This window comes from Variovorax sp. GW821-FHT09D04 (assembly GCF_059416405.1).
Map to the genome: position 1 here is coordinate 1 of NZ_JBWKPA010000005.1, position 57484 is coordinate 57484.

General features: G+C 66.7%; 50 protein-coding genes (1 of these 50 cut by a window edge). 32 read left to right on the plus strand and 18 right to left on the minus strand.

Going from position 1 to position 57484, the window contains the following annotated elements; all coding sequences use genetic code 11:
* The coding region (locus tag AC07O4_RS16620; protein ID WP_495305143.1) for an extracellular solute-binding protein at positions 1–612 on the plus strand (612 nt) is incomplete at its 5' end.
* An 8-nt stretch (positions 613–620) separates the two neighbouring features.
* Positions 621–1556, plus strand: a complete 936-nt coding sequence (locus AC07O4_RS16625; RefSeq protein WP_495305144.1) for a helix-turn-helix domain-containing protein — start codon at positions 621–623, stop codon at positions 1554–1556.
* A 12-nt stretch (positions 1557–1568) separates the two neighbouring features.
* Here the strand turns inward: AC07O4_RS16625 and AC07O4_RS16630 are convergent, their stop codons facing one another.
* Positions 1569–2216, minus strand: coding sequence for a nucleoside/nucleotide kinase family protein (locus tag AC07O4_RS16630; RefSeq protein WP_495305145.1), 648 nt, complete (start codon positions 2214–2216; stop codon positions 1569–1571).
* Positions 2217–2451: 235 nt separating this feature from the next.
* Between AC07O4_RS16630 and AC07O4_RS16635 the strand changes: the two genes are divergently transcribed.
* The 5 genes from AC07O4_RS16635 (at position 2452) to AC07O4_RS16655 (ending at position 7852) form a co-directional block, all read left to right on the plus strand.
* Positions 2452–3783, plus strand: coding sequence for a C4-dicarboxylate transporter DctA (locus AC07O4_RS16635; protein WP_062472092.1), 1332 nt, complete (start codon positions 2452–2454; stop codon positions 3781–3783).
* 5 nt (positions 3784–3788) lie between these two features.
* A complete protein-coding gene (locus tag AC07O4_RS16640) occupies positions 3789–4496 on the plus strand; it encodes a GntR family transcriptional regulator (RefSeq protein ID WP_062472095.1) in 708 nt (235 codons plus the stop codon).
* A gap of 161 nt (positions 4497–4657) precedes the next feature.
* Complete coding sequence (locus AC07O4_RS16645) at positions 4658–5767, plus strand: AI-2E family transporter (RefSeq protein WP_495305146.1); 1110 nt, start codon at positions 4658–4660, stop codon at positions 5765–5767.
* Between the two features lie 135 nt (positions 5768–5902).
* Complete coding sequence (locus tag AC07O4_RS16650; RefSeq protein WP_159278020.1) at positions 5903–6340, plus strand: DUF2141 domain-containing protein; 438 nt, start codon at positions 5903–5905, stop codon at positions 6338–6340.
* Positions 6341–6352: 12 nt separating this feature from the next.
* Positions 6353–7852, plus strand: coding sequence for a carotenoid oxygenase family protein (locus AC07O4_RS16655; protein WP_495305147.1), 1500 nt, complete (start codon positions 6353–6355; stop codon positions 7850–7852).
* Positions 7853–7903: 51 nt separating this feature from the next.
* Here AC07O4_RS16655 and AC07O4_RS16660 read toward each other — a convergent pair whose 3' ends face one another.
* Positions 7904–8977 (minus strand): aromatic ring-hydroxylating dioxygenase subunit alpha, encoded by a 1074-nt coding sequence (locus tag AC07O4_RS16660; protein WP_495305148.1) that lies wholly within the window; start codon positions 8975–8977, stop codon positions 7904–7906.
* A 350-nt stretch (positions 8978–9327) separates the two neighbouring features.
* On the opposite strand from AC07O4_RS16660, the gene AC07O4_RS16665 reads away from it, so the two are divergent.
* Genes AC07O4_RS16665 through AC07O4_RS16675 form a run of 3 tightly spaced genes read left to right on the plus strand, consistent with a single transcriptional unit; the run spans position 9328 to position 11733 of the window.
* Positions 9328–10356, plus strand: coding sequence for an ABC transporter substrate-binding protein (locus AC07O4_RS16665; RefSeq protein WP_495305149.1), 1029 nt, complete (start codon positions 9328–9330; stop codon positions 10354–10356).
* On the plus strand, positions 10353–10880 hold the full coding sequence (locus tag AC07O4_RS16670; protein ID WP_495305150.1) for a nucleoside deaminase: 528 nt from the start codon (positions 10353–10355) through the stop codon (positions 10878–10880). Before AC07O4_RS16665 ends, AC07O4_RS16670 begins: the two co-directional genes overlap by 4 nt.
* Positions 10881–10902: 22 nt before the next feature.
* Positions 10903–11733: an urease accessory protein UreD gene (locus AC07O4_RS16675; RefSeq protein ID WP_495305151.1), complete on the plus strand. Its 831-nt coding sequence runs from the start codon at positions 10903–10905 to the stop codon at positions 11731–11733.
* Between the two features lie 20 nt (positions 11734–11753).
* On the opposite strand, the gene AC07O4_RS16680 is transcribed toward AC07O4_RS16675, so the two are convergent.
* The 3 genes from AC07O4_RS16680 to AC07O4_RS16690 all read right to left on the minus strand — a co-directional run bounded on the left by AC07O4_RS16680 (position 11754) and on the right by AC07O4_RS16690 (position 13900).
* Positions 11754–12230: a hypothetical protein gene (locus AC07O4_RS16680; RefSeq protein ID WP_495305152.1), complete on the minus strand. Its 477-nt coding sequence runs from the start codon at positions 12228–12230 to the stop codon at positions 11754–11756.
* Positions 12231–12312: 82 nt separating this feature from the next.
* Positions 12313–12732, minus strand: coding sequence for a sel1 repeat family protein (locus tag AC07O4_RS16685; protein ID WP_495305153.1), 420 nt, complete (start codon positions 12730–12732; stop codon positions 12313–12315).
* Between the two features lie 115 nt (positions 12733–12847).
* Positions 12848–13900 carry a YeiH family protein gene (locus AC07O4_RS16690; protein ID WP_495305154.1) on the minus strand — a complete coding sequence of 351 codons (1053 nt, stop codon included), beginning with the start codon at positions 13898–13900 and terminating at the stop codon, positions 12848–12850.
* Between the two features lie 70 nt (positions 13901–13970).
* Between AC07O4_RS16690 and AC07O4_RS16695 the strand changes: the two genes are divergently transcribed.
* Positions 13971–14855 carry a LysR substrate-binding domain-containing protein gene (locus AC07O4_RS16695; RefSeq protein WP_495305155.1) on the plus strand — a complete coding sequence of 295 codons (885 nt, stop codon included), beginning with the start codon at positions 13971–13973 and terminating at the stop codon, positions 14853–14855.
* Positions 14856–14912: 57 nt separating this feature from the next.
* On the opposite strand, the gene AC07O4_RS16700 is transcribed toward AC07O4_RS16695, so the two are convergent.
* Both AC07O4_RS16700 and AC07O4_RS16705 read right to left on the minus strand, forming a co-directional pair.
* On the minus strand, positions 14913–15119 hold the full coding sequence (locus AC07O4_RS16700; RefSeq protein ID WP_062472123.1) for a YbdD/YjiX family protein: 207 nt from the start codon (positions 15117–15119) through the stop codon (positions 14913–14915).
* Between the two features lie 17 nt (positions 15120–15136).
* Complete coding sequence (locus AC07O4_RS16705; protein WP_095744137.1) at positions 15137–17209, minus strand: carbon starvation CstA family protein; 2073 nt, start codon at positions 17207–17209, stop codon at positions 15137–15139.
* A 230-nt stretch (positions 17210–17439) separates the two neighbouring features.
* Between AC07O4_RS16705 and AC07O4_RS16710 the strand changes: the two genes are divergently transcribed.
* The 9 genes from AC07O4_RS16710 (at position 17440) to AC07O4_RS16750 (ending at position 27544) form a co-directional block, all read left to right on the plus strand.
* Positions 17440–17844 carry a type IV pilin protein gene (locus AC07O4_RS16710; RefSeq protein ID WP_495305156.1) on the plus strand — a complete coding sequence of 135 codons (405 nt, stop codon included), beginning with the start codon at positions 17440–17442 and terminating at the stop codon, positions 17842–17844.
* 8 nt (positions 17845–17852) lie between these two features.
* Entirely contained in the window at positions 17853–18398 is a 546-nt protein-coding gene (locus tag AC07O4_RS16715) for a prepilin-type N-terminal cleavage/methylation domain-containing protein (protein WP_495305157.1), read from the plus strand.
* Entirely contained in the window at positions 18395–19525 is a 1131-nt protein-coding gene (locus AC07O4_RS16720) for a PilW family protein (RefSeq protein ID WP_447741932.1), read from the plus strand. The genes AC07O4_RS16715 and AC07O4_RS16720 overlap by 4 nt, the downstream gene beginning before the upstream one ends.
* On the plus strand, positions 19522–20139 hold the full coding sequence (locus AC07O4_RS16725) for a pilus assembly PilX family protein (protein ID WP_495305158.1): 618 nt from the start codon (positions 19522–19524) through the stop codon (positions 20137–20139). The genes AC07O4_RS16720 and AC07O4_RS16725 overlap by 4 nt, the downstream gene beginning before the upstream one ends.
* A gap of 26 nt (positions 20140–20165) precedes the next feature.
* Positions 20166–23267 carry a pilus assembly protein gene (locus tag AC07O4_RS16730; RefSeq protein WP_495305159.1) on the plus strand — a complete coding sequence of 1034 codons (3102 nt, stop codon included), beginning with the start codon at positions 20166–20168 and terminating at the stop codon, positions 23265–23267.
* Between the two features lie 4 nt (positions 23268–23271).
* Positions 23272–23808, plus strand: a complete 537-nt coding sequence (locus tag AC07O4_RS16735; protein WP_495305160.1) for a GspH/FimT family pseudopilin — start codon at positions 23272–23274, stop codon at positions 23806–23808.
* A 118-nt stretch (positions 23809–23926) separates the two neighbouring features.
* Positions 23927–24775 (plus strand): DUF6502 family protein, encoded by an 849-nt coding sequence (locus AC07O4_RS16740; RefSeq protein ID WP_495305161.1) that lies wholly within the window; start codon positions 23927–23929, stop codon positions 24773–24775.
* Positions 24772–26145 (plus strand): DUF5666 domain-containing protein, encoded by a 1374-nt coding sequence (locus AC07O4_RS16745; RefSeq protein ID WP_495305162.1) that lies wholly within the window; start codon positions 24772–24774, stop codon positions 26143–26145. The genes AC07O4_RS16740 and AC07O4_RS16745 overlap by 4 nt, the downstream gene beginning before the upstream one ends.
* A gap of 106 nt (positions 26146–26251) precedes the next feature.
* Positions 26252–27544: an FAD-dependent oxidoreductase gene (locus AC07O4_RS16750; protein ID WP_495305163.1), complete on the plus strand. Its 1293-nt coding sequence runs from the start codon at positions 26252–26254 to the stop codon at positions 27542–27544.
* 22 nt (positions 27545–27566) lie between these two features.
* On the opposite strand, the gene AC07O4_RS16755 is transcribed toward AC07O4_RS16750, so the two are convergent.
* The 7 genes from AC07O4_RS16755 to AC07O4_RS16785 form a co-directional block, all read right to left on the minus strand.
* A complete protein-coding gene (locus tag AC07O4_RS16755) occupies positions 27567–28124 on the minus strand; it encodes a C40 family peptidase (RefSeq protein ID WP_062472146.1) in 558 nt (185 codons plus the stop codon).
* 105 nt (positions 28125–28229) lie between these two features.
* Complete coding sequence (locus AC07O4_RS16760) at positions 28230–28877, minus strand: DUF938 domain-containing protein (protein ID WP_495305164.1); 648 nt, start codon at positions 28875–28877, stop codon at positions 28230–28232.
* A gap of 228 nt (positions 28878–29105) precedes the next feature.
* Positions 29106–31028, minus strand: coding sequence for a putative Ig domain-containing protein (locus AC07O4_RS16765; protein ID WP_369632475.1), 1923 nt, complete (start codon positions 31026–31028; stop codon positions 29106–29108).
* Between the two features lie 368 nt (positions 31029–31396).
* A complete protein-coding gene (locus AC07O4_RS16770; RefSeq protein WP_369632474.1) occupies positions 31397–32566 on the minus strand; it encodes a DSD1 family PLP-dependent enzyme in 1170 nt (389 codons plus the stop codon).
* A 37-nt stretch (positions 32567–32603) separates the two neighbouring features.
* Positions 32604–34043, minus strand: a complete 1440-nt coding sequence (locus AC07O4_RS16775; protein WP_369632473.1) for an N-acyl-D-amino-acid deacylase family protein — start codon at positions 34041–34043, stop codon at positions 32604–32606.
* A 1-nt stretch (position 34044) separates the two neighbouring features.
* Complete coding sequence (locus AC07O4_RS16780; protein ID WP_495267538.1) at positions 34045–35040, minus strand: Bug family tripartite tricarboxylate transporter substrate binding protein; 996 nt, start codon at positions 35038–35040, stop codon at positions 34045–34047.
* Positions 35041–35095: 55 nt separating this feature from the next.
* On the minus strand, positions 35096–35407 hold the full coding sequence (locus tag AC07O4_RS16785; RefSeq protein ID WP_369632471.1) for a hypothetical protein: 312 nt from the start codon (positions 35405–35407) through the stop codon (positions 35096–35098).
* A 62-nt stretch (positions 35408–35469) separates the two neighbouring features.
* Between AC07O4_RS16785 and AC07O4_RS16790 the strand changes: the two genes are divergently transcribed.
* Entirely contained in the window at positions 35470–36561 is a 1092-nt protein-coding gene (locus AC07O4_RS16790; RefSeq protein ID WP_369632470.1) for a helix-turn-helix domain-containing protein, read from the plus strand.
* 719 nt (positions 36562–37280) lie between these two features.
* On the opposite strand, the gene AC07O4_RS16795 is transcribed toward AC07O4_RS16790, so the two are convergent.
* Together AC07O4_RS16795 and AC07O4_RS16800 are read right to left on the minus strand one after the other, a co-directional pair.
* Positions 37281–39560 carry an acyl-CoA dehydrogenase family protein gene (locus AC07O4_RS16795; protein WP_495305165.1) on the minus strand — a complete coding sequence of 760 codons (2280 nt, stop codon included), beginning with the start codon at positions 39558–39560 and terminating at the stop codon, positions 37281–37283.
* A gap of 109 nt (positions 39561–39669) precedes the next feature.
* Complete coding sequence (locus tag AC07O4_RS16800) at positions 39670–42354, minus strand: winged helix-turn-helix domain-containing protein (RefSeq protein ID WP_369632468.1); 2685 nt, start codon at positions 42352–42354, stop codon at positions 39670–39672.
* A 144-nt stretch (positions 42355–42498) separates the two neighbouring features.
* Here AC07O4_RS16800 and AC07O4_RS16805 point away from each other — a divergent pair, with 144 nt between their 5' ends.
* The 11 genes from AC07O4_RS16805 (at position 42499) to AC07O4_RS16855 (ending at position 54291) form a co-directional block, all read left to right on the plus strand.
* Positions 42499–43284 (plus strand): enoyl-CoA hydratase/isomerase family protein, encoded by a 786-nt coding sequence (locus tag AC07O4_RS16805; protein ID WP_062469617.1) that lies wholly within the window; start codon positions 42499–42501, stop codon positions 43282–43284.
* Between the two features lie 55 nt (positions 43285–43339).
* A complete protein-coding gene (locus tag AC07O4_RS16810; protein WP_492736738.1) occupies positions 43340–44581 on the plus strand; it encodes a lipase family protein in 1242 nt (413 codons plus the stop codon).
* A gap of 46 nt (positions 44582–44627) precedes the next feature.
* Positions 44628–45797 carry a thiolase family protein gene (locus AC07O4_RS16815; RefSeq protein WP_223301496.1) on the plus strand — a complete coding sequence of 390 codons (1170 nt, stop codon included), beginning with the start codon at positions 44628–44630 and terminating at the stop codon, positions 45795–45797.
* Positions 45794–46996, plus strand: a complete 1203-nt coding sequence (locus AC07O4_RS16820; protein WP_062469625.1) for a thiolase C-terminal domain-containing protein — start codon at positions 45794–45796, stop codon at positions 46994–46996. Before AC07O4_RS16815 ends, AC07O4_RS16820 begins: the two co-directional genes overlap by 4 nt.
* The gene (locus AC07O4_RS16825; protein WP_062469628.1) at positions 46993–47490 is read left to right on the plus strand and encodes a Zn-ribbon domain-containing OB-fold protein; all 498 of its coding nucleotides are present in this window, start codon (positions 46993–46995) and stop codon (positions 47488–47490) included. The genes AC07O4_RS16820 and AC07O4_RS16825 overlap by 4 nt, the downstream gene beginning before the upstream one ends.
* A gap of 2 nt (positions 47491–47492) precedes the next feature.
* Positions 47493–47960 carry a Zn-ribbon domain-containing OB-fold protein gene (locus tag AC07O4_RS16830; RefSeq protein ID WP_125948597.1) on the plus strand — a complete coding sequence of 156 codons (468 nt, stop codon included), beginning with the start codon at positions 47493–47495 and terminating at the stop codon, positions 47958–47960.
* A gap of 51 nt (positions 47961–48011) precedes the next feature.
* Positions 48012–49685 (plus strand): AMP-binding protein, encoded by a 1674-nt coding sequence (locus tag AC07O4_RS16835; protein WP_492736741.1) that lies wholly within the window; start codon positions 48012–48014, stop codon positions 49683–49685.
* 160 nt (positions 49686–49845) lie between these two features.
* Positions 49846–51402 (plus strand): class I adenylate-forming enzyme family protein, encoded by a 1557-nt coding sequence (locus AC07O4_RS16840; RefSeq protein WP_369632464.1) that lies wholly within the window; start codon positions 49846–49848, stop codon positions 51400–51402.
* Between the two features lie 27 nt (positions 51403–51429).
* Entirely contained in the window at positions 51430–52626 is a 1197-nt protein-coding gene (locus AC07O4_RS16845) for a thiolase C-terminal domain-containing protein (protein WP_070064105.1), read from the plus strand.
* Between the two features lie 39 nt (positions 52627–52665).
* Positions 52666–53445, plus strand: a complete 780-nt coding sequence (locus AC07O4_RS16850) for an enoyl-CoA hydratase/isomerase family protein (RefSeq protein ID WP_125948593.1) — start codon at positions 52666–52668, stop codon at positions 53443–53445.
* A gap of 39 nt (positions 53446–53484) precedes the next feature.
* Entirely contained in the window at positions 53485–54291 is an 807-nt protein-coding gene (locus AC07O4_RS16855; protein WP_492736744.1) for an SDR family oxidoreductase, read from the plus strand.
* A 331-nt stretch (positions 54292–54622) separates the two neighbouring features.
* On the opposite strand, the gene AC07O4_RS16860 is transcribed toward AC07O4_RS16855, so the two are convergent.
* Complete coding sequence (locus AC07O4_RS16860; protein WP_125948591.1) at positions 54623–56242, minus strand: AMP-binding protein; 1620 nt, start codon at positions 56240–56242, stop codon at positions 54623–54625.
* A 13-nt stretch (positions 56243–56255) separates the two neighbouring features.
* Positions 56256–57484, minus strand: partial view of a molybdopterin-dependent oxidoreductase gene (locus tag AC07O4_RS16865; protein ID WP_492736746.1) — the 3' portion only. The gene runs 1084 nt beyond the window's last position; the window shows 1229 of its 2313 coding nt (coding positions 1085–2313); its start codon lies off the right edge, out of view — the gene reads right to left on this strand; it ends in the stop codon at positions 56256–56258.

The following is a 57484-nucleotide window of genomic DNA, read 5'->3' on the forward strand; positions in this document are numbered from 1 at the left end:
GGCCCGCCGGGCGCCTCGGCCAACAGCTTCAACGAGAACCTCGCGCTCTTCAACGAAGGCAAGTGCGGCATGTGGGTCGACGCGACCATCGCGGCCTCGTTCATCAGCGATCCGAAGCAGTCGAAGGTGGCCGACAAGGTGGCCTTCGCGCAAGCACCCGTCGCCGTGACGCCGAAGGGCGCCAACTGGCTGTGGACCTGGAACCTCGCCATTCCCGCCAGCTCGACCAAGGGCGCCGCCGCACAGACCTTCGTGAAGTGGGCGACCTCCAAGGAGTACGTCAACCTCGTGGCCAAGGAGAACGGCTGGGCCTCCGTGCCCACCGGCACGCGCAAGTCGACCTACGCGAACCCCGAGTTCCAGAAGGTCGCCAGGTTCGCCGCCGCCGAGAAGAAGGCCATCGACAGCGCCAACCTCAGTGACAGCACCCTGCCCAAGTCGCCGTACGTCGGTGTGCAGTACGCGGCCATTCCCGAGTTCCAGGCCATCGGCACCGGCGTGGGCCAGCAGATGAGCGCGGCGCTGTCGGGCAAGGTCACGGTCGACCAGGCGCTGAAGACCTCGCAGAGCATCGCCGAGCGAGAGATGAAGAAGGCCGGCTACTACAAGTAGCCGGCGCTTTGAAGCCAACGCAACGGACGACCAGACAGCACATGGAAAAGTCTCACCCGTCCAGGGAAGATCCGCTGTGCCGCAACGCAGAGCTCGGCTACAGCCCCTCGTCCGATCTCGACAGGCTCGTGCGCTGCGTGAGCCACGGCACGCCCTCGCCGCTCATCCGGTGGCACTACCACGACGACTACGAGATCCACCTGGTCGTGTCCACCTGCGGAAAGATGTTCGTGGGGGACTACATCGGCACCTTCGAGCCGGGCAACCTCGTGATCACAGGCCCGAGGCTTCCTCACAACTGGATCTCGACGAACGCACCCGCCGGCGGCGTGGCACTGCGCGATCACTGCATCGTCTTCGACCGGGGGCCGCTGGACCGGGCGTCCGAATCGATCTCGGAACTCAAGGACGTGCTGCCCCTTCTGGACCGGTCTGCACGCGGCATCGAATTCTTCGACATGTCGGCGCTCGCCGGCGACTACTTCGGCCGCATCCGCGCCAGCCAGGGCATATCGAGGTTCTCGGTCTTCCTCGAGTTCCTCTGCGTGCTCGGTGAGTGGAAGGATTACCGGCTGCTCTCCAACCCCTGGACCGATGCGGCGGAGGACGCAAGCTCGATGGCGCAGATCGACGCGATCATCGGCTTCATGAACGACCGCTATGCCGAAGACCTCTCGATGCCGCGGGTGGCTCGGCACTTCGGCATGAGCAAGAGCCACTTCTCGCGCCTCTTTCATCGGCGCACGGGCAACACATTCACGGACTTCCTGATCCAGCTGCGCGTGTCCAGGGCGTGCCAGCTGCTGGCGCATGCGCGCGATCCGATCGCCGCGATCTGCCAGGACGTCGGGTTCAACAACGTCGCCAACTTCAACCGTCGCTTCCTTGCGGTGAAGGGAATGACGCCTTCCGCGTTTCGCAAGGCGTTTGCGGACCCTCGCTGAGGGCGGCGGGGCTCACGGCCATGTGAACACGTGGTGAGCGCGAGCCTTCGTTGCAGCGATCAGGCGCGCGTTCGGTGCATCGGTGCTGGCCACCCAGTCGCGCGCGGCCTCGGCATTGCGGCCGAACTGCCGATGGCGCGCGATCAGGCGTTCCTCGCGCACCGCGTCGTCGATGTCCACGTACCAGACTTCGTCGAGCATCGCCGCCACACCCGCCCAGGGGCCGACGTCGTGCAGGAGGTAGTTGCCTTCGGTGATGACGAGGGGCGTCGAGGGCAGCACCGCAATGGCACCGGCGATCGGCTCCTCGATCTCGCGGCGGAACTCGGGGGCGTAGACGATGTCACCGTCGGGGCGCTGATTGCGCAGCCGCTGCAGCAGGGCGACGTAGCCGGCGCTGTCGAAGGTATCGGGCGCGCCCTTTCGGTCGGCACGGCCGAGCCGTTGCAATTCGACGTTGGCGAGGTGAAAGCCGTCCATCGGCACGACCTGCGCGCAGCCGGCGCCAGCCGCCTGGCGCAACGCCATCGCGAGCGTGGACTTGCCTGCGCCGGGCGCACCGACCAGCCCCAGCAGCTTGCGCTGGCCGCCGGCCATCAGGGCATGCAGGCGTGCGACTGAATCTGAAGGAAGAAAGAAGGGCTGCGGCATGGCATTCATGGCTGCAGCGTATCGCCCGCGCCTCCCCGGAGTTTGCCGATGGCGCCTTCGTTCTTTGCACATGGCGCACGGCGCTTCAAAGCTGGAAGGTTCACGCCCGAGCCCCCGCAGGCAGCCGGAACGCCCCGGGAATACCCTCTGAACCCCCTGCAATCTTCTTGCCTACAGTTCTTGTATGCAAGAAAAAGCGATCCTTGCATGCAAAACCTCGACACGACAACGACAGGAGATTTCCATGCCTCGCTTTGCCAAATCGCTCTTCGGACAGGTGGTCATCGCACTGGTGATCGGCGTGCTCGTCGGCCTCTTTGCGCCCGAGTTCGCCGCCAAGCTCAAGCCGCTGGGTGACGGCTTCATCAAGCTGATCAAGATGATCATTCCCGTGCTGGTGTTCTGCGTGGTGGTGCATGGCATCGCCGGCGCGGGCGACCTCAAGCGCGTGGGCCGGGTCGGCGTGAAGGCGCTGATCTACTTCGAGGTGCTGACCACCATCGCGCTGGCGATGGGCCTGGTGCTGGCCTTCGTGTTCGAGCCGGGCGTGGGCATGAACGTCGACCCCAAGGCGCTCGACGCCAGCGCCATGAGCGCCTACGCCTCCAACGCCGACAAGCTCACGAGCGGCGGCACGGTCGAGTTCCTGATGAAGCTCATTCCCACCACGGTGGTGGCCGCCTTCGCCACGGGCGACGTGCTGCAGGTGCTGCTGTTCGCGGTGCTGTTCGGCTGCGCGCTGTCGCTGCTGGGCGATCGCGGCGCGCCGGTGGCGGCGGTGGTGGACGCGCTCTCGCTGGTGCTGTTCAAGATCATGGGGATCATCATCAAGCTGGCGCCGCTGGGCGTGCTGGGTGCCATTGCCTTCACGGTCGGCAAGTACGGCATCGGCTCGCTCAAGCAGCTGGGCATGCTGGTCGCCCTCTTCTACGGCGCGGTGCTGGTCTTCGTGTTCGTGGTGCTGGGGCTGGTGATGCGCATGTCGGGCTTCAGCCTCTGGAAGCTGCTGCGCTACCTGCGCGAAGAACTCGCCATCGTGTTCGCCACCACCTCGTCGGACAGCGTGCTGCCGCAGATCATGGCCAAGCTGCGCCGCATGGGCATCCGCGATTCGACGGTGGGCCTGGTGATTCCCACGGGCTACTCGTTCAACCTCGACGCGTTCTCGATCTACATCACGCTGGCGGCCGTGTTCATTGCACAGGCCACCAACACGCCGATCTCGATGGCCGACCTGCTGACCATCCTGGCGATCGCGCTGGTCACCTCCAAGGGCGCGCACGGCGTGCCGGGCTCGGCGATCGTGGTGCTGGCCGCCACGCTGCATGCGATTCCGGCGATTCCCGCCATCGGCCTGGTGCTGGTGCTGTCGGTCGACTGGTTCATGGGCATCGCCCGCGCGCTGGGCAACCTCATCGGCAACTGCGTGGCCACCGTGGCGATCGCCGCGTGGGAAGGCGACATCGACCGCGAGCGTGCCCATGCCGTGCTCGACGGCACCTATTCGCCCGACGACGAGCCGCTGGCCGAGGCGCCCGTGGTAAACACCGGCACCGCCGCTTCCACCGCCCACTGAAAAAAATGCCCGCCGACGTCAGCCCCACCGCCATCGCCGAACGCGTCGTCGAGGCCATCCTCGCGCAGAAGCTCGCGCCCGGCGACCGGCTCGGCGAGCAGGCGCTGGCCGAGAACTTCTCGGTCAGCCGCACCATGGTGCGCGAGGCGCTGATGCAGCTGCAGGCGCGCGGTTTCGTCGAGGTGCAGTCGCGCCGCGGCTGGTACGTGGTGGAGCCCTCGGCCGAGGAGGCGCGCGACGCCTTCTCGGCGCGCCGCATCGTCGAGGCCGGCATCCTCGCGGCCAGCGAGGGCCGCCCGCTGGGCCAGGTGATCCGCAAGCTGCGCGACCACATCGCCGACGAGCAGCGCGCCATCGAAGGCGCCGACGCCGCCACGCGCGCCTTCCTGCTGGCGGACTTCCATGTCTGCCTGGCCGAGCAGATGGGCCACCAGCTGCTGGTCGACGTGCTGCGCGACCTCACGGCCCGCACCACGCTGGCGGCCACGCTCTACCAGTCGAAGCACGAGGCCGGACAGTCGTGCGCGGAGCACGGCGCCATCGTCGCGGCGCTCGAGGCCGGCAACATCGAGCAGGCGCGCCAGCTCATGCTCGACCACATCGGCAATGTCGAACGGGCGCTGGAGGTCGACGCCACCGCCGAGCCCGACGCGCCGAGCCGGCTGCGCGCCACGCTGGCGCCGGTGGCGCTGCCGCGCGCCGCCAGACGTTGAAGCTGTGCATTTGTGCCACGATCAGCTATCGATTGCATAGCTGACACCCGCCGCCGGCCCTGCGCCTGCGGCGTTTTTCCTTGGCAACCCTGTTGCGCCGCACAAGGGCGCGCCGGCTGACACGGTGGCGGGTTCCGGCTCGGCTACAGTCCGAGACACTTATGAACTCTCCCCAACTCCAGCGCGGCGTCTTCCTCGCCCTGCTTGCCGCCGTCACCGTCGCCTTTCTGTGGGTGCTGATGCCGTTCTTCGGCGCGGTGCTCTGGGGGGTGGCACTGGCGATTCTGTTCACGCCGCTGTTCAAGTGGCTGCTCAAGAAGATGCCCGGCCGGCGCAACGTGGCCGCGATGTCCACGCTGGCGATCTGCCTCTTCATCGTGATCCTGCCGCTGGCGATGGTGGGCGTGTCGCTGGTGCAGGAGATCGCGCTGATCACCCAGAGCATCCGCTCGGGCCAGATCAACTTCGCGGCCTACTTCCAGCAGATCCTGAACGCCACGCCGCAGTGGCTGCTGAACATCGTGGAGCGCTTCAACCTGGGCGACATGGCGGCCTGGCAGGCGCGCGTCTCGGCCATCGCGGGCCAGGCCAGCCAGCTCATCGCCAGCCAGGCGCTGGCCATCGGGCAGAACACCTTCGACTTCGTGGTGAGCTTCTTCGTGATGCTGTACCTGCTGTACTTCCTGGTGCGCGACGGCACGTCGCTCTCGAAGACCATGCGCGACGCGCTGCCGCTGGCCAAGCCGCACACGCACTACCTGCTGAACAAGTTCACCACCGTGATCCGCGCCACCGTGAAGGGCAACGTGGCCGTGGCCATTGCGCAGGGCACCATCGGCGGGCTGGCCTTCTGGTTCCTGGGCGTGCAGGGCGCGCTGCTGTGGGCGGTGCTGATGGCCTTCCTGTCGCTGCTGCCGGCCGTGGGCGCGGCGCTGATCTGGGGGCCCGTGGCCATCTACTACCTGGCCACCGGCCACTTCTGGCAGGGCGGCGTGCTGATCTTCATCGGCGTGTTCGTGATCGGCCTGGTCGACAACATCCTGCGCCCCGTGCTGGTGGGCAAGGACACGCAGATGCCCGACTACATCGTGCTGATGTCCACCATCGGCGGCATGGCGATCTTCGGCATCAACGGCTTCGTGATCGGGCCGGTGATCGCGGCGCTGTTCATGGCGGCCTGGAGCCTCTTTGCGGACTCGAGCCATGTGGGCACGGGGCACGCGGTCGAAGAGGCCGCGCAGGCGCCGAAGGACGGGCAGGACAAGGCCTGACACGACGCCGGCCCCCCGGCGTTCACTCCCTCTGCGCGCATTTCGCGCGCGCAATCACGCATTCCGTCGCATGACGCTGGGCACCGCCCGGCGACTGCGGGATCGTCGGGCCCTCCACCCACCACGAGGCCTGCCATGCACCTTCCCGCTTTCCTCTCTCGCCCCGCCGCGCGCGGCCTGATCGCCGCTGCCGCGCTCGCCCCGCTCGGCGCCCTGGCCGCCGACCTGAACCTGCGCATCGCCGACGGCCCGGCCGCCGGCGCCACGCTCTACGTCGCGCTGTACAACGACGCCGCCAGCTACGCCGAGAGCAAGGCCCTCGCCTCGCAGACCGCGCCCCTGCGCGAAGGCAAGGCCCGCTTCGTCTTCACAGACCTGGCGCCGGGCCGCTACGCGCTGCGCGTGTTCGCCGACGAGAACGGCAACGGCAAGCTCGACACCAACCTGGTGGGCATGCCGATCGAACGCTACGGCTTCTCGAACGACGCCAAGGGCAACCGCGGCGCGCCCGACTTCGAGGCCGCGGCATTGCGCATCGACGCCGACGCGCAGGCCGTCATCCACCTGCGCTGAGGAGACACGGCCATGGAACGACGCGAACTCCTGCGCCTGCTGGCCACGGCCGGCGCCCTGCCGCTGCTCGCCCCGCTCGCACGCGCGGCCGGCACCACCGACGACTGGCAAGCCCAGTTCGAAGCCGCCGACGCGCCCTGGAAGATCGGCTTCGCCACGCCCCCGGGCGACCTGCCGCTGACCCGCGCCACCGTGCGCGGGCGCTTTCCCGACGCCGTCGCCGGCACGCTGTTTCGCATCGGCCCGGCCGGCCACGACCTGGGCGGCGAGCGCTACCACCACTGGTTCGACGGCGACGGCATGGTCCATCGCTTCGTCATCGAGGGCGCCGACGTGCGCCACCAGGGCCGCTACGTCGCCACGCCCAAGCGCGTGGCCGAGGTGAAGGCCGGCCGCCACCTCACCGAAGCCTTCGGCACCATGCCGCCGGGCGTGGAGCCGCCCACCTCGGCCGACGCCATCAACGTCGCCAACACCAGCGTGCTGCCGATGCAGGGCGAGGTGCTGGCGCTGTGGGAAGGCGGCTCGGCCACGCGCATCGATGCGCGCACGCTCGACACGCTGGGCGTGAAGACCTGGCGCGCCGACCTCGCCGGCATGCCCTTCTCGGCCCACCCCAAGGTCGACCCGGACGGCACCGTGTGGAACTTCGGCGTGAGCTCGGGCCAGAGCCTGCTGGCGCTGTACGAGATCGCGCCCGGCGGCGCGCTGCGCCGCGCGGCCGTGGTGCCGGTGCCCGAGCTGCCGATGGTTCACGACTTCGCCGTGACCGCGCGGCACCTGGTGTTCCTCATGCCGCCGCTGGTGTACGACAGCAAGCGCAAGGAGGCCGGCGCGAGCTTTCTCGATGCCCACGTCTGGCGGCCCGAACTCGGCATGCGCGCGCTGGTGGTCGACAAGCAGGACTGGGACAAGCGCCAGCTGCTGGAGCTGCCGGCCGGCTTCCTGTTCCACGTCGGCAATGCGTGGGAAGAAGACACACCGCGCGGTGCGCGCATCCACATCGACTACGTGCGCACGCAGAACGCCGAGTCGGTGTTCACCAGCAACCGCGAGGTGATGCGCGCGCGCCGCGTGCGCCGCAACGAGCCGCGCCTGACCGTCGCCACGCTCGACCTGGGCACTGGCAAGGCCACGCAGCGCGAACTGCCGCTGGAGGCCGAGTTCCCGCGCATCGACCCGCGCCGCGTCGGCCTGCGCCACCGCCAGGTGGTGCACGCCACGCAGACGCGCGCCGACGTGCCGGGCTTCGGCGCCGTCGCGCGCACCGACATCGAGAGCGGACGCAGCCAGCGCTTCAGCTACGGCGCGCAGGCCATCGTGGAAGAGCACGTCTTCGTGCCCGACGGCGCCAGGCCCGGCTGGGTGCTGGGCACCGCGCTGGACTTCGGGCGGCAACGGACGGTGTTGTCGTGCTTTGCTGCCGACCACCTGGACGCCGGGCCGGTGGCACAGGCCACGCTGCCTTACGCGCTGCCGCTGGGGTTGCACGGCGCCTTCGTGAAGGCCTGAACGACTGACCGCTGCGGCCACGCGCACGCGGGGCCTCCAGCGGCATCACGTTCAGGCGGCCTTCGCGATCGGGATCGTCATGCCCCGATGCACCTCCGCCTCGCCGTGCCTGGCCAGCAGCTGCATCAGGTGCTTGCGGATCAGCATGCCCGGCCGGTCGGACTCCATCGAGTACTCCACGCCGCGCCGGCGCGTGTCGACCAGCGCGTCGGGGTCGGTCGATTCGAGGATGTCCTTGTCCTCGCGCGTGATCTCCTCGTCGAAGTCGATCAGCATCTGCGCCGCGCAGTCGGCCTCGGTGTCGTTGCGGAACAGCCACTGGCACAGCTGCATGCGCCCGTCGTCGATGGGCGTGAAGCAGTTGATGATGATGTGGCGGATGCCGCTCGGGTACTCGATGTCGAGGCGGCGCGCGAACGGCAGGAAGTAGGCGTTGCGCATGTGGCGCGTGGTGATCGCGTCGGTCACGCCGCTGATGGCGTGGAACTTCACAGGGTTGGTCGCTTCGATCACCGTCTCGGCGTAGAAGCCCGACTCGTTTTCCACCAGCTCGTACCTGCTCGGCTTCGGGCTGGCGGCCACGCCGAAGGTGGCGCGGTGCACGAAGCTGAAGTGCGAGTTGTCGAACGAGTTTTCGAGCGCGCGCATCGGGCTGGTCTGCCACTCTTCGTAGAACTGGAAGATGGTGCGGTAGCCCGGGTCGTCGAACTCGGGAATGGCCGGGATATCGGCAATGGGTTCTTCCAGCGCCACCCAGGCATAGCCGTAGCGCGCAGTGCAGGGGTAGGCCGTGGTCTTGTACTCGGGCGAAATCTTGCGGTCGGGCTCGTACTGCGGAATGCGCACCACCTGGCCGCTGCGGTCGTAGGTCCAGCCGTGGTAGCCGCACTGGATCGCGCCCTGCCCGCAGGCCTTGCCTTCGCCGTCCACGCACCAGCCCTTCGAGAGCTTGGCGGTGCGGTGGCAGCAGCGGTCGCGCAGGGCAGCCGGCTGGCCGTCGGCGTCGAGAAACAGAACGATGTCTTCGCCCAGCAGCCGGAAGGGCTTGGGGCCGTGGGCCAGTTCGGTGAGCGGCATGACGGCATGCCAGAACTTGCGGAAGACGGGTTGTCGGGTGACGAGCATGGGCGAACTCCTTCGTTGTTGCGTGGGGGAACGAACGTGAAAGAGCAATTTCCTGCTTCGTCGGCATGCCTGATGAAAGGCATGCGCGAGGCTGAACGCTTCTACTCTGCGCCGATCGACTTGCAATTAGCGCGCCCGGATTGTGGCGCGCCCTTGTCGCGCGTCCAAGCCCCGCGCCGCGATGCCCGAGCGCCATACCCTGGCATGCCTCATGCAAGACAGCGGGCAAGAGTAGAAGCGTTCAGCAGCGCACGCACCATCCCCGTGCGCCCGCCCGGAAATTGCTCTTGAGGCGCCTCCCGCCCGCGGTGGGAGGCATCCGTCAAGACCACCGACTCCGAGGCCCCACCATGCAACGCCGATCCTTTCTTGCCGCCGCTGCCGCCACCCTCGCCGCCCCTGCCGTGTTCGCGCAGGGCGGCAAGCTCACACCGCTCAAGTTCACGCTCGACTTCCGCATCAACGGCCAGACCGCGCCCTTCTTCCTGGCGCAGGCCAAGGGCTACTACCGCGACGAGGGGCTGGACGTGACGATCGACACCGGCGCCGGCTCGGTCGCGTCGATCACGCGCATCGCCAGCGGCGTCTACCAGCTGGGCCTGGGCGACATCAGCTCGCTGGTCGAGTTCAATGCACAGAACCCGGGCACGCCGGTGGTGCAGGCCGTGTACCAGTACTACAACCGTGCACCGTTCGTGATCATCGGGCGCAAGGACCGTGGCGTGACGACCGACTTCAAGAGCCTCACCGGCAAGAAGGTGGCGGCCGCCGCCGTCGAGTCCACGCGGCGCGCCTGGCCGATGGTGGCGCGCAGGCAGGGCATGCGCGGCGACGCCTTCCAGTGGCAGACCACCGACTTCAGCGCGCGCGACAACGTGATGGTGCGCGGCGACGTCGATGCCGCCACCTACTTCCACGACTCGGCCGTCTCGCTCTTCGCGCGCATGAAGGCCGACGAGCTCTCGGTGCTCAAGTACGCGGATGCGGGCGTCAACCTGTACGGCAACGCGATCCTCGCGAGCAGCAACCTCATCGCGCAGAACCCGAAGGTGGTGGCGGCCTTTCTACGCGGCACCAACCGCGCCATCGTCGAGACCTTTGCCAACCCCGTGCCGAGCATCGCGGCCATGCGCCAGCGCGAACCGATCCTGGACGAGAAGGTCGAACTCGAACGCTGGGGCCTCACGGCGCAGTACGTGGGCGCGGCGGACACGCGCGGCCACGGGCTGGGCGACATCCGCAAGCTCACGCTCGAACAGCAGGTCGACGAGGTGGCCGACACCTTCGGCCTGAAGACGCGGCCCTCGGCCGATGCCCTCTTCAATAGCTCGATGCTGCCTGCGCGCAGCGAGCGCCTTCTTCCCGCACCCAAGGCATGAACCTTCCTGAAAACTCCACCTCCGCCCTCCCCGAAGAAACCACGCTCGACGAGCGCGACGGCCGCTACCTGCGCAAGGCCATCGTGTGGTCGCATGCCGCGCGCCGGCGCGGCAACCGGCCCTTCGGCTCGGTCATCGTCTCGGCCGCCGGCGAAGTGCTGGCCGAGGCCGCGAACAGCAACGCAGAAACCGGCGACTGCACCGCGCACGCCGAAGTGAACGCGCTGCGCGCGCTGGCCGGCCGCGGCCTCACGCGCGAGGAGCTGGCCGGCGCCACGCTCTATGCCTCGGGCGAACCCTGCGTGATGTGCGCGGGCGCGATCTTCTGGTCGAACATCGGCCGCGTGGTGTTCGGCATCGACGCGCAGCGGCTGCGCGTGTTCCGTGGCGAGCGGCAGGACCAGCGCGACGCGGAGTTGTCGTGCCGCGATGTGTTCCGTGCCTCGCCGCATCCGATCGAGTGCATCGGGCCTGCGCTCATCGATGAAGCGGCTGCCGCGCACGACGGCGCCTGGAAGACCTGAGCCGGCGCACTAGACTCCCCGCATGCCCTGGCACGCCCGTCTCCACCTCGCCTACCAAAAAGAAGCCGACCGCAGCGTCGCCCGTTTCCGCCACGACGGCCCGCTGCGCATCCTGCAGAGCCTCTACCCCGAGGGCGATGCCGTGTGCCACAACGTGCTGGTGCACCCGCCCGGCGGTCTCGTGGGCGGCGACACGCTCGACATCGACATCGAGGCCGCCGACGGCAGCCACGGCCTGATCACCACGCCCGGCGCCTCGCGCTTCTACCGCTCCGAAGGCGAGACCGCGCTGCAGCGCACGCGCATCCGCCTCGCACCGGGCGCGCGGCTCGAATGGCTGCCGCTCGAAGCCATCTGCTACAGCGGCTGCCAGGCCGAGAACCAGCTCACGCTCGAGGTCGCACCGGGCGCCGAGATGATCGGCTGGGACGTGTGCGCACTCGGCCTTCCGAACGCCCACCAGCCCTTCGAACGCGGCACCTACCTGCAGCACATCGAGGCGCCCGGCGTGTGGCTGGAGCGCGGGCGCATCGATGCGAGCGACCACCGCCTGCTGCAAAGCCCGCTGGGCCTGGGCGGCCACCGCTGCCTCGCCTCGCTGTTCGTCGTGGCCGGCTCGCCGATGACCAAGGCACGGCGCGAGGCCCTGCTGGCGCAGGCGCGCGAGCTGCTCGACGTGCACGAACTGCACGAGAGCGCGGGCGCGACGAGCCCACATGCGGAGGTGGTGGTGCTGCGCGTGCTCGCGCCGGTGGTCGAGCCTGCGATGCAGCTGCTGCGGCAGGTCTGGCAGGCGTGGCGCAGCGAGCTGTGGCAACTGCCGGCGGCCACGCCGCGCATCTGGGCGACCTGAGGAGCAGGCGGCAATCGCCGCTACTTTCGTGTCTTCAGGCGGTAGGTGCCGTTGAACGGGTACGGGGACGAACTGCCCTGCCCCACCGCCTGCACGTCGACCGTCAGCGTGTTGCCCGAGAAAACGAGCGCGCCCGTGAGGCGCGGCCTGCGCTCCTTCTCGTAGTGCTCCCGCAGCCGGAGGTCGACAGGGTGCGTGGAAGGCGCCTTCTTCTCGGCCGCCTTGTCGAATTCACTCACCTCGTACACCGAGGCGTCGGCGGCGTCGACGCGCCCTTCGATCGACGGCACCCGGATGCGGGATTCGAGTTCGTAGCTGCGGTGGAAGATCAGCGCCACGGGGTCATGCACCATCAAGCCCCGGGTGGCGTAGAGCGTGACCTCGTAGCCGTCGGCGGTCCGGGTGACGGTCGCGTCGGGCTTGTTGCCTGTTGCCGTGCACCCGGCGAGCGCGAGCGCGAGTACGAGTACGAACAGGAGCCAGGACACGCTGCGCATGCGTCGGTCCGCGGGAGAAGGAGTGGGCATGCAACGGCGCGCTCGTGAAGGAGCGCCGAGTATGGCCGCGCCGCACCCGCCATCAACCGCAGGCGATCTTTCCGGACGGCGCACTGCGCAGCCTGTTGAGAAACGCCAATTGCACCCTGGCCGTTTCGCTGCCCTGTCCGGCGGCGCGCAGCATCCACGTGCGCGCTTCGCAGCGATCGGCCTTCACGGCCGAGCCGTACAGCGTGGGCCCCGTCAGCAGCACCATGCCCAGCATCTCCTGCGCCTCGGGATGGCCTTCGGTGGCGGCCTGGCGCAGTTGCTCGAGCATCGTGCGGTAGTCGCGTGCGGCCTGCGCTTCGAGGGCGAGCTGGTAGCGCTGCTCGGTCTGCAGGTCGGTGTTCGCGTCGAAGGGCTTCGCCGCGGCGATGGCTGCGACGAGGCACAGCGCGCCTGACAGGACAATGCGCCAGCGCAGTGACCAGCTGGCGATCTGGTTGAGTTCGGATGACATCGGTTTTTTCTCCACGAATTGCGTGGCACCGATGGTCCCGCGAAGGCGCGCGCAGGAGAAACTGGAATTCACGCAGGACGCCTCAGGCGCCGCCTGAGCCCTGCGCGAAATTCGTTCAGAACATCGCCAGCACGGCCGCATTCACCGCATAGCCGCCGGCCGTCAGGAACACGAACAGCAACGCCCCGAGCTTGAGCGGTTGCGCCCCGGCCTTGCGCAGGCTCGCGGCGCTGGTGCGCAAGCCCATCGCGGCCATCGCGGTGGCGAGCAGCAGCGTGTCGAGCTGCACGAGCGCGGCGACGAGTGCGCGGGGCAGCACGTCGAGCGAATGCACGGCGCTCACGGCGATGAACAGCACCGCGAACCATGGCACGCGCACCTGGCGCCAGCACGCGCCCAGGCTCGCCGCGCCCGGCGTCGAGGCCGCCACGCGGAACGACAGGCCCATGAGGAACGGCGCCAGCATCATCACCCGCAGCATCTTTTCGACCACGGCCGCGTTGGCCGCACCCGGGCTGACGGCCTCACCGACCGCGACCACCTGCGCCACCTCGTGGATGGTGGAGCCCGCGAAGAGACCAAAGGCATGTTCGCTGAGCCCGAGGTACGGATAGACCAGCGGGTACGCCACCATCGACAGCGTGCCGAACACCACCACCGTGGCGACGGCGATCGACACCTTGTGCTCTTCGCCGCGCACCACGGGCTGTGTCGCCATCACGGCGGCGGCGCCGCAGATGGCGCTGCCCGCGCCAATGAGCGCGGCGGTCTCGCGGTCGAGCCCCAGCCAGCGCGTGCCGATGCGCACGGCGAGGCCGAAGGTCAGCGCCACCATCGCCATCGCGATCAGCACGCCGGGCCAACCGACGGCGCCGATGTCGCTCAGCGAGATGCGAAAACCATAGAGCACGATGCCCGCACGCAGCAAGGCGCTGCGTGCGAAATCCACGCCGGCGCCGGTGCGCGCCGACACCGCGGGGAACACCGTGTTGCCCGCCACCATGCCCAATGCGATGGCCAGCGTGAGCGCGCTCAGGCCCAGGTGCACCATCGGCGGCCACTCGGCCAGCAGCGCGGCGGCGGCCGCCAGCAGTGCAGAGAACAGCACGCCGGGGCCGCAGCGGCGAACGAAGGAGAAACCGGGCAAGGAGGCGGCAAGGGAGGACATGGACCCGAGCTTAGGAATCGACACCCCATGAGTCAAAGACATAAACTTCACCGATGCATGAAGTTAAGTTATGACCCTGAACCTGCACCTGGTCCGCCTGTTCGTCGCCGTGGCCGAGGCGGGCAGCTTCTCGCGCGCGGCCGAGGGCCTGTGGATCAGCCAGCCGGCGGTGTCCAAAGGCATCCGCGAGCTGGAGCACCAGCTCGACCTGACGCTCATCGAGCGCGGCGCGGGCAAAGGCTTTCGGCTCACGGAGGCCGGCGCGTCGCTGCTCACGCATGCACGCGGCATCTTCGCGATGGAGCGCGCGGCGCTGGACGACGTGCGTGCGCGCGTCGGCGTGCAGCGCGGCAGCCTCACGCTGGGCGCCAGCACCACGGTGGCGAGCTACTGGCTGCCGCCGCAGATCGCGGCCTTCTGCGCGGCCTTTCCGGCGGTGGTGCCGCGCGTCACGGTCGGCAACACGCAGTGGGTGTGCGAGCAGCTGCTCGAATGCCGCATCGACCTCGCACTGGTCGAGGGCCGCGTGGACGAGGAGCGCGTGGAAGTGCGCGAATGGACCACCGACCCGCTCGCCATCGTGGCGCCGCCCGATGCCGCCCTGCCCCGGCGCGGCGTGACGGCCGCGCTGCTGGGCCGGCAGAACTGGATCCTGCGCGAGCCGGGCTCGGGCACGCGCCAGGCCACCGAGGCGCTGTGCGCGGCGCACGGCATCGACGCGCCGCCGTGGATGGAAATGGCGAGCAACGAAGCCATTGCGCGCACCGTGGCCAGCGGGGTCGGCATCTCGATGCTGCCGCGCGTGGTGGTGGCCGACATGCTCGCGCTGGGCACGCTGCGCGAGCTGAAGCTGCCGGGCGCGGTGCTGTCGCGGCCGCTGTACCGGCTGGCGCTCAAGAACCGGCCGCTCTCGCCGGCGGCGCTGCGGATGGCACAGATCCTCGAAGCCTCGTGACATGAAAAAAGGGCGCACCGTGTGCGCCCTTTTTTCGTTGTTGTCAGCCGGCTGCCGTCAGCAGCAGCGGCCCTTGCCCGCGCCATAGCGCGCCTCGAGCCGCTCGCGGAAGAATTCCTCGTAGCTCATCGGCGCCCGGTCCGGGTGGGTGGCCGCCATGTGCGTCAGGTAGACGTCGTAGTCGGGCAGCCCGACCATGAGCCGCAGCGACTGCTTGATCGAGCGGGCAATGTAGCGCCCGGCTTCCGGCATGGCGAGGCCCATGGCGTTTTTCCGTTCGTTCAGTGGGCGGCGGACGAGGCCGCGCCCATCGCCTCGAACGGCGTCTCCTGCGTGGTCGGCCGGTTGGCCGCGCGGGCCGCCAGGCAGGCCTTGATGCTGTAGACCAGCACGCTCAGCACCACGAAGATGAAGAGCGCGCACAGCGCCGCGTCGAGCCGGTCGTTGAAGACGATGCGCGACATGGCTTCGGGCGTCTTGGCCGGCGCGATCAGCACGCCGTTGGCCAGGCCGTCGGCGTACTTGGCTGCGTGCGACAGGAAGCCGATCTTCGGATCGCTCGAGAAGATCTTCTGCCAGCCCGCCGTCAGCGTGCAGGCCAGCAGCCACACGGCCGGCGCCGCCGCCACCCAGGCGTAGCGCTCGCGCTTCATGCGGAACAGCACGACCACGCCCAGCATCAGCGCCACCGCGGCCAGCATCTGGTTGGAGATGCCGAACAGCGGCCACAGCGTGTTGATGCCGCCCAGCGGATCGACCACGCCCTGGTACAGGAAGTAGCCCCAGGCCGCCACACACAGCGCGGTGGCGATCAGGTTGGCCGGCAGCGAGTCGGTGCGCTTGAGCGCGGGCACGAAGCTGCCCAGCAGGTCCTGCAGCATGAAGCGGCCGGCGCGCGTGCCAGCGTCCACCGCCGTGAGGATGAAGAGCGCCTCGAACAGGATCGCGAAGTGGTACCAGAAGGCCATCATGGCCTGCCCGCCGATCACCTGGTGAAGGATGTGGGCCATGCCCACGGCCAGCGTCGGCGCGCCGCCGGTGCGCCCGAGGATGGTGGTCTCGCCCACGTCCTTGGCCGTCTGCAGCAGCATCTCGGGCGTGACCACAAAGCCCCAGCCCGAAATGGTGGCAGCGGCCTGCTGCACCGTGGTGCCGACCAGCGCGCCCGGGCTGTTCATCGCGAAGTAGATGCCCGGCTCGATGCACGAGGCCGCCACCAGCGCCATCACGGCGACGAACGATTCGGCCAGCATGCCGCCGTAGCCGATGAAGCGCGCGTGGCGTTCGTTGTCCAGCATCTTGGGCGTGGTGCCCGAAGAGATCAGCGCGTGGAAGCCCGAGACGGCACCGCAGGCGATGGTGATGAACAGGAACGGGAACAGGCTGCCCGACCACACCGGGCCGTTGCCTTGCGCGAACTGCGTGATGGCGGGCATCTGCAGCGTGGGCATCACGACCACGATGCCGATGGCCAGCGCGATGATGGTGCCGATCTTCAGGAAGGTGGAGAGGTAGTCGCGCGGCGCCAGCAGCAGCCACACCGGCAGGCTGGCGGCCACGAAGCCGTAGCCCACGAGCATCCAGGTGAGCGCCTTGCCGTCGAAGGTGAAGGCCGGGCCCCACACCGGGTGCTGGCTGACCCACTGGCCGCCGAAGATGGCCGCCATCAGCAGCACGAAGCCGATCACCGACACCTCGCCGATGCGGCCCGGGCGGATGTAGCGCAGGTACACGCCCATGAACAGCGCCACCGGAATCGTCGCGGCCACCGTGAAGCTGCCCCACGGCGATTCGGCCAGCGCCTTCACCACGATCAGGGCCAGCACCGCCAGGATGATGATCATGATCATGAAGGTGCCGAACAGCGCGATCATGCCGGGCACCACGCCCATCTCCTGCTTGACCAGGTCGCCCAGCGAACGGCCGTCGCGGCGCGTGGAGATGAACAGGATGATGAAGTCCTGCACCGCCCCCGCGAACACCACGCCCGCCAGCACCCACAGCAACCCGGGCAGGTAGCCCATCTGCGCGGCGAGCACCGGGCCCACCAGCGGGCCGGCGCCCGCGATGGCCGCGAAGTGGTGGCCGAACAGCACGTTCTTGTCGGTCGGCACGTAGTCCAGGCCGTCGTTGTGGCGGTGCGCGGGCGTCTTGCGGTTGGCGTCCAACCCCAGCACCTTGTCGGCGATGAACAGGCTGTAGTAGCGGTAGGCGATCAGGTAGGTGCAGAGCGCGGCGGTCACGACCCACAGGGCGTTGATGCTCTCTCCCCGGCTCAGGGCGACGGTGCCCAGCGCAAAAGCGCCGAGCACGGCCACGGCCAGCCACACCAGATGGCGGCGAATGTTGGGCATGCGGATGTCTCCTCGATATGAACCGGGCGAGTGTTCCCCGCCCGCCGCCGGGCCGCATCCGTCGGACTGCGCGGGCTGGCCGGGTGGAATTGCCTAATGGATAACCCCTATCCACGCCCGGATCGCCTCCGCCGGACCGCCGCGGGAAGCGCCGCAAATCCGTTGCGCTCACATTAGATGTGATAAATTCACATTCACTAACAATGTGAAACATCTCTGACGAGTCCACGATGACCCAGCATTCGCAGGCGCGCACAAGCGGCGGCTTCACATTGATCGAGGTCATGATCACGGTGGTCATCGTGGCCATCCTGGCGTCGATCGCGCTGCCCAGTTACCGGCAGTACATCGTGCGATCGAAGCGCTCGGCGGCCCAGGCGCAGATGATGGACATCGCCAACCGGCAGCAGCAGTTCCTCATTGCCAACCGCGGCTACGCCGACAAGACGGCACTGACCGCCAGCGGCTACAGCCTGCCCGCCGAAGTCAGCAGCAACTACAGCTACGACGTCGCGCTGCAGGAATCCGGCCCGCCCACCTTCACGATCACCTTCACCGCGATCGGCAGCCAGCAAAGCGACGGCAACCTCGGGCTCACCAGCGAAGGCGTGAAGACGCCGTCCAACAAATGGTGAGCCCCGCCTTGCAACGCCAGCGCGGCGCCACGCTGATCGAGGTGCTGGTCACCCTGCTCGTGCTGGCCTTCGGCCTGTTCGGCCTTGTCGGCCTGCAGGCCCGGCTGCAGGCCTCCGAGATGGAGTCGTACCAGCGCTCGCAGGCGCTGATCCTGCTCAACGACATGGCCAACCGCATCGCCATCAACCGCCGCGTGGCGGCCAGCTACGCCACCAGCGCACCGCTGGGTGGCACCGATGCCTGCCCCACCGGCACCGGCACGCGCCAGCAGATCGACGCCAGGGAGTGGTGCAACGCGCTGCAGGGCGCGGCCGAGTTCTCGGGCAACGACAAGCTGGGCACCGTGATCGGCGGGCGCGGCTGCGTGCAGGACATGGGCAACAACGAGTACCTCGTGACGGTCGCATGGCAGGGCCTGGGACCGATCTCGGCGCCACCGGCCGGCGTGGCCTGCGGCAAGGACCTCTACGACGGCGGCACCGGCTCCAAGTGCATCAACGACCTGTGCCGCCGCACCGTGACCACGCTCGTGCGCATCGGATCGCTCTCATGAACCCGCGCCCCACCGCACGCCGCGCCCAGCGCGGGCTGACGCTGATCGAGCTGATGGTGGCCATCACCATCATGCTCATCGTGATGGCCGCGCTGCTCACGCTGTTCCTCAACGTGAGCGGCTCCCAGCGCGAGATGGAACGCGTCAACCGCCAGATCGAAACCGGGCGCCTGAGCATCTTCGTGCTCGAGAACGAGATCTCGCACGCGGGCTTCTGGGAAAACTACATGCCCGAGTTCGACGACCTCACGGTCAGCGCCGCGCCCACGCACGTGCCCACCGGCAACGTGCCCGACCCGTGCCTGGCCTACTCGGCGGCGAACTGGACCGAGGACTACAAGCGCCAGCTGCTCGACCTGCCCGTGCAGGTCTACAGCAGCGTGCCGGCCACCTGCACCGACCTGCTGACGCACCACAAGACCGGCACCGACATCCTCGTGGTGCGCCATGCCGAAACCTGCCTGCCCGGCACGCCCCATTGCGACGCCGACGTGGCCGGCGCGATGTACTTCCAGTCGTCGCTGTGCGGCACGCAAAAGCCCTCGTCGTTCGACCTCTCGACTGGCGCCTTCGACCAGATGTTCCTCAAGGACTGCACCACCCCTTCGCCCAAGCGCAAGCTGGTGGCCGACATCTACTACGTGCGCGACTACGCCGAGGCCGAAAACGACGGAATTCCCACGCTGGCACGCTCGCGCTTCGACCTGGTGGGCGGCACGCTCGCGCAGCAACCGCCCACGGCGCTGATCGAAGGCGTCGAGGGCTTTCGCGTCGAGCTCGGCCTGGACACGCTGAGCAAGACCGGCGCCGCCGTCAACTACGCCCAGGCCATCGCGTGGGCCGATCCGGCGAACAAGTCCACCCCGTCCAACCGCGGCGACGGCAGCCCCGACGGCGCCTTCGTGCACTGCGGTGCGACCTGCACCGCCGACCAGCTGGTCAACGCGGTGGCCGTGAAGCTGTATGTGCTCGCACGCGCCACCACCATCTCGCCGGGCCACACCGACACGCGCAGGTACCAGATGGGCGCCGCCACGCTCGCGCCGTTCAACGACCACTACAAGCGGCACGCGTTCGCGACCACCGTGCGCCTGACCAACGTCACCGGCCGGAGGGAAACGCCATGAAGCCACGCGCGCACGCCGGCCGCTCCACCCAGACCCAGCGCGGCGCCGCGCTGATCATCGGGATGATCATGCTGCTGCTGATCACGCTCGTGGTCACCGCCGCCTTCAACCTCAGCGGCGCCAACCTCAAGGCCGTGGGCAACCTGCAGACCCGCAACGAAGCCGTGGCCGCCGCCAACCGCGCGATCGAGGAGGTCGCGGCCAGCCTGCTGGTGCCCGGCAGCGACGGCACCCCGTCGCTCGCGCCGCCGCAGGGCACCGTGAGCATGGTCGACATCAACAACGACGGCGTGAACGACTACACGGTCACCGTCGCCCCACCCGTGTGCGTGCGCGCCACCAAGGCCGTCGACAGCAGCGGCGGCGGCAGCACGGGCCCGGGCGGCATCACGGGCGGCGCGTCCAGCAGCGGCTCGGGGCTCGCGGCCCTGCCCGACCAGTACAACGCCGTGTGGGACATCAGCACCACCGTGACCGACGCCACCCCCGGCGCCACTGGCACCACCACCTCCGTGCGCCAGGGCGTGCGGGCGCTGCTCAACAAGGCGCAGTTCGAAGCGCTGTGCGCGCCGCCGCCGGTCGCGCCAGCCGAACCCGCGCCGGCCGCCTCTTGAACCACGACGATGAACGGGTCCCCGCCATGACAAGGAAACTACTCACCACGCTGTGGGCCGCCGCGATGCTCGCGTTGCCGATGCAGGCTGCGCAGGCGGAGGACATCGATCTCTTCGTGGAATACAACCAGGCGGCCGGGCAGATGCCCAACGTGCTGTTCGTGCTGGACAACACGGCCAACTGGAACCAGCCTTTCGAAGCCGAACTCGACGCGCTCAAGACGGCCTTCAGGAGCCTTGACCCCAACCAGTTCAAGATCGGCCTGATGATGTTCACGGAGACCGGTGGCGGCAACTCCAACTCGGACGGTGGCTACGTGCGCGCCGCCGTGCGCACGCTGGACGGCGACACCAAGATCACGTACACCAGCATGCTCGCCAGCCTGGACAAGACCGCCGACAAGTCCAACGGCGGCAAGGCCGGCAAGACGATGGCGGAGGTCTACCGCTACCTGTCCGGCGGCGCGCCGATCGCCGGGAACAACAAGCTCAAGACCGACTATCTGGGCAATACACGCGGGACCGCCGCGTCCAACCAGATCTATGCGCTGGCGGGCAACGCGCTCAGTTCGTTCAACGGCGCCCGCTACATCCCGCCGAGTACCGAGAACTGCACCGGCACCTTCATCATCTACATCAGCAACGGCGCGGCGCAGGACAACACCAACGACATCCAGATCTCGACCGAGGCCCTGCGCGCGGCCGGTGGCGACACGACCCCCATCGTGCTGGGCGTCAGCGGCTCGCAAGACAACCCCGCCGACGAATGGGCACGCTTCCTGAGGGACAGCATGCGCGTGAAGGTCTACACCATCGAGGCCGTCCGCGCGACCGGCGGCCAAGGCCCAGGCTGGACGGCGTTGCTCCGGAGCATGGCCGACAGGTCCGACGGTGAGTACTTCGACCTGTCCGGCAGCACCAATCTCAATACTGCGCTCATCGATGCGCTCGCCAAGATCTTCAGCAAGATCCAGGCGGTCAACAGCGTCTTTTCCTCGGTGAGCCTGCCCGTGAGCGTGAACACGCAGGGCACCTACCTGAACCAGGTGTTCGTCGGCATGTTCCGCCCCGATCGCAGCGCGCGCCCGCGCTGGTACGGCAACCTCAAGCAATACAAGCTGGGACTGGACAGCGGCGGCCAACTTCTCCTGCAGGATGCCGTCGACGGCAACGCGATCAACAACAACACCGGTTTCGTGGACCCCTGCGCCCAGAGCTTCTGGACACCCGCGAAGGGGAGCGGGGGCAGTTACTGGGATTTCCTCCTGCCCGCGGACCGTCCCTCGGGCGGCTGCCTGGGTCAGAACAAGCTGTCCGACAGCCCCGACGGCGATGTGGTGGAAAAAGGTGCGCAGGGCTACATGCTGCGCAGCCTGACCGTGGCCAGCCGCAACATGAAAACCTGCGCCGCAACCGGCTGCAGCACACTCACGAACTTCTCCACCGGCAACAGCGCCATCACCAAGGGTGACCTGGGCGTCGCCGTGGATGCCGACCGCGACAAGCTGATCGATTGGGTGCGTGGCCTCGACAACAAGGGCGATGACAGGGCCCGGGCCGATGGCACGCTGGTCACCACCGGCGGCATGCGTCCCTCCGTGCACGGCGACGTGGTTCATTCACGGCCGGTCGCCATCGACTACGGAACCGCCACGGCGCCCCAGGTGGTGGTGTTCTACGGCGGCAACGACGGCGCGCTGCGAGCCATCAACGGCAACCGCAGCAGAGCCATCGGCACGGCTGCCGCAGGCGCCGAGCTGTGGTCTTTTGTTCCGCCCGAGTTCTATGGCAGCTTGAAGCGGCTGTACGACAACAACGTCCGCATCGATTTCCCCGGCATGCCCGTGCCCACCGGCACCACTGTGGCCCCCAAGGCCTACGGCATGGACGGCGCGGTGTCCGCCTACCGCCAGGGCAACACGGCCTGGCTGTTTGCCAGCATGCGCCGCGGTGGCCGGCAGATGTACGCCTTCGACGTGTCCGACCCAGCGGCGCCTTCTCTCAAATGGCGCCGCGGCTGCCCCAACCAGTCCAATGACACCGACTGCGACAGCGACTTCGAAGGCATCGGCCAGACCTGGTCGGCACCGAAGGTGCTGAAGGCCAGCGGTTACGCATCGGGCAACTCGCCGCTGCTGATCTTCGGCGGCGGCTACGACAAGTGTGAGGACGCCGACACCAACAGCGCCACCCAGGCCTGCGGCAGCGGCGTGAAGGGCAACCGGATCTATGTGCTCGACGCCGATACCGGCGCGCAACGCAAGGTGTTCACCACGGAACGCCCGGTGGTCGGCGAAGTGACGGTGGTCACCGACGCGCTCGGTGTCGCCAAGATCGCCTACGCCGCCGACCTGGGCGGCAACGTCTACCGCATCAAGATCGGCACCGCAGCACCGTCCGCCTGGGAATTCAAGAAGATCGCCTCGCTCGGCTGCGACACCGTGACCACCTGCACGCCCAACCGCAAGTTCATGTTCGGCCCCGACGTGCTGGAGGACACCGGCTCCTACGTCGTGCTGCTGGGTTCGGGCGACCGCGAGAAGCCGCTGCGCCGCTACACCTCGGCCCTCAGCGTGGCCAATCGCTTCTACATGCTGGTGGACAAGCCCACCGACGACAACTGGCTGAGCAGCGAGGCCGTCCTCACCCGCTGCGGCACCGGCACCAGCAACGAGCTGCTGTGCCATGCCTCGCTGCAGGCCATCACCACGACCGACGACCCGACGTCCGCGGACCTTGCGACCAAGAAGGGCTGGTACCTCGCCCTCGCTGCCGGAGAGCAGGTCGTGACCGGCTCGGTGACCGCCTACGGCGTCACCACCTTCAACACCCACACGCCCACCGTCCCCAACACGCTGACGTGCAAGGCCGACCTGGGCACCGCACGGGTCTACAACGTCTCCTACGTCAACGCCGCAGCCCAGAGCACCCTCGGACGCTTCCAGAACGTGGTGGGCGGCGGCCTCGCGCCCACGCCAGTCGTGGGCCGGGTCGAGCTCGACAACGGCAGCATTCGCGACGTCGTGATCGGCGCCAGTCCCAATTCCTTCCTCAGCCCCAAGGGCACCGCCCCCAAGGCCGCCTTCAAGCAGCCCAAGGGCCGGGTCTACTGGTTCATCCAGAAGTAAAGCCGTGCACCCGCGCATGCGCAACCACCACCCCAGGCAGGCCCGCACCCGGCCGCGCGGCTTCACGCTCATCGAGCTGATGGTCACGCTGGCCGTGCTGGTGGTGCTGATCGCCATTGCCGTGCCCTCGTTCGACGGCATCCGGCTGTCCACCCGCCTGAGCAGCTACAGCACCGCGCTGGTCGCCGGCAGCCAGCTGGCGCGCAGCGAGGCCATCAAGCGCAACGCGCCCGTCACCCTGTGCGCCTCGGCCAACGGCACCAGCTGCAGCACCAACGGGCAGTGGGAAGCCGGCTGGATCGTGCGCAGCGACACGCAGGTGCTGCGAGTCGAGCCCGCGGCCGCCAGCGGCTACCGGCTGCGCGAGGCCGGCGGCGCCAGCGCCGTCGTGTTCCAGGCCACCGGCCTGGGCGCCGGCCAGAGCCGCATCACCATCTGCCGCGCCACCCCGAGCGCCGACCAGTCGCGCGCCGTGAGCATCAGCGCCACCGGGCGCACCACCGTCACCCGGTCCAGCGGCGGCACCTGCGCCGCGACCTGACCCGGCCGGCCGAGGGGGTCCGCCGGACGAACGACAATAGGGCCCTGTGGCAAGCCCGGGCGCCGGTCCCGCCTCTCTTGCCTTGACGACCTTCACCAGGAACAACGCTCCCGCATTCATGGAACACCGGCTGGACTGGGCCCTTGCCGCCTGCGCTCGCATCCTCAGGCCCGTGGTCCGGCTGGCGCTGGGCATGGGCGTCAAGCACCCGCACCTCGAAGCCCTGCTGCGCGACCTGCTCATCGAGGAAGCCCAGCGCACCTGGCGCGCCCAGGGCGTGACCAAGCCCAACCTCAGCCAGATTTCGGTCACCACCGGGCTGAACCGCAAGGTCGTCACCGCCAAGGTCCGCGCCACCGTCGACCCGCTGCCCCACACCGAGCTGTCAGCGGCTGCCAAGACTTTTACGTTGTGGTTACAGATGACCACCGACGACGACTCCCTGCGCCGCCTGCCCGTCGTCACCGAGGGTGACGGGCCGTCGTTCGAGCGCGTGGCCCGCCTGGCCAGCCGGGGCAACGTGCACCACCGCACCATCCTCGACGAGCTGGTGCGCCTGCAGATGGTGGCCGAGAGCGACGGCACCGCCGAACTCACGGCCGACGGCTTCGTGCCGGTCGAAGACCTGCAGTCGATGCTCGCCTTCCTGGGCGACAACGGCCGCGACCACCTGCTGGCCGCCGTCTCCAACACCCTGGGCGAGACGCCCCGCATGCTCGAGCGCGCCGTGTACGCGCGCGGGCTCACGCTGGCCGACTGCACGGCCATCGAACGCCTCGTGCGCGAACGCTGGGCCGGCCTGCACCACGAACTGGCCCGCGAGATGACCGAAGCCGTCGACCGCGTGCCCCCCGAGGCCAAGGCCTCCGCGAAGGCGCGCATCCGCGTCGGCATCTACACGTATTACGAAGACGAAGAAGGCGCGCCCGCCCCCGGAGCGCCCCAGCACAACGAGTCCCCCCGATGAACACGCCTCCCCTCTCCTTGCGACTCGTGCGCGGCCTGCTGATGGCCGGCGCCATGGCCCTGCTTCTGTCCTGCGGGGGAGGCGGCGGTGGCGGTGGAGGTGGCGGCACGCCGGGCTTCGGCACCGCCGGCACCACGGCCACCGGTAACGGCGGTGGGGGCGGCGACGGCGGCTCGGGTGACGCCGGCTCCGGCAGCGGCACGGGCAACGGCAGCACCGGAAGCACCGGTGGCGGCGGCGACAGCACCGCCGGCAACACCAATGGCGACGGCTCGGGCGTGGGCTCCGGCGGCACGGGCGTGACTGCCGACGCCGCCGGCATCGGCGCGGCCGACGGCCTGGGCAGCGTGATCCTCAACGGCCTGCGCTACAACACCGACAGCGCCACCTTCAGCCTCGAGGACACCACCGAGCTGCAGATCGGCATGAGCGCGCGCATCGCCGGCAAGGTCGACGCCAACTTCACCAGCGGCATCGCCGCCACCGTCGTCTCGGCCGCCGAGCTGCGCGGCGCCGTGTCGGCCATCGACCTGAAGGACGGCAGCTTCACCGTGATGGGCGCCCGCGTGACCACCGACAACGCCACCGTCTGGGGCGACGCCAAGGGCGCCGCCGACCTCGTGGACACCGCCGTGGTGCAGGTCTGGGGCCTGCCCGCCGCGCCGGGCATCCTGCGCGCCACGCGCGTGCAGCTGGCGCCCACCACCACCGCCCCGCTGGTGACCGGCACCGTGCAGAACCTCGACCTCGGCGGCCAGCAGTTCACGCTCGGCCTGCTGACCATCGACTTCGGCGGCGCGGCCTTCGGCCCCGGCATCGACGCCGCGAGCCTGGCCAACGGCGCCCTCGTGCGCGTGCGCGGCACGGCGGCACCGGCCGCCGGCCGCTTCACCGCCACCCAGGTGCAGGGCTGGTACGCCATTCCCTCGGCCGACGGCATCGCGCTGCAGCTGGCGGGCGTGGTCACCGACTTCGCCGCGCTGGGCGACTTCCGCGTGCTCGGCAACAAGATCGACGCGCGCAACGCACAGATCACCGGCGGGCCCAGCGGCTCCATCGGCAACGGCGTGAAGGTCGAGGTCGACGGTTTCCTCTCGGGCCAGGTGCTCGTGGTCAAGAAACTGCGCATCCGCCACGTGCCCGGCACCGGCGGTCCGGTGTCGTTCACCGTCATCGGCGCCATCGGCGGCTACGTGTCGGCCGCCGACTTCACCGTGCGCGGCCAGCGCGTGGATGCCAGCGGCTCCGGTACCATCTTCGAAAACGGCACCGCCACCGACCTGGGCAACGGCAAGCGCGTGACCGTCGTCGGCGACCGCGTGGTCGACGGCGTGCTCATCGCCCAACGCGTGAGCTTCACGCTGCCCTGAGGTCCGGGCCCCGGCGGTCCGGCCGCGCAGTGCATGCACCCAGGGTGCACGCACCGCGCACCCCACAGGCCACGCCACCCATGGCGCGACCGGATCGATCGGAGCCATGGACACCCACACCACCTCTGCGCCCGCTCCCACCACGTCGCCCCGCTGCTGCATCGCCGGCGGCGGCCCGGCCGGCATGGTGCTGGGCCTGCTGCTTGCGCGCGCGGGCGTGCCCGTCGTCGTGCTCGAGAAACACCTCGACTTCCTGCGCGACTTCCGGGGCGACACCGTGCACCCTTCCACCCTCGAAGTGCTGCACGAACTCGGCCTGCTCGACGCCTTCCTGCAGCGCCCGCACAACCGCATCGAAGAGCTGCGCGGCACCTACGAGGGCCGCGGCGTGACCATTGCCGACTTCAGGCGGCTGCCCACGCACGCCCGTTTCCTGGTGCTCATGCCGCAGTGGGAGTTCCTGGACTTCATGTGCGACGAGGCGCGGCGCTACCCCGGCTTCGAGCTGTGGACCGACGCCGAGGCCGTCGGCCTGCTGCAGGACAAGGGCCGCGTCAACGGCGTGAAAGTGCGCGTCGGCGCCCGCAGCCCCGACAGCGGCGGCCCGAAGGACATCGAGTTGCACGCCTCCCTCATCGTGGCCGCCGACGGCCGCCACTCCACCTTGCGCGATGCGGCGGCGCTGCCGCACATCAGCTACGGCGCGCCCATCGACGTGCTGTGGATGCGCATTCCCAAGCTCCCCGGAGACCCCGAAGCCACCGGCGGCCACATCGCCGCGGGCCACCTCCTGGTGACGCTCAACCGCGGCGACTACTGGCAATGCGCTTTCGTCATCCGCAAGGGCGGCAGCGCCGAACTGCAGTCGCGCGGCATTGCCGCCTTCCATGCCGAGATCGCGCGCATCGCGCCCTTCTTCGCCACGCGCCTGCCCGAGGCCTTGCCCGACTGGGAGGCCGTGAAACTGCTCGAAGTGACCGTCGACCGGCTCGAATCATGGTCGTGCCCCGGCCTGCTGTGCATCGGCGACGCCGCGCACGCCATGTCGCCCGTGGGCGGCGTCGGCATCAACCTCGCCGTGCAGGACGCCGTGGCCGCCGCCAACCTGCTGGCCGCGTCGCTGGCCGGCAGCGCCACCGACAAGGAAATCGACAACCTGCTGCCCCAGCTGCAGCGCCGCCGCGAATGGCCCGTGCGCGTCACGCAGGCCGCGCAGCGCCTCGTGCAGGACCGCGTGCTGATGCCCGTGCTCAGCCGCAGGGCGGCTGCATCGACCGCACCCCGCCCCATGCCCTGGCCCCTGCGCCTGCTGGGGCGCTGGCCGTGGCTGCGCACCCTGCCCGCGCGCGCCGTGGGCATCGGTGTACGGCCGGAACACGTGCGGTCGCCGCGCGCGTAACGCGCGAATCGGGTTCGCCGGATCAGCCGGGCCGGCGTGCCTGCGTCGGCTGGCGCGACCAGTACACGCCATCGAGCCGGTCGAGCCGCACCTCGCCGCCCGTGGACGGCGCGTGCACGAAACGCCCGTCGCCCACATAGATGCCCGCATGCGTGGGCGACGCCGAGCCGAACAACACCAGGTCGCCCGAGCGAAGCTCCGACATCGGCACCGGCCGGCCGAAGCCCGCCATGCGCGACACCGTGCGCGGCGGCACCTGCCCCACGCTGTGGCGGTACACGTAGCCGATGAGCCCGCTGCAATCGAAGCCGCCCTCGGGCGAGTTGCCGCCATAGCGGTACGGCGTGCCGACCAGCCCCAGCGCATGGATCGTGATGCTGTTCGACTGCTCCGACGTCAACGGCGGGATGTTGCTGCTGGGCACCGACCCGCCGGGCGTGCGTGTCGGCGGCGGGCTCGCGCAGCCGATGGCCAGGAGGCAGGCGGTGACGGCGGGAATCAGTCGGAACAGGAGCCGCTGCTGCAGCAGCGACAGCGATGCGGGGGAATGAGGAGGCGTCGGCAATGGTGTGTCGAGCATGGGCGCAGGCCGGTCTTGTGGACGTGGCCCGACTCTAGCGCGAGTGGGCCGGATCGCAATGCAGAGCCCCTTGGCGGGCGACAACGCCCTCGCCCGTCCTCGTCATCAACTGAAGCCGAAGACCAGCAGCAGGTTGTTCGCAGGCATCGCGTGCCGCTCGCGCAATGCGAGGCCGACACGGCGCGCTTCTGCCACCACGTCGTCGAGCCGGCGAATGCCCCACGCGGGATTGCGCGCGCGCAGGTCTTCGTCGAATGCCAGATTGCTCGGCGCCGTGGGGCCGTGCTGCGCTTCGTCTTCGAAGTAAGGCCCGTAGGTGATCAGCACGCCGGTGCCGGCACGCAGATGCCGCGCGGCGCCGGCCATGAGCGCGGCGCAAGTGGGCCAGGGTGCGATGTGCAGCATGTTGGCGCAGTAGATGGCGTCGAACTTTTCCTCTTCTTTGCCTTCTTGAGCGAACGCGGGACCTTGCGACGGCCACTGCGGCGCCATCACGTCGAGCAGCAGCGGCGGGCGCAGATTGGGCAGCGCGGCTTGCTCGACGCGACTGGCGATCGCGGGGAGCGAGCGGGCGTCTGCGTCGGTGGGCTGCCAGGTCCATGAAGGCATGGCAGTGGCGAACCAGGCGGCGTGTTGGCCGGTGCCGGAGGCGATTTCCAAGGCGGTGCCGCGCTCATCGAGGATGCGGGTCAGGGCATCGAGGATGGGTTGCTTGTTGCGGTCGGCGGCGGGGCTGAAAGGGAGGTCGGGCATCACGAGAAGCTTCGGGCAGGTACAACTTACAGGGTATCAAAGCAAGATCGCTCAGATCCGTTTCGTAGTTCCGCAATGTCGGCAATGCAGCGATTGCCGACATCCCTCGGCCCCGCGCGAATGGGCACTATCGGCCAGAACCGGACGGTCGACCACTTCCCCAAAATCGCCAGATAACCGACGTTCGCAGGCCAGGAGAGCGGCCGTTCGCTTGTGACACGGCAAGGCCTAGGGCAGGAAGCGCTCCACCGCGTCGACTTCGCCGGCAGGGTTGGAGAACCCGCCGACAACCAGGACGGAGCCATCGCTGAGCAAGACCGCGGAGGCGGCACTGCGCCCGGTGGACATCGAACTCGCCGACGTCCAGACGTCGAAGTCGGGGTTGTAGATTTCTGCGGTGGCCAGGCGAACGCCGCCACTGCCAGTACCGCCCGCGAGCAACACGCGGCCATCGGCCAGCGTCGTCATCGTCGGAAGGGAGCGCGTGCTGGAAAAAACGCTCGCCGTCCAGCCCGACGTGGCGACGTCGAAGCGCATCGCGGTGCTGCTGCCATCGCCCATCGCAAGCACGTCGCCGTCCGCCAGCAGCACGGAGGTGTATACGTTGGCGGCGGGCACGGTGCCAGCAACAGGCGTGGTGGCACCGTTGTCGTTGACAGGGAACCGTTCGGCGGAGGTCACGAACCCGTTTCGGTTGACGCCGCCGATCACCAGCACTTCATTGCCGCCCGGCAGCAGCTGCGCGGCATGCTGAGCGCGTGGGGACGACAACGGCGTGGCCATGGAGGTCCAGGTGTTGAAAGCCGGGTCATACAGCTCGGCCGTCTGCGAAAAGGTCAAACTGGGAATCCGGCTGTAGCCACCGATGACAAGGACCTTGCCATTGGGCAGCAGTGTGCTTGTGGCCCGCGTGCGCGCCTCGGCCATGCTCGCGGCGAGCTGCCAGGTATCGGCGACCGGGTCGTAGATTTCGGCGGCCGCAACGGGGGAGATGCCCGCACCGTCGCCGCCGGCGACCAGCACGCGTCCGTCGGGCAGCACGGTCGCCGATCCGTCGGAGCGAGGCGTCAACATGGGCGCGGCCGCGGTCCAGCTGTTGCCCGCCGGGTCGTAGACGAGGACCGACGCGGTCACGCCGGAGGCCGTGAACCCGCCGATGACCAGCGCTTTGCCGCTTTGCAGGCGCACGACCGGCGCGTAGTGACGTCCGGTCGGCAGAACCGCTTGCGAAACCCAGCTGCCACTTCCGGTGACCGCAATCCGCACCTGCGCCTGCGCCGAGCCCGCGCTGTTGCTGGCCGTGACCGTGTATGTCGTCAGCGGTTGGATGGCCGCCGGCGTGCCGGTGATCGCACCGGTCAGCGCGTTGAGGCTCAGGCCGCCGGGCAGCGCCGGCATCACCGAGAACGCCGAGGGCGTGCCGCCGATCACCAGCGCTGTGTTGGGAACGATGACTTGCGCCGTGGCGTAGAGCGCGCGCGGCGTGGCATACGCCACGCTGGCAGGCGCCGCCAGCGGCGCCTGGACTGCCAGCTGCAACGTGACCTCGGCCGATCCGGCCGCGTTGGTGCCGGTGACGGTGTAGGCCGCGTCCGCCGCGGCGGCGGTGGGTGTTCCGCTGATCACGCCGGTCTGCGGGTCGAGCAGCAGCCCCGCGGGCAAGGCCGGCGCGATGCTGTAGCCGGTGATCGGACCGCCGCTGCTGGCGGGCGCGTTGGCCGCGATGGCCTGGCCCACGGTGTAGATCGCGGCGCTTTCACGGTAGGTCAGCCCGGACGGCGCGGCAGGCGTGCTGCGCACCTCGATCTGCACGCGGGCCGTCGCGCTGCCGCCCGCGTTCTCGGCGGTCACCACGTACACGGCGGATGCGGCAACGGCGGTGGGCGCTCCGCTGATGACGCCCGTGCCCGCGTCGAGCGCCAGGCCCGCCGGCAACGGCGGCGCCACGGCATAGCGCTCGACGGCGCCGCCGCTGGCGGTGGGCCGATTCGGCACGATGGCCTGCCCGACCTCGTAGACCGCGGAGGTCATGGCATAGCTCAAGCCCGCGGGCGGCTGCGTGAGGTTGAGCCCGAAGCCGACGAAGCTCGCGCCGCCCGAGCCGCCGCCGCAGCCGGACAAGGCCACGAGGCAGCCCAGCCACAGGGCCATTAGCCAAAGCCAAACGGATTGAGCGCGGAGCAATCGCGCCCTTGCAGTAATGCTCCCCATGATCACCCTGGTTACATTTTGTAAGGCGGCGATCCTATGCAACTCGCTACCGAGGGGCAATACCCGAAAACAGGTAGATGGCCGGCATCTTGAGGTCTGCTTTCGAGAAGACGCTACGTCAGCAGCCGCTGCACAGCCGCCTGCGTCCCCAACAAGCGCCGGTGTTCCTCATCCGAGTCAGTTAAAGGAAGAGTCGCGTGCGGGTGGTGAAGCCTGGCTGGCGCCGACGTCCACACGGCGACCAGAGCGTGCGTGCTCGCGTCAGCGGGCCATGCGGGACACTCGGCGACAGCAAACTCAGCGTCGCCCTAGAACATTGCGCCTCTCGCCGTGACAGGCCACACGTGGCTGACATGGGAACCGCGGAAAGCAACGATCCAGTCGTGGAGATTGACTGTTGGATCGCAATGGCCTGGAATCAGACGAACCTTCTCCCCGATTCGTGGCAGCTGCCGCGACTCCCCAGGTTCAATCACAGCATGCTCATCAGAGACTGATCGCACAGTCGAATCGCAGTCGACCATCTTGGGTACGCCACGATCCATGGCAAATGCCTTCAACCCACCATCCAGTACCGCGTGGTGGCTCTGCGCACTAATGACGGAGCACATCACGAAGAGTGCGTGGCGCAGGACGTCATCGTTTTCTCCTTGGATATTCTCAGCGTAGTCAGCATCCATGAGCACATAGGACCCCGGTTGGACTTCCGTGTAGAGACCCGAAGCTGCTTCCAAGGCGTACGTCCCGGTTCCACCGCCGGTGATGGTCGGGCATTCCAGGCCCTCCCGGCTCAAGGCTTCGACAACGTCTCGCAGCATTGCCACGGCCTGATCCACCGCGGCCTCACGCTCCTCATATGTCCGCAAATGTTGAGCTGAGCCCCTGAAAGCATGAAGACCGGCAAATGAGAGCTGCGGAGAGTGCCGTGTGATGAGCTTCGCCAGCTCGACGACTGCATTGACCGACGAAACGCCGCATCGACCGTGCCCGATATCAACCTCCACCAGAACGCCAATTCTTGATGCGGCGTCCCGAGTCGCTTCTGCCAACTGATCGATCTGGACTTGATGATCCACACAGACAGACAGCGCACATCGCCTCGCCAGTTGTGCGGCGCGCCTGGTTTTGATGGCCCCCACAATCTGATTGGTCACCAATACGTCTGCGACTCCGCCTGCCACAAATGCCTCAGCTTCGCTGATCTTTTGGCAGCAGATTCCAATCGCGCCGGACGCGATCTGCAATCTCGCGATATCGGCACTCTTGTGGGCCTTCCCATGCGGGCGGACGCGAAGACCCGCCGCGTGCAGCCGTTCATGAACCTTGTTCATGTTGAACTCGAGCGCATCAAGATCAAGAATCAACGCCGGGGTGTCGACTTCTGCAATCGGCATCCCTGGTACTGCCGGCGGGATATTCCACGGCCTGTCCGCATCCGCGATCACGTTGTCGATGAAGAATGAAGTCTGTTGTTTCATTGATGCCTTGACTTTGTACCGAGATGGCATCCGAAGCTCACTGGCCACGACGCAACACCTGGCCTGCATGCCAGTCCACGACCTCGCCACCCACTACGGCCATGCGTCCGTTGACCATGACATGGGAAATTCCCTTGGGGGCTTGTTTGGGCGTGTCGAACGTGGCCATGTCGGCAATCTGCTCCGCGTCGAAAACGGTCAGGTCCGCAGCGAAGCCCGTTGCCACCCTTCCTCGGCCGACGAGCCCGAATCGTTCCGCTGGCAACCCGGTCATCTTGTGAAGTGCCGCCTCCAGCGGAAACAAGCGCAAGTCTCGTGAATAGTGGCCCAAGACCCGCGGAAACGTGCCCCACATGCGTGGATGCGGAACCTCTTGAAAAGGCACCCCATCGGAGCCGATCATCGCGTTCGGCGAAGCAAGGATTCGCTGCACGTCATCTTCCGACAGTGCAAAGTAGACCGCACCTCCGGGTTCCAGGCGGCGCATCGCCTCCTCTTGATCGACTCCCATTTCCTCAGCGATGTCCTTGAGGTCTCGGCCAGCGTGCTCAGGGTGAGTCTTCGACCAGGTAATCTGAATGCGCGACGAATCCTTGATGCGAGAAGGAAGCAAGGTAGACGATGAAGCCGTATAGGGATAGCAGTCGAAGCAAACGGGCGACAGGCGCGCCTGCTTTTTGAGCATGGCAAGCGTATGCGTCGATCGACCGTGATTTTCCTTTCCAAACAGTTTGTGGTGCGAGACGACCAACGGAACGTGGAGCGTGCTGCTGACAGCAAAGGCTTCATGCAAAGCGGGTTCGATCTGGTCCGCCTCATTTCGAACATGCATCGCAATCAGTCCGCCCCTGTCGGAAAGGGGGCGGCCCACAGCGATGAGTTCATCTGTGGTTGTGGCTTGCGCCGGTCCATAGAAAACGCCGGTGGACATTCCCAGTGCGCCGGCGTCCAGGGCTTCATGCAAGTCCAATTGCATGGCAGAGATTTCTGATTCGTTCGCCGGCCTTTGCAGATCAGCCATGTGCCGAAATCGCAAGGTGGAGTGCCCAACCAGGAACGCGCCGTTGATGGCAGGTCGCGACAAGCTCACCGCATCGAGATACTCGGCAAAGGTCCTGAAGTGAACGCCGTCACGACTGAGCTGATCAAGAGGCGTTGGAGGGCGTTCACCAGGTCTCAATGCCATTGGGGCCAGAGAACAACCGCAGTTGCCGTTGATGATGGTGGTAACGCCCTGCGCTAGTTTCGGATAGATTTCCGAGCGATCGAAGATTGCGGCATCGTCATGCGCATGGGTGTCAATGAAGCCTGGCGCGATAACCTGTCCACTTGCATCGATGACCTGTTTGGCGCTTGCCTTGCTCAGGTCTCCGATTTCCGCGATCAACTCTGCGACGACACCGACATCCGCACGGTATCGCGGTGCGCCTGTGCCGTCAATGACGGTCGCGTCCTTGAAAATGTAGTCGAACGTCATATCAGTCCATTTTTGCGTTGGAAAATTTCACGATCTCGGCCCAAATCGGCCGCTCTTTTCGCGCCAGAGTAAATAGGCGTTCGGGCTCGCCCGTCGACGTCTCGGTTCCCAGTTCCGAAAGACGCTTTTTCACCACTGGATCGTCGAGTGATTGATTGAGTGCCCTATTGAGCGTCGCGATGATGTCTGGCGAAGTGCCCGCCGGTGCGACCAGACCACCCCATGCAACCATCTCATAGCTAGGCAGACCAGCCTCCATCACTGTTGGGACCGCTGGCAGCAGTGGCGATCTTTCTTTGGAAGTGACCGCGAGTGCACGCAGCTGGCCTGATTGGATCTGGGGAAGAACCATCGAAATGTTCTCGAACATCAGGTCGACCATTCCACCCACCAAGTCCTGAACCGCCGCTGCGCTTCCTCGGTAGGGCACATGCAACATACTGATCCCAGCCTTCGCCTTGAAGAGCTCTCCGCTCAGATGCCCCGTTCCTCCATTGCCCGATGACCCCATCGACAGCTTGCCTGGGTTCTTTTTTGCATAGTTAAGCAGGTCGTCAATGGAGCGAAATGAGCTACGGGATCTCACGACAAGAGCGTTGGACACGAAGCCAATGAGTCCAATCGGAGCTAGCTGTCGCTCTGCGTCGTAGGGCAGCTTGGAGTAAAGGGACTGATTGATCGCCAGCGTAGTGGCGTTGGCGAATCCAATGGTGTATCCGTCGGGTGCTGCACGTGCAACCTCGCCGATGCCGATCGCTCCAGCTGCGCCAGGTTTGTTATCCACGAAAAGTGGCTGTCCGAGTCGACGTGCCATTTCGGGGACCACGACACGAATGAGGAGGTCTGGTGGCCCTCCCGCTCCAGAATGCACCACGACGCGGACAGGTTTTGCAGGATATGGTGCGCCCTCCGCATGGACCGAGCCTGCTGTTGCGGCAGCAAGCAGAACGAGCGCTGCCAATGCCGTGGGAAATCGCTTCGTGTGGGGGAGTGCCATGCTCGTAGTCCTTGATTGGTATCTGTAGTCGGATGGATCGTGAAAATGCTCTTCATCAATCATTTCGGCGAAGACCTGCTCGATGAAGCAGCAAACCGGGGTGATTGCCGCAGACCAGGGAGCTTTTGCCGGTTCCGGCGATGGGCGCGGCATCGGAGTGATTTCGGATCGGGACCATGGCCCGCATCTTGTACAGGCCAACGGATGGGCGCGATCCGATTTCTGCGCCTTCCAACAGACCACCCGCCGGATACGGAACGAGCAGCTTCGCTGGCTTGGAGACACATCCTGCTGTGGCTGCATGTCCGGCCAGGACAGCGTCGCAAAAGAACGCGACACGCGACTTCTTGATCTGGGACGAATTCACGGCGAACGGCTCCTGGGCTTGAACAGTGCGGCGAATGGTAGGTTCGGGCATCCGCTGCGACAATGTTCAATCTCGCCATTTGCTGTGCTGATCCAGCCAACCAGATTTTTATGGTTCATTTCGATCTTGTGCTCGCCGAAGGCGGCGCTCCCGGCGCGCTGTGGGTGGTGATCGACGTCCTTCGAGAACTCAATGCACTTGCGCGCACGCGCGCCCCCCGCAGCCGCGAGCCGGTCGTGGCGTGGCGCCTGGTCGATGCGCGGGGCCGTACGCACAAATGGCATGCGCAGGCGTGCATCGACGACGAGGAGCGCCTGTACGCTCGCAAGCCCCGGCCAGGACCACGCGTGATGCTTCTCCCGCCGCTCGAGATGCGCTCAATGCCGGCGCTGCGACGGTTGGTGTCCCGCAACGCGGGCTTGGTCGAGAAGGTTCGCGAGCGCCTCGACGCGGGCCATCTCATCGGCGCTTGCGGCACCAGCATTTGGCTCCTCGCGCAGTCGGGGCGGCTCCTGCTCGCGCCCATCCAGTGGCTCTACCAGTCGGGCTTCGAGGTCCAGTTTCCGAACGTGAGGATCGAGGCGCGTGAGCCGATCGTGGTGCAGCACGGAATGGTTTGCGCGGCAGCCCCTTCATTGACGCATGCGCTGGTGCTTCACCTGACCACCTACGCCGGGCTGGCCGATCTGGCGCATGCCTGCGCAGAAAAGGTTCTGCTCAACGCCGAGCGCCAGGCGCTGTCGGCCAGCATGACAAGCAAGGAAGTGCTAGGACAGTCACGAGACACGCCGCTCTATCGCGCGCAGACCTGGATCCAGGCCAACGCGGGGCGCGCATTGACGCTGGCAGAAGTGGCAGCGGCGGCCTCGGTCAGTGAGCGGACCCTTTCCCGGATATTCCGCCAGCATCTCGGCAAGACGCCTCTGAAGTACCTGCAGGAGCTGCGCGTGCAGCGCGCCGAGATGTGGCTCGAAGGCACCTGGCGTTCGGTCGAGGAGATCGCTCATGAGTGCGGCTATTCGGACACCAGTGCCTTCTGCCGGATGTTTGCGCGCGCGACAGGCATCAGCCCGCGTAGCTACCGGGAACGCTACACCTTCAGGGGGCCGCGCGCGCATTGGAAATTGAACGAAGCAGGCCAGTCTCAAGCTTGAGCTGCCTCCATGAGGGACGAGCTCGACCCCGGGCCTCGACCGGTATGTGCTGCCCGCCGACTTTGAAGGTGCTAGCGAACTGGACGGTGTAATGAAAGTCGGCTATTGGCCGATAGTGCCCCTCTGGCCAGCCGCATCGAACGGCAGCAACCAGTCTGAAGCAGCCGCCCAACGCGTGCGACGCTCCGTATTTCGGCCTGTTGGACCATGCCCTGTCCCATCAGGGCACCGCTGATAGAAACCGCTTTCGCGCCAACGACGAGCCTATTGCCCAACCGACGATAACGATAGGCACATAAACGCCCGGTTATCGGAAGTTGAGAGCGCAAAGCAACCAGTAAAAACGTGCTGCACTCAGGTCAATAGTTCATCACTGCGAGAGGCAGGTATGCAGCGGCTGCCGGCATCCCTCGGCCTCGCTCGACGGGTACTATCAACCAGGAACGGAAGTTCACGGAAAGTGCATAGGCCGCTAGTAAGCGCTCATTCTTGGGAGCCGCCGAATGAAGTTTCGGATTGATCACATCTTTGCCCGTGGGCGGCCTGTGCGCTTCTCTTATGAAAGCTAGATGAGGGCGAATTTTCTCTCTCTCTCTCAGAAACACCTTGCCTCGGTGGGGTCCCAATCAAGTGGTCGCTTTCTCAACCGCGTGCAGCTCGGGGGGAAGACGGGTAGATCCGTAATGGTCTTTTTTTTTCCCAAGAGTAGCGAGCCCCGATCAGGAGCGCGGCAATCCCAACCCATGCAGAGCGATCAAGTTCCGCTGAATCTCCGCCGTGCCACCGCCGATCACGGTCACGATCGAAAAACGCAGCAGTTGCTCGAACCGGCCCGCGGCGACCGCGCCATGCGCCCCCTTGGATAGCGTCGCCGCAGCGCCCAGAATATCGAGCGAGACTTGCCCCAACTGCTCCATCAGTTCGCCGGTGTACGCCTTGCTCATGGCGGCTTCATGGATCGGGGCCTTGCCTTTCTCCGCCATTTCAATACTGTTCATGAACAACTGCCGTCCGGCCTCGACCTGGGCGGCGAGCGCTCCAATGCGATCACGAACGGCACCATCGGTACGGCCTGATTGCAGGCTGTCGTCGACCTCGCGCGCGCATCGGACCAAGCATTCGAATTCGGCACGCGCGTTAGCGATGAAACTGCCCATCATCATTCGCTCGGTGGCCAATGCGGAGGTGAGGATCGTCCAACCTTGGTTGACCTCACCGACAAGCGCATGTGCAGATACTCGCACGTTGTCGAGGAATTCTTGGCAGAAAGTGTGCCCGTACATGGCCATCGACGGGCGCACCGTGAGACCCGGAGTCTTCATTGGCACGATGAAGAGGCTGATGCCGGCGTGCGGCCGCTGCGCAGTCCGATCGGTGCGCGCCGCTAGCCACATGTAGTCGGCTTTCTCTGCGGCCGTGGTCCAGATTTTCTGTCCATTGATCACCCATTCGTCGCCGTCGCGCTCGGCGGTGGTCTGCATCGAGGCGAGGTCGGAGCCCGAGCCGGGTTCGCTGTAGCCTAGGCAGAAGGTGATTTCCCCGCGAGCGAGCTTGGGAAGGAACTCAGCCTTCTGCGCTGGCGTGCCGAACGACATCAGGGCATGAGCCTGGATGTCCCCACGGCCACCCATCGGCGCGCCGACGCGCTGAATTTCTTCCATGAAAGCCAATTGCTCGCGGGGCGTGCGGCCTTCGCCGCCGTAGGCGCTGGGCCAACTCAGACTGTTCCATCCTTTGCGGCCCAGCAATGCGGTGAACCTGGTGTCGTAGCCCCATTCTTCGTACGGTCGGTCAATCTCGTCTTCCCGGCTTTCGGGCACCCAGTTGTCCTTCAGCCAGTCGCGCACTTCCACGCGAAATGCATTGCCCGCAGTCCCCAGATCCTGTTCTGGAAGTGCCTGCCCCTGGTCGAGCAGCGCCTGGGCCAATTGCTCCCGGGCACGGCGCACCCCACCCAGGCGTGCCAGGTCGGCATGAATTCGCCGGAAATGCCGAGGTGCCTCATGTTCTTCCGAGTAGCCGACGGCACCGAAGGTGTGGTGCACCTCCAGCGCCACCCGGCGCAGAGCAGGGCCGGCAAAAGCGCGCGCGCTCGCGCCGAGCACACGCCAGTTGTCCATGCCGAAGTCGTAGCTGCGGGCCGCGTTGTTCAGCAATAGCCTCGCAGCCTCCAGGCTCATCAGAGCGTTCGCGAGCTTGTGCTGAAGTGCCTGGAAGCGGCCGATCGGTTGGCCGAACTGACGGCGCTCCTTCGCATATTCGACCGCCATGTCGAAGCCGCGCTGTGCAGCACCTAGACTGCGCGCCAGCAAGGCCAGCCCTGCGATCTGGTGGAGATCCTCGGCCAGTTGCTGCGAAATGGCCAAAGGGACTGCGGCCACGCAGTCGAAGGTCAGCCGAGCCAAGGGCGGGATCGCCAGACCCGGCGTTTCCTCGATGGCCAGACCCGGTGCACCGCGCGGCACAACTACCAGCAATGGACCTTGGTCGGCCAGCACGAGCACGTGAGTGGCTGTCGCACAGCCCTCGGCAAAGTCCACGCACCCTTGCAACCGATCACTGTTCCACCGAAGCGTGCCAGCGCACGGATCGCCGTCAAAGCTACCTAGTGCGAAGGCGATGGTGGCGTCGCCCCGATGGAGCGCGTCCAGCAAATCATCCGTTTCCTGCGAACTGCTTCGCAGCGGCGAAAGCACCATATTCACAAGCACGGCGCCGACCAGCGGCGCGGGACAGCCCGCACGCCCTAGTTCTTCCAGCGCCACTGTAATCTCGCGCAGACCGCCTTCGAGCGGATCGCGGCCCAGGCTTGCCACGCCCTGTTCCGCCAGTGCGTGCCAGATCGACGCAATCGCTTGCGTGTCGGCAGCCAGCGCTATGGCGCGCTCGGCGGGCCAGAGCCGTTCAAGCAGACGGCGCAGGCTTTCGCGCAACATCTCCCGCTCTTCGTCGCTCGGCAGCATTTCGGGGGCAGGCACAGCGCGCTCTTCTTCTGCCATACGACATCTTTCGTGTGGAGCAGTCCGACCTCTGGACTGCGACGAAGATTCTGGTGTGCGCCAGAAAAGCGATCACCCCTCTTTTCGAGTGGAGCCTGCGGCAAACGACTCAGTCGATCAGTCCGCGCTTGCGTGCCACCATCACCGCGTCGTACCGGCTCGGGACGCCAAGCTTGCCGAAGATGCTCTTCAGGTTCCACTTTACGGTTTCGAGCGTGATATTCAGGGTCAGCGCGATCCGCTTGTTGGACATCGATTGACCGAGCAGTTGCAGGATCTCGATCTCGCGCGGCTTCATGTTTTGGTCCTGCACCGCAGCCTCTCGCAAGGGTAGTCGGGATGTGCGCGCGGCGTCGGCTCGCTGCAGCAGGTCGGCGAGGTAATCCCGGGTGTCGCCGGCCTCCAGCGTCGTCACCAGTTTCCTGAGTAGAACATGCAGGGCTTCGCCTTCGTCCAACACGGTGCGCACCAGACCCAGACGCAGCGCGGCCTCAATGCCGACCATCAGCCCGTGTCTCGATTCCGCCTCGCGCCCCATCTGATCGAAGGCGCAGCCTGACAGTAGGTCGGCCAGCACCACGCTCTTTTGGCGGGCGAACGTGACGCCGTGCTGCCGCAGGCGCCCGAGCGCAGGCAATGCCGCGTCCCCGTGGCCTTCGGCTAGAGCGAGGCGCGCCGCCGCCAGCGCGGCAATGGCGTCGATTTCGGCAAGGAAACCCGCGGCGCCGCGATGGCGTTCAGCCAGCGCATCGAGCTCGGCCTGTATCTGCTGCGCGATCTCCTGGCGGCCAAGCCGCAGATGTAGGCGCGCCTGCTCGGCCAGCACATACGCCAATGGGCGATCGAGCGCTTGGTCGCGATATTGGGATTCGTCTTCGGCCAGACCCTGGAGCGTTTCTAGTGGTGACAGTTGCAAGCCCGCCAGCCGGTTACGCGCGATGAGGGCGCGCACCATCGGCTCCGGGGACGAGAAGCGCAGCAGATCGAGGCGGTGGGCGAGCACGTCGCGCGCCTCGGCGAGGCGATCAGCTTCGTAGTACGCATCGGCGGCGAAAGCCGCGCAGTTCACGGCAGACACCGAGCGGCGGCCGTGCGCGTCCTCGGAGCGCACAACCAGCGGCCCGGCAATCCGGATCGCCTCCGTGTTGGAGCCCTCCAGTAGATGGCTAAGTAGCAAGGTCGACTCGGCCACTAGCGCCATGTCGTCCAACAACTCTGCACGCGACAGGCGTGCGAGGTTGCGGTGCAGGCTCCGTGCGTCGGCGTAGCGGCCTTCCGCACAATACGCAAAGCTGAGTATGGCTAGGTGGGCCTGGCGCAGGAACCGTTCCTGCAAGGCATCGAAGTCCGAAGGCGCGATCAGCGCCAACGCGGCACTGGTGTCATCGCGCTGAAGCGCGATACTGGCGCGCAGGTAGCGTGCGTGCAGGGCGAACTCGGGGGCCAGCATTGCTTGACCTTGCTGCAGCCGATCGAGCCAGGCCTGCGCATCTCTCCATCGGCAAGTGGCGACAAGCGCCCAGCAACCGAGCACGAGCAGCCGGGGGTGGGCCATCAGCACCTCGGCCGAGAGCTGACTCATCCAGCGTTGCAGCGTGCTGATGAAGCTCATGCTGCGCACCGGCAGGTCAGCGCGCTCCACCAGCCGAGCTGCGGCCTCGAGATCGTCCGCGTGGTAGGCGTGCCGCAGGGCCTCGATCAACGAGCCGTGTGCCTCGAACCAATGGCTCGCGCGCGCATGAGCCGCGCGCACCTGCTGCGGATCGCGCGCTGAAAGGCGCTCCTGCAGGAAGCTGGCGAACAGCGGATGCAGGCGATACCACGGCGTGGGACTGTCGATCTCGACGGGTAGGAGCAAGAGGTTTTCGCGCTCCAACTGATCAAGCAGAGCCCGGGCCTGCGGGCTCTCCGTGACGTAGTGGACCAGGTCGGCATTGAAGCGCCGGCAGATCGAGATTTTCTCGATGAAGTCAACGAGTTCGGGCGCCAGGTCGCGCACCACGTCCTCCGACAGGTAGCGTTGCAGGTCGCCGCGGTGGTGCACCAGTTGTGATAGCAGCGCGCGGTTGCCCGACGCGCGCTTGAGTCGGATGCAGATCATCTGCACGCACAGGGGCCAGCCGTCAGTGATGTCGTGGATCAGGCGCGCGTCGTCGGGCGTAACTTCGCCGAGCTGCTTGGCCAGAAAGTCCTGCGTCTCATGGAAATCGAATGGCAGGTCTGCGAGGGCGATTTCGCTCAGCTCGCCGGTGAGGCGCATGCGACTCACAGCAAGCGGCGGCGAGGTGCGCGATGCGAGGACCAGGTGCATCTCCTCGGGACAGTGGTCCAGCAGGCCCTGTATCAACGCATGCGTCAGCGGGTCGTCGACATGGTGGTAGTCGTCGATGAAGAGGTAGAGGGCCTTGCTCGACTGACAGGCCGCATCGACGATGGTGGCGACGGTCTGCGCCACTGGCAGCTCGGCGCGTGCCTCGGAAGGCAGGGCGGTGCTGTCTTCAACGGCCAAGCCGGCCTGCTGCAGCGCGCCCAGGAGGTAGGCGCGGAACTGTGGAAATTGCTGCTCCTCCTGCGACAGCGAGAGCCACGACACCTGCTCGCCGGCTTTCAGCAGTTCCTGGCGCCACTGCGCCAGCAGCGTTGTCTTGCCGAAGCCCGCGCTGCCGCACACCAGCGCAAGCCGGCAGTCGCGCGCTTCGCGAAGCCGCGCCAGCAGGCGGGTCCGCGCGGTCGATTGCGGGCTGATGCGCGGCGGCGCGAACTTGGTCGGAATGAGAAGGTGGTCGAGCGGCAAAAGGCGGGCTCCTTGCACGAGGGATTTTAGGGAGCGCCTCCTCGGAACGCTCTCCGCTGCAACCCGCCCCCTCAACACGAGGGGTGCGCCCGGGAGGGGGGCGCCGCACCATTGCGACGCGTCCATGCAAGGAGACAGACCGCAATGACCTACCAGACCATCATCCACGAGCAGCGGGAGTCCGTCGCATGGATCACGCTCAACCGTCCCGCTGAACTCAATTCGGTGAACTTGCGAATGCTGCAGGAGCTGTCGGCGGCGCTGACGGAGGTCGCGGCCGACGCTTCGCAGAAGGTGCTCGTGCTGACTGGCGCAGGCCGGGCCTTCTGCGCCGGCGCCGATCTGAAGGCCCTGCGCGGCGCCATCGATGCCGCCCCGGGCGAGCCGAACTTCTCCGACCTGACCCTGTCCACGCTCTCGCAGTTACGCAATATGCCCAAGCCGGTCATCGGCGCGATGAACGGCCTGACGGTCGCCGGGGGTCTCGAGCTGGCGATGTGCTGCGACTTTCTCGTGGGCGCGGCGAGCGCGAAGATCGGCGACGGCCACGCGAACTACGGTGTGTTCCCCGGCGGCGGAGGTGCGGCGGTCCTCCCGCGCCGGATCGGCCTGCCACGTGCAAAACAGTTGTTATTCACCGGCGACTTGATGAGTGCCGCGCAGATGCAGGCCTGGGGTTTGTTGAACGAGGTGGTGGCCGATTCTGAGCTGCAGCCGGCGGTTGCCGCTCTGGCGGCCCGCATGGCCGGCAAGAGCCCTCTGGTTCTGCGCCGCATGAAGACCATCGCCGAGCGCGCCCTGGATCAGCCGCTCGACTTGGCGTTGCGCGACGAGTTGCTCGAATGCCTGCAGCACACACGCTCCCATGATTTTAGCGAAGGGCTCGCCGCCTATGGCGAGAAGCGCGCGCCGGCCTTCCGGGGCGTCTGAGGCCCGCCACTCGCCGGCCCTTGGCACTGAAGAACAACACAACAGGAGACAAAGAATGAATCGCTTGATGAATCTGCCGGTGGTTCGACGCGTCCGGTCGCTGGGCCGGATGCTGGGCCGATGGATGGCCGCGCTGATGCTCTGCCTGGGTGCGTCGGCCGCCGCAGTAGCTGGCCCGCTGCAGGACCCGGCGGGTGACCCCTTCTACGCGCCGCCGTCGCCGTTGCCCGAGGGGCCGCACGGCACACTCATCCGTTCGCGCGCCTATGTGCCGCTGGGACTGCCCGCCTGGGGTTGGCAGATCATGTACAAGTCGACCGACGTCAACGGCAACGCCGTCGCCGTCACTGGGAACGTGATGGTGCCGTGGCTGCCATGGTTCCAGTCTTCGCCGCGACCGATCGTCGGATGGGCGTCGGGCACGCAGGGCATTGCGGACCGCTGCGCCCCGTCGCACCAACTCGCCGTCGGCACCGAGTACGAGGCGATCGCCGGCCCCATCGGCTGGACGCTGGCCCGCGGTTGGGCCATCGCCATGACCGACTACCAGGGCCTCGGCACGCCGGGCGACCACACCTATGGCGTCGCGGCGCCTGCGGGTCGGGCCATGCTCGATGCAGTGATCGCGGCCCAACAACTGGGCGGGGCGAACTTGTCGGCCCAGGCACCGGTCGGCCTCGTCGGCTACTCGCAGGGCGGGCACGCCTCGGCCATCGCTGCCGAGCTGCAGCCGAGCTATGCGCCAGCGTTGAAGGTCAAGGGTGTGGCCTCGGGCGCCGGGCCGTCGAGCATTGATGGCCTGTACGCGGCCAACAACGGCGGCCTCTTCGGCGGTGCAATCCCGTACCTGCTGATCGGACTGAACGCTGCCTATCCCGAGCTGAGCCTCGACACCATCCTGACTCCCTATGGCCGCTCGATCATCGCCGAGGCGCGCAATAACAAGTGCCTGCTCGCCATGGCGGCCAGCTATCCGGGACTGGGAGATGCGGTGCTCGTCGACGGGCCGGGCATCTCGACGCGTTCCGACTGGAAGGCGCGCTTCCTGCAGCAGCGCACCGGCACCGCCACGCCGGCGGTGCCCGCGCTCGTCTACGCCGGCCTGCTCGACGAGCTTGTGCCCTACGAGAACACGAAGAAGACCTTCACCGCATGGTGCGCCGGCGGGGCGAAGGTGAGCTTCCGAACCATCGGCATCACCGAGCACGCGACCGGGATGCTGTTGGGCTATCCGCTCGCCCTGGACTGGATGGCGGACCGCTTCGCCGGCGCACCTGCGCCTTCCGACTGCCCGTGACCTGTCTCGTCGAGGGCCGGGCCCGATCAACCCAGAGAGGATGAACATGTCCAACCGTGTAGCCATCGTGTCGATGGCACAAGTCAACTACAGCGAGAAGCGGGCGTACTCACCCGAAGAGCTGGCCTACCGGGCAATCCGGCCGGTGCTGCAGGAAACCGGCCTGCGCTTCCTGCCGGCCTACGAGAAGGGTGGCATCGACGCGAGTCTGATCTGCCATGAGCACTCGCGCATCGCACGCCCGTTCTCTGCGTCGCTGATCGTCGATGTGGCGGGTGCCAATCTTCGGCCTGACGAGAAAGTGGACCAGGACGGTGCCGTCGGCGTACTTGAAGCCTTCTGGCAAATCGCCTCGGGAGAATTCGAGACCGTGCTCGTGGTCGCGGTCGGCCAGGATTCGACGGCGGCCAGTGGTGGCAATGCCATCGAGAACAAGGTGTTCGACCCCTTCTTCTGCCGGCCCTTGGGCCTGGACAACGTACAGGCCGCCGCGCTCCAGGTACAGCGCTATGCGCACAAGTACGGCATCACGCCGGAGCAGCTCGCCGCGATCTCGGTCAAGAATCTCGGCAACGCCCGCAACAATCCCCTGGCCTTGCGCGAGGGCGACTTCAGCATCGCCGATGTGCTTGGTGCGAGGATGCTGGCTGACCCGATCACCACGCTGCAGTCGCGTCCGCAAGGCGACAGCGCCATCGTGATGCTGCTGGCCAATGAGCAGCGCGCCCGACAGTTGACGGACAAGCCGGTCTGGATCAAGGGCCTGGCCAACTGCTGCGACGGCTATTTCCTGGGGGATCGTGATCTCGCCGACTCAGAAGTGCTGACCATGGCGGCCAAGAAGGCCTACCGTATGGCCGGTATCGACAACCCGCGCACCGACATCGACCTGCTGGAGGTCACCGACGAGTTTGCCTACCAGGAACTGATGGCCTACGAGGGGCTGGGACTGTGCGCAGCGGGCGAAGGTCCTCGCTGGCTGGAGTCCGGCGTCAGCGGCCACGATGGGCTGCAGCCGGTCAATCTCTCCGGCGGTGCTCTCTCCGGCACCAGCCACACCACCATCGGCATGGCGCGGGTCGCCGAAATTGTGCTGCAACTGCGCGGCGAAGCCGGCAAGCGCCAGGTGGGCCGTGCCCGCACCGGCCTCGCACACCTCGCTTCCGGCCCCGCTGGGCAATTCCACCAAGTAATGATTCTGGGAGTCAATCCATGAAGCGCCGCGTCGCCATCGTCGGCTTCGGCCAGACCGAAATGACCGCCCACAGCCCGCTGACAAAGGCGGAGTTGGCCAACCAGGCCGTGCGCCGCGCGCTCGCGGATGCCCGGATCACGATGAAGCAGGTCGAAGAGATTGTCCTCGGCGACATCGACTGGGTTTCCGGTACTGCAGAATCGGAAATGGAGCTGGCCGATTTCGTCGGCCACTACCGCAAACCCCTGGTCAAGATCGAAACCGGCGGCACCGTCGGCGGCTCGGCTGCGATATCAGCCATCCACCATGTAGCTGCGGGCGCTTGCGACGTGGCCATGATCTCCACCACCTCGAAGTTCGTCGGCCCGCCGAGCGACGTGATGCCGCGCGGCCCCTTCCTGCAGGCTGGCATCTCCTCAGGCGTGCACGCGCTCACCGAGAAATGGTGTGCCATCGGCGCGGTCGGCACGCTGTCGTTGATGGCCGCGGCCTACGCCAAGCTCTCGGGCTGCCCCGAGGAAGCGGTGGCCATCGCGCGCGTCAAGGCCTCCGAAAACGCCGCTCGGAACCCCTATGCCCATCTGCGCGAGCGCCTCAGCGTCGAGCAGGTGATGCAATCCCCGATGCTGACGGCGCCCATGCGCCAGCTGCACATGTGCCCGATCACCGAAGGCTCAGCCTCGATCATCTTCGCCAGCGAGGATGTGGTGGACCAGATCACCGACAAGCCGGTCTGGGTGCAGGACGTCGTGAGCATCCATTCCGCGCAGCATTGGTCTGCCCTGCAGGACTTCATCGCACCCAAGGAGCGCTGCGTGCTGCCCAGTCTGCAAAAGGCCTGCGAGATTCTCTACAAGCGCAATGGCATCACCAGACCCGCTCAGCAGCTGGACGTGGTCGAGATGTACGAGCCCTGCACCTGGGCCGAGCTGGTGTGGATGGAAACCATGGGTCTGGCGGAGCCCAATCAGGCATGGCGGATGGCCGCCAGCGGCGCCACAGCCATCGATGGCGTGCTGCCGATCAATCCCTCCGGCGGCGTCACCTGCACCAACGGTGGCGTGCCCTCCACGACCCAGCGCTTCGGCGAACTGGCGCTGCAGATCCGCGGCGACGCCGGCGCGCACCAGGTGCCGCGCGAGCCCCGGCTGGGCATCGCCACCGGGTTCGGCGGCACCGGCTGGACCCCGCTGCTACTTCTCTCCAAGGACAAGCCATGAGCGATACCACGCACAAGCCTGTGCCACCGACGCGGTTGCGCACGTACTTCTCGATGGACTACCCGGTGGGCCTGTTCAATGGCCGCTTCGCGCGCGAGATGCGCGACAACGGCCGGCTGATCGGCATCGTCTGTCGCCACTGCGGCTTCAGCATGCTGCCGCCCCAGGCGGTATGCACGGTCTGCCACGGCGAGAACATCAAGGACCCCAACTGGGTGGAGATGGGGCCCGAAGCGACAGTCGCCGGCTTCATGACCTTCAACATGCCCTTCATCGACACCAACGACCTTTCGGTGCAAAAGGGCCACTACACGGTCGGCCAGCTGATGGTCGATTCACCAGGCCGCACCAGCGGCTTCCTCTGGCATTTCATCGGCGAGGCCGACGCCAGCCAGTTACGCAACGGCATGCGCGTGCGCGCGATCTACCGTCCGCGTGACGAACGCAAGGGTCTGATGACCGACATCCTGCATTGGGTGCCGACAGGAGAATGACAATGTATCCAGCTGAACTCGAAGCCGCCGAGCCCATGGTCCTGCGCCAGCCGGTGCTGTACTGCGACATCAACTACGACGTGGGCCGGATCAACGGCCGGTTCTTCGCCGCGCTGCGCGACGAGGGCCGCATCACGGCCACCCGCTGCACGGCCTGCGCCCGTAGCTACCTGCCACCACGCATGAGCTGCCCCGAATGTTTCGCCGAGTTGGACGAATGGGTGGATGCAGGTGATACCGGCACGCTCACGGCCTTCACCATCGTGCGCGAGCCCGGCATGCTCCAGCAAATGCCCCTTCCCTATGTGGTCGGTCTGGTCAAGCTCGACGGCGCAGACACCGCACTCGTTCACTACCTCGGCGAAGTCGCGCCCGAGGCGGTGAAGGTCGGCATGCGCGTGCGCGCCGTGCTGGCTGAAGAGCGACACGGCAATATTTGGGATATCCGCTATTTCAGGCCGACGACCTGAGGCAAGAGGCCGAAACGCCACCTGAACACTTATAGCAAGAGGAGACATGACATGCCGCACATCCACGCCCCCATCAACCCCAGCGCCTGGCTACAACGCCACGTGCAGGAACGGCCCGACCAGCGCTATCTCACGCAGCCCCTGGGCGGCGGACAGGAGCGCCACTTCACCTGGGCGCAGGCTTCAGAAGAAGCGCGGCGCATGGCCGCGCATCTCGCGTCTTTCGGCTGGGAGCCTGGTTCGCGGGTCGCGATCATGTCGAAGAACTGCGCCTGGTGGTTCCTCGCCGACTTCGCGATCATGTTGGCCGGGCATGTCTCGGTGCCGATCTATCCTTCTCTCACGGGAGCATCGGTGCGCCACGTCCTCGATCACTCGGGCGCCAAGGCATTGTTTCTGGGCAAGCTCGATTCCGACGATTGGGGCGCCATGCGTGCCGGCATCCCCCCGGGGATGCCGGTGGTGCGGTTTCCGCTGCGCGCGGACGGGGAATTGCCCGACCAGCCCGTGGCCGACTGGGACACCGTGATCGCCCGCACGCCGCCGCTGACCGGCGAGCGCTCGCGCGGCGTCGACGAGTTGGCCACCATCGTCTACACCTCGGGAACCACCGGCGTTCCCAAGGGCGTGATGCACACCTTCGGCACGCTGGGGGCGTCGCTGGGCATCCTGATGGACGACTATGGCTTCGGCCCGCACGATCGCATGCTGTCGTACCTGCCATTGGCGCACAGCGCCGATCGGATGTTTTCCGAGATGGTGTCGCTGGCAAGCGGCTGCAGCGTGACCTTCAACGAAAGTGTCGAGACCTTCGTCTCCGATCTCCAGAAGACCCGGCCCACCTTCTTCATCGCAGTGCCGCGGCTATGGGCCAAGTTCCGCCAGGCCGTGCTGACGCGCATTCCACCTGCGCAGTTGACGACGATGCTGGCCGATCCCGAGAAAGGGCCGGCCGTGCGCCGGCAGGTGCTGGCGCAACTGGGCTTGGCCGAGACGCGCTATGCGCTGTCGGGTGCCGCGCCGCTGTCGCAAGAACTGCATCAGTGGTATCTCGACCTGGGCCTGGAGCTGCTTGAGATCTACGGCATGACGGAGAACATGGGCACGCATGCGAGCCGCCCTGGAAAGGGACGAGTGGGTTACGTGGGTCAGCCGCGACCTGGCGCCGAAGTCCGGCGTACCGACGACGGCGAGATCTTGGTCCGCTTCCCAGGCAATATGCGCGGTTACTTCAACGATCCGCAGCGCACCGCTGAGGTCATGACCGAGGACGGCTTCCTGCGCACCGGCGACGTCGGCGACATCGATGCCGAGGGCTACTTGAAGCTCACTGGCCGTGCCAAGGAGATCTTCAAGACCAGCAAGGGCAAGTACGTGGCGCCCACACCCATCGAGAATGCGCTGTGCGGCGATCCGCTGGTCGAGGCCTGCTGCGTGACTGGCGTGGGCTTTCCGCAGCCGTTTGCCGTCGTTCTGCTGGCGCCGGGCGCTACGCGAAGTCCCGAACTCACGCGAACGCTCGATGTGCTGCGGCAAGCTGTCAACCAGACTCTGGACCCACACGAGCGACTCGATTTTCTGGTCGTCGCCGCGCAGTCGTGGACCGTCGAGAACGGACTCATGACCCCGACGTTCAAGCTGCGTCGCAACGTGTTCGAAACACGCTTCGGACCGCATTTCGAGCGTTGGGCGACCCTTGGCGAATCCGTCGTCTGGGCCGAATGAGTGCATAGGGGGCGTGTCAGGTTTCGCCCCTATCACGGAAGGGGGCCTTCGCGCATCCTGGCACCCTCGCACTCCCCTCCATTCGAGGGGCGAAAGAAATCATGCGCGTCGGCAGACTTCATGCCACCGAGAAAAACACGACGCCTACAGGAGACCCAACATGGCCATCATTGACTTCTTCGACCGCGGATGGGAGATCGATCCGCAAGCACCTGCTTACGTGATGGACGATGCGGTCTACAGCTTCGATGATGTCGGCACGCTCTCGTGCCGCATCGCGAACGCCCTGCTGGCGATGGGCCAGGGACGAGAGAAGGTCGGCGCGGTCTGGGCCGCCAACCATCCGGTGCCATGGACCTGCACCCTGGGGCTGTGGCGTGCCGGTATGGCGTGGATGCCTGTCAATCCGCGCGGAGCGCTCGAAGAAAATCGTCAGTTGCTCGATGCCTTCGACTGCGAGGTACTGTTCTTCCAGCAAGCCTTCGCACCGGCCGTGGAAGCATTGCGCCCCAATCTGCCGAAGATCCGGCTGTTCGTCTGCATCGAAGGCCCCGTGCCGGGGGCGCTAGGACTCTCCGAATGGATCGAAGGCCATTCGGGCAACAGGCCGCAGGTGACCTACCAGCCCGACGACACGGTGGCCGTGATGCCGACCGGGGGCACCACGGGTCTGCCCAAGGGCGTGATGAACACGCACCGCAGCTTCCAGGCCTTCTGCGCCCAGTTCATGATCGCCTGCAGCTACCGGGCCGACGAGAAGATCGTCAACCTTGCCGCAGCTCCGATGACGCATACCGCGGGTGTCTTGTCGCTGCCGTGTACGGCACGTGGCGGCACGGTGGTAGTGCTGACCAAACCCGATCCCACCGCCCTCCTTGATGCCATCGAGACGCACCGTGTGACCGAGTTCTTCCTGCCGCCGACGGTCATCTACCGATTGCTGGACATGCCGGGCATCGAGGGGCGCGACTTTTCCTCGCTGAAGTACTTCCTGTGCGGCGCTGCGCCGATGTCGGCCGAGAAACTGCGCCGCGCCATCGCGGTGTTCGGGCCCGTGATGATGGAGGCCTATGGTCAGACCGAGGCGCCCGGCGCAATCGCGATGAAGCGGCCGGAGGAGAACTTCGTCGGCGGGCAACTCGCCAGCGATGCGCGCCTGCTGTCCTGCGGCCGTGCCAGCCCGCTCACCCGCGTGGCGATCATGGGGGAAAACAACGAACCGCTTGGCGTCGGCGAGACCGGCGAGATCTGCGTGCGCGGTGACCTCGTCATGAAAGGCTACTACAAGGCGCCCGAGAAGACAGCCGACGCCGTCGTCGACGGCTGGCTGCACACCGGCGACGTGGGGCACCTGGACCGCGACGGGTATCTGCGCATCACCGACCGCAAGAAGGACATGGTGATCAGCGGCGGCTTCAACGTCTACCCGAGCGAGGTCGAGCAGGTGATCTGGGCTCACCCCGCTGTGCAGGACTGCGCCGTGATCGGTGTGCCCGATGCCGCATGGGGCGAGGCGGTGAAGGCCGTCGTCGAACTGACGCCCGGCATGCAGGTCTCGGACGGCGAGCTGATCGCCCTGTGCAAGCTGAAGCTGGGCAGTGTGAAGGCGCCCAAGTCGGTGGACTTCGTGGCCTCGCTGCCGCGCAGTGCCAACGGCAAGGTCCTGAAAAAAGATCTGCGCGCACTCTACTGGACGGCGCAGGACCGCAACATCTGATCCGCCGAGGCGGAAAGCGAGCAACCGATGACCCAGGAAACCCTCATCGCCGGTGTCGGCATGGTGCCTTTTGTGCGCCCTGGCCGCAGCGAACCCTATGACGTGATGGCGCAAAAGGCCGTGCAAGCGGCACTGGCCGATGCCCGCATCGACTACGGCCTCGTCGAGCAGGCCTTCGCAAGTTTCGTCTATGGCGACTCGTGCTCGGGCGAGCGCGCTCTCTACCGCGTCGGCATCACCGGCATCCCGATCACCAACGTGAACAACAATTGCGCGTCGGGCTCGTCGGCGCTGTTCCTGGCACGGCAGGCCATCTTGTCAGGTGTCTCGGAGTGCGCACTGGCGGTTGGCTTCGAGGAGATGCGGCCCGGCGCGTTGGACCGCATCTTTCCCACGCATGCGGACCCGCTCGAGCACCACCGCGCCAGTGTGATCGCTGCGATGGGACTCAGCGTGCAGGAGCAAGCACTGCCGCCCGCGCTGCTGATGTTCGGCTCTCAGCTCGAATGGGCTGCGCGTGAATTGCAGCTGACCGATGAGGTGTTCGCGCGCGTGGCCGTGAAGGCGCGCGCGCATGCGAAACACAATCCCTTCGCGATCTTCCGCGATCCGCTGAGCGTGGATGAAGTCCTGGCCGCCCCAACCGTGTGGGGGCGCTTACGCAAGCTGTATGCCTGCGCACCAAGCTGCGGTGCCGCTGCGGTGATCCTGTGCAGCTCCGATTTCGCCCGGCGCCATGGCCTGCGCGCCGAGGTGTCGATCCTCGCTCATGAGATGGGCAGCGACATCGCCACCGACCTTGACCCGCCCAATGTGCCCGATGCGTTGAGCCGAGCCGCCACGCGCCGTGTTGCGGATCGTGCCTACGCGCGCGCGGGGGTGGCGCCAACGGACATCGACGTCGCGGAGGTACACGATTGCTTCGTCAGTAACGAACTGCTCAGTTGCGCGAGCCTGGGCTTTTGTGCCGAAGAAGATCTGGCCGGCTTCGTCCTAGAAGGGCGCAATACCTATGGTGGGCAAGTGGTGGTCTGCCCGTCGGGCGGGCTGCTGTCCAAGGGCCATCCGCTCGGCGCAACCGGGCTGGCGCAGATCACCGAGCTCGCTACGCAATTGCGCGGCCAGGCCGGCGTGCGGCAGGTCGAGGGCGCTCGCCTGGCCTTGCAGCACAACGGCGGATTGGGCACGGCGGTGTCGGTGGCCATCCTGCAGCGGCGTGATTGACCCGAGATCGAACCGAAAGAGAAGAGAAAGAGAACCCGAATGACTGCTCCTGTCGTGCTCGAACGCGACGGCCATGTGGCCGCCATCGTGCTGAACCGTCCCGAACAATCCAACGCCATCGACCCGGACGCGGCGCAGGCGTTGATCGGGTGCATCGATACGGTGGCGGCCGATGCGTCGGTCCGCGCCGTGGTGCTGCGCGCTACAGGCAGGCATTTCTGCGCCGGCGGCAGCATCGCGTTCTTCGATCAGGCCGGCGCGGCGCTGCCGGCGCTGCTGGAGCAATTCATCGGTCCGCTCCACGCCGCCATCCACAAGCTGGCGACGCTGCCGGTGCCGGTGATCAGTGCCGTCAACGGGCCGGTCGGCGGCGGCGGCATCGGCCTCGCGCTGTGCGCAGACATCGTGCTGGCCGCCGAATCGATGAAACTGCGCGGCGGCTACTCAGCCCTTGGGCTCACACCGGACGCCGGTTCCTCGTGGCTACTGGCGCGCCGTGCCGGCGCAGCACGCGCCAAACAAATCTTTTTCACGAACGCCCCGCTGTCGGTACAGCAATGCCTGGCGTTCGGCATCGTCGACGAGATCGTCCCGGACGAAAAATTGGCGGCCCGCACGACAAGCCTCGCCCGTACTCTTTCGCAGGGCGCGACGGGCGCGCTCGCGCGCATCAAGCGGCTGGTCGACGGAGCGAACGAACGGTCGCTGCTGGAGCAACTCGACATGGAGCATCGGCTGATGGTCGAGGCAGCCGCATCGGTCCATGTGGCCGAGGGCATTGCCGCTTTCCGGGAGAAGCGCGCCCCGCGCTTTACCTGACGGCCTGTCCGGCTCTCCGCAATCGCTGAAAGATACTCCATGCAAATGAACCTCGATTTCCACGGCCGCCATGTCTTCGTTTTCGGTGGCACCACCGGCATCAACTTCGGCATCGCGCAGGCCTTCGCACGGCAGGGCGCCGCCGTGACCGTCGCGAGCCGCAAGCAGGAGAACGTCGACAACGCCTGCCGAACGCTTTCCGACGTCGGTGGCCCGGTACATGGCGCGTGTGCCGACGTGCGCGATTTCGACGCGGTCGGCCGCGCGTTCGAGAGCGCGGTCGGACGATTCGGGCCGGTGGATGTACTCGTCTCGGGAGCGGCCGGCAACTTCCTGTGCGCGGCGCGGGACATGTCGTCGAACGGCTTTCGCGCGGTGGTCGATATCGATCTCGTCGGCACCTTCCATGTGCTGCGCCAAGCGCACGCACACCTGTGCAAGCCCGGCGCGGCAGTGATCAACATCACCGCGCCGCAGTCCTTCGTTCCGATGCGCTACCAGGCCCATGCCTGCGCAGCCAAGGCCGGCGTTGATCAGTTGACGCGAGTGCTGGCGCTGGAATGGGGCGGCGAAGGTATTCGCGTCAACTCCATCTCGCCCGGCCCGATCGAAGGCACGGAGGGTTTCAGGAAGCTGATGGCGCCAACGCCGGAAGACCACGCCGCCGCGCGCGGCCACGTGCCGCTGCAACGCTTCGGCTCGCTCGATGACATCGCCAACCTCGCGCTATTCCTGGCTTCGCCCTATGCAAGCTACATCTCGGGTGCGCTGATCCCCTGCGATGGGGGTGGGGCCATCGAAAGCGTCAAGCCTGCGCTCGAGGCCGCGAGCCAAGCCGGCCTGTAGGCGGCAAGCACCGAGATAGCACATCCGCCGACGCGGGACTCCCGATGTCTTCAGGTCGATGAAGCGAACGCCGATACTTCACGCGCCAAAGGCATCGTAGGCTGTTTCTAGCCGCGGCCACTATCGACGCCGCGGCGCGTGTCTGTACAAGACATCCAAGTTCGAACCGTAGGGTTTCGACAATGCGCTGCACCAGCAGACTGAGCCCTTCAGTGTCCGTCGGACACCGATAGAAGTCGGCACCTTCCGCACCAATCTCGCGCGCGGTGCGGCAATGAGGGCCGAATGTCAGAGCGCCGGACTACGCTCTGGAGCAGACACACTCACGACATCATTCGACGTCTTTCAGCAAACGTCGCAGCACCTTCCCCGCTCCCGCGGTCGGCAGTGCATCCAGGAAACGCACATGCCTGGGCGCCTTGTACGGTGCCATGTTGTCTCTGCACCAGACGATCAACTCATCGGCGGCCAGTTCGGTTCCCGCCTTCTTCACGACAAAGGCTTTCACTACCTCGCCTTTGTCCACGTCCGGCTGTGCGACCACCGCCACTTGGGAAATGGCCGGGTGCTTGATCAGAATGGTCTCGACTTCCTCGGGGAACACCGGATACCCCGACACCTTGATCATTTCCTTGAAGCGCCCCATGAAGGTGAGATAGCCATCGGCGTCCATGCGCCCCATGTCGCCGGTGTGCACCCAGCCGTCGCGCAACGTGGCGGCGGTAGCTTCGGGGTTGTTGAAGTAGCCCTTAAAAACGCCGGGACTGGTCAGCACGATCTCTCCCTGCTCGCCCGCTGCCAGCGCATCGCCGGTGTCCGGGTCGAGGATGCGTATCACCACCCCCGGCACCGCCAGGCCCACCGTGCCCCAACGGATGGCGTTGGTCGGCATGTAGGTGTCGCAGCTATGGGTTTCCGACAAACCGTAGGCAGCCTCGCGCGCATGGGCGTTCGGAGCGAAGCTCTTCCACTGCAGGGCCAGCGCTTCGGTGAAGGCGATGCCGAAGCTGGTGACTGTGTTCTTGCTCAGGCTGGACAGATCGAATCGGGTGATATCGGGCTGCTGCATGCAGGCCGCGTTCATGGGTGCGATGCTGTACCACGCCGTGATTCGGTAGCGGTCGATGGCCTGCAGCGTGGCACGCGGCTCGAAACGATGCAGCAGCACGGCGGTGTCTCCGCAGAGCACCGGTACGTTCACGCCGGTCAACATACCGGCGACGTGGTACATCGGTGCGACGCATAGCTGTGTGTCATCCCGCTCCACCCCCATGGCGAAGGCCGAAGTACGCGTCTTGTACAGCGCATTGCCATAGGTGAGCATCGCGCCCTTGGGCAGCCCCGTGGTGCCTGACGTGTAGAGCATCAGCGCCAGATCATCCATGTCCAGTTCGACGGAGGCGGGTCTGGCGCTGCCGGACATCACGGCCAGAAAGTCTTCGCAGTCCGTCGGCACAACGCGCGCGTCTTCACGCGCCGTACTCAGTTCGGCGGGCAGGTCCAGTGTCGGCTGCGCGGGCAGCAGGTCGGCATAGTGCACTATGAACACGTGCGCCAGCGTGCTCACTGGCTTCACCTTCTGCACCACCGGCAAGAGGGCCGCTGCCGCCACGATCACCCGCGCGTTCAGGTCGTTCACCTGATAGGCCAGTTCATGCTCCTTGTTCAGCGGTCCGTTGGGGCACACGACGGCACCGATCTTCTGAATGCCGTAGTGCGCTACGACGTACTGCGGGCAATTGCCGAGGAACAGCACCACCGGATCGCCCTTCTTCACGCCAAGGGCCTGCAGGCGGGCGGCGAAGGCATCGCTGGCACGATCCAGGTCGGACCAACTCAGCACGGTGCCGTACCAAACCAGGGCAGCGGCATCGGGCCGTTCTCGCGCATGCATGCGCAGGTACTCGTGCAGGGGCTGGATCGGGCAGGCGGGCAGGGCTGTTTTCACCATGTCGATACTCTCTTTATGTCTTGGGGATGATGGCCGGCGGATCGAAGCAGGTCGTCGCCGGCGGTACGCCGGCGAAGCGCTCGATCTCGACGAGGCATGAATTGGCCGTGCTGCCCTGCGCGATCTCCGAAGTTCCGAAGTCGCGCGTGAGTACATTGGCGTTGCCATGCTTGTCGAGGGAGATGCCGTCGCCGTCTTCCGGCGACAGGTCCAGCCAGGCGCCGGTGGCCATCTGCAGCACACCCGGGATCACAGCATCGGAAACCACCGCCCCCGCAAGGCAGCTGCCTCGCGTGTTGAACACCCGGACGATCATCCCGGTCTCGATGTTCCGGCTTGCCGCATCGACCGGGTGAATCCGTATCGGCTCCCGCTCGGAGATCTTCAACTTCCGGCTGTGCGGCGCGTGGTCGTACTGGCTGTGCAGCTTGGAGCTCGGCTGGTTCGACAGCAGGTGCAAGGGAAACGCCTGCGCCTGGGTCGCGCCCAGCCATTCTTGCGGCTCGATCCAGACCGGATGCCCCGGCTGCCCCTCGATGCCGAAGTCGCGGATGGTCTGCGAGAAGAGTTCGATGCGGCCCGACGGCGTGCGCAAAGGCTTGCCAACCGGGTCATGGATGAACTCCGAGAAGACCGCCGCGGACTCCTGCGTCGGCACCTCGACCATTCCCTTCGCCCAGAACTCATCGAACGTCGGAAGCTTCAGGCCCTGCTCGTCGCCTTGCTCCTTGATCTGCGCATAGAACGAGCGCAGCCAATCCTCCTCCGTCTTCCCCCCCGTGAATTCTTCGAGGCATCCCAGCCGGGTGGCGAGCTCGGAGAAGACCTCGTAGTCGTTCCGCGCGTCCGCATGGGGTTTCGCATGCGCTGCGGAGGCGATGACAAAAGGATCGCTGCTGGTGCCCACGATGTCGTTTCGCTCGTACGCCACGGTGGTGGGAAACACGATGTCTGCATGCTTGGCCGTCGCCGTCCACCAGGGCTCGTTGACGATGATGGTTTCCGGCACCGCCCATGCCTTGCGAAGACGGTTCAAGTCCTGATGGTGATGAAAGGGGTTACCCCCCGCCCAATAGATCAGCCGTGTGTCGGGGTAAGTGAGCGTTTGGCCGTTGTAGCGAAACGACTGCCCCTTGTTGAGCAGCATGTCCGCGATCCGGGCCACGGGGATAAACGAAGACACGGGGTTCCTGCCCTGCGGCAGTGCGGGAATCTTCACCGTGATCGACTCAAGACCGATGC

Bases quoted from the DNA above. Each gene is read 5' to 3' on its own strand.
- AC07O4_RS16630 (WP_495305145.1), bottom strand. From the start codon at position 2,216: ATGAATGCCATGCCGCAGCCCTTCTTTCTTCCTTCAGATTCAGTCGCA.
- AC07O4_RS16635 (WP_062472092.1), top strand. From the start codon at position 2,452: ATGCCTCGCTTTGCCAAATCGCTCTTCGGACAGGTGGTCATCGCACTG.
- AC07O4_RS16640 (WP_062472095.1), top strand. From the start codon at position 3,789: ATGCCCGCCGACGTCAGCCCCACCGCCATCGCCGAACGCGTCGTCGAG.
- AC07O4_RS16645 (WP_495305146.1), top strand. From the start codon at position 4,658: ATGAACTCTCCCCAACTCCAGCGCGGCGTCTTCCTCGCCCTGCTTGCC.
- AC07O4_RS16650 (WP_159278020.1), top strand. From the start codon at position 5,903: ATGCACCTTCCCGCTTTCCTCTCTCGCCCCGCCGCGCGCGGCCTGATC.
- AC07O4_RS16655 (WP_495305147.1), top strand. From the start codon at position 6,353: ATGGAACGACGCGAACTCCTGCGCCTGCTGGCCACGGCCGGCGCCCTG.
- AC07O4_RS16660 (WP_495305148.1), bottom strand. From the start codon at position 8,977: ATGCTCGTCACCCGACAACCCGTCTTCCGCAAGTTCTGGCATGCCGTC.
- AC07O4_RS16665 (WP_495305149.1), top strand. From the start codon at position 9,328: ATGCAACGCCGATCCTTTCTTGCCGCCGCTGCCGCCACCCTCGCCGCC.
- AC07O4_RS16670 (WP_495305150.1), top strand. From the start codon at position 10,353: ATGAACCTTCCTGAAAACTCCACCTCCGCCCTCCCCGAAGAAACCACG.
- AC07O4_RS16675 (WP_495305151.1), top strand. From the start codon at position 10,903: ATGCCCTGGCACGCCCGTCTCCACCTCGCCTACCAAAAAGAAGCCGAC.
- AC07O4_RS16680 (WP_495305152.1), bottom strand. From the start codon at position 12,230: ATGCGCAGCGTGTCCTGGCTCCTGTTCGTACTCGTACTCGCGCTCGCG.
- AC07O4_RS16685 (WP_495305153.1), bottom strand. From the start codon at position 12,732: ATGTCATCCGAACTCAACCAGATCGCCAGCTGGTCACTGCGCTGGCGC.
- AC07O4_RS16690 (WP_495305154.1), bottom strand. From the start codon at position 13,900: ATGTCCTCCCTTGCCGCCTCCTTGCCCGGTTTCTCCTTCGTTCGCCGC.
- AC07O4_RS16695 (WP_495305155.1), top strand. From the start codon at position 13,971: ATGACCCTGAACCTGCACCTGGTCCGCCTGTTCGTCGCCGTGGCCGAG.
- AC07O4_RS16700 (WP_062472123.1), bottom strand. From the start codon at position 15,119: ATGGGCCTCGCCATGCCGGAAGCCGGGCGCTACATTGCCCGCTCGATC.
- AC07O4_RS16705 (WP_095744137.1), bottom strand. From the start codon at position 17,209: ATGCCCAACATTCGCCGCCATCTGGTGTGGCTGGCCGTGGCCGTGCTC.
- AC07O4_RS16710 (WP_495305156.1), top strand. From the start codon at position 17,440: ATGACCCAGCATTCGCAGGCGCGCACAAGCGGCGGCTTCACATTGATC.
- AC07O4_RS16720 (WP_447741932.1), top strand. From the start codon at position 18,395: ATGAACCCGCGCCCCACCGCACGCCGCGCCCAGCGCGGGCTGACGCTG.
- AC07O4_RS16725 (WP_495305158.1), top strand. From the start codon at position 19,522: ATGAAGCCACGCGCGCACGCCGGCCGCTCCACCCAGACCCAGCGCGGC.
- AC07O4_RS16730 (WP_495305159.1), top strand. From the start codon at position 20,166: ATGACAAGGAAACTACTCACCACGCTGTGGGCCGCCGCGATGCTCGCG.
- AC07O4_RS16740 (WP_495305161.1), top strand. From the start codon at position 23,927: ATGGAACACCGGCTGGACTGGGCCCTTGCCGCCTGCGCTCGCATCCTC.
- AC07O4_RS16745 (WP_495305162.1), top strand. From the start codon at position 24,772: ATGAACACGCCTCCCCTCTCCTTGCGACTCGTGCGCGGCCTGCTGATG.
- AC07O4_RS16750 (WP_495305163.1), top strand. From the start codon at position 26,252: ATGGACACCCACACCACCTCTGCGCCCGCTCCCACCACGTCGCCCCGC.
- AC07O4_RS16755 (WP_062472146.1), bottom strand. From the start codon at position 28,124: ATGCTCGACACACCATTGCCGACGCCTCCTCATTCCCCCGCATCGCTG.
- AC07O4_RS16760 (WP_495305164.1), bottom strand. From the start codon at position 28,877: ATGCCCGACCTCCCTTTCAGCCCCGCCGCCGACCGCAACAAGCAACCC.
- AC07O4_RS16765 (WP_369632475.1), bottom strand. From the start codon at position 31,028: ATGGCCCTGTGGCTGGGCTGCCTCGTGGCCTTGTCCGGCTGCGGCGGC.
- AC07O4_RS16770 (WP_369632474.1), bottom strand. From the start codon at position 32,566: ATGAAACAACAGACTTCATTCTTCATCGACAACGTGATCGCGGATGCG.
- AC07O4_RS16775 (WP_369632473.1), bottom strand. From the start codon at position 34,043: ATGACGTTCGACTACATTTTCAAGGACGCGACCGTCATTGACGGCACA.
- AC07O4_RS16780 (WP_495267538.1), bottom strand. From the start codon at position 35,040: ATGGCACTCCCCCACACGAAGCGATTTCCCACGGCATTGGCAGCGCTC.
- AC07O4_RS16790 (WP_369632470.1), top strand. From the start codon at position 35,470: ATGTTCAATCTCGCCATTTGCTGTGCTGATCCAGCCAACCAGATTTTT.
- AC07O4_RS16795 (WP_495305165.1), bottom strand. From the start codon at position 39,560: ATGGCAGAAGAAGAGCGCGCTGTGCCTGCCCCCGAAATGCTGCCGAGC.
- AC07O4_RS16805 (WP_062469617.1), top strand. From the start codon at position 42,499: ATGACCTACCAGACCATCATCCACGAGCAGCGGGAGTCCGTCGCATGG.
- AC07O4_RS16810 (WP_492736738.1), top strand. From the start codon at position 43,340: ATGAATCGCTTGATGAATCTGCCGGTGGTTCGACGCGTCCGGTCGCTG.
- AC07O4_RS16815 (WP_223301496.1), top strand. From the start codon at position 44,628: ATGTCCAACCGTGTAGCCATCGTGTCGATGGCACAAGTCAACTACAGC.
- AC07O4_RS16820 (WP_062469625.1), top strand. From the start codon at position 45,794: ATGAAGCGCCGCGTCGCCATCGTCGGCTTCGGCCAGACCGAAATGACC.
- AC07O4_RS16825 (WP_062469628.1), top strand. From the start codon at position 46,993: ATGAGCGATACCACGCACAAGCCTGTGCCACCGACGCGGTTGCGCACG.
- AC07O4_RS16830 (WP_125948597.1), top strand. From the start codon at position 47,493: ATGTATCCAGCTGAACTCGAAGCCGCCGAGCCCATGGTCCTGCGCCAG.
- AC07O4_RS16835 (WP_492736741.1), top strand. From the start codon at position 48,012: ATGCCGCACATCCACGCCCCCATCAACCCCAGCGCCTGGCTACAACGC.
- AC07O4_RS16840 (WP_369632464.1), top strand. From the start codon at position 49,846: ATGGCCATCATTGACTTCTTCGACCGCGGATGGGAGATCGATCCGCAA.
- AC07O4_RS16845 (WP_070064105.1), top strand. From the start codon at position 51,430: ATGACCCAGGAAACCCTCATCGCCGGTGTCGGCATGGTGCCTTTTGTG.
- AC07O4_RS16850 (WP_125948593.1), top strand. From the start codon at position 52,666: ATGACTGCTCCTGTCGTGCTCGAACGCGACGGCCATGTGGCCGCCATC.
- AC07O4_RS16855 (WP_492736744.1), top strand. From the start codon at position 53,485: ATGCAAATGAACCTCGATTTCCACGGCCGCCATGTCTTCGTTTTCGGT.
- AC07O4_RS16860 (WP_125948591.1), bottom strand. From the start codon at position 56,242: ATGGTGAAAACAGCCCTGCCCGCCTGCCCGATCCAGCCCCTGCACGAG.